The organism is Neptuniibacter sp., from assembly GCF_024231755.1.
GTDB lineage: Bacteria > Pseudomonadota > Gammaproteobacteria > Pseudomonadales > Balneatricaceae > Neptuniibacter.
Genome location: NZ_JAAEQH010000210.1, coordinates 1 through 57,671, shown reverse-complemented (window position 1 = coordinate 57,671; position 57,671 = coordinate 1). Strand labels below are relative to the sequence as shown.

Annotated in this window: 50 protein-coding genes (1 of these 50 running past the window's edge); 29 read left to right on the top strand and 21 right to left on the bottom strand. The window is 45.3% G+C overall.

Going from position 1 to position 57,671, the window contains the following annotated elements; genetic code table 11:
* The 7 genes in view from GY843_RS10830 to GY843_RS10800 are tightly spaced (at most 27 nt apart) and all read left to right on the top strand, a layout consistent with a single transcriptional unit that may run on beyond the window.
* On the top strand, positions 1 to 128 hold the end of the coding sequence (locus GY843_RS10830) for a hydroxymethylglutaryl-CoA reductase (RefSeq protein WP_297309423.1). It extends 907 nt beyond the left edge of the window; the window shows 128 of its 1,035 coding nt (coding positions 908-1,035); its start codon lies beyond the left edge, outside the window; its stop codon occupies positions 126 to 128.
* Complete coding sequence (gene fni / locus GY843_RS10825) at positions 128 to 1,156, top strand: type 2 isopentenyl-diphosphate Delta-isomerase (RefSeq protein WP_297309421.1); 1,029 nt, start codon at positions 128 to 130, stop codon at positions 1,154 to 1,156. Before GY843_RS10830 ends, fni begins: the two co-directional genes overlap by 1 nt.
* Positions 1,157 to 1,171: 15 nt before the next feature.
* On the top strand, positions 1,172 to 2,338 hold the full coding sequence (locus GY843_RS10820; RefSeq protein ID WP_297309419.1) for a hydroxymethylglutaryl-CoA synthase: 1,167 nt from the start codon (positions 1,172 to 1,174) through the stop codon (positions 2,336 to 2,338).
* Entirely contained in the window at positions 2,338 to 3,348 is a 1,011-nt protein-coding gene (locus GY843_RS10815) for a mevalonate kinase (protein ID WP_297309417.1), read from the top strand. The genes GY843_RS10820 and GY843_RS10815 overlap by 1 nt, the downstream gene beginning before the upstream one ends.
* The gene (gene mvk / locus GY843_RS10810) at positions 3,335 to 4,264 is read left to right on the top strand and encodes a mevalonate kinase (RefSeq protein ID WP_297309415.1); all 930 of its coding nucleotides are present in this window, start codon (positions 3,335 to 3,337) and stop codon (positions 4,262 to 4,264) included. Before GY843_RS10815 ends, mvk begins: the two co-directional genes overlap by 14 nt.
* Positions 4,251 to 5,255, top strand: a complete 1,005-nt coding sequence (mvaD, locus tag GY843_RS10805) for a diphosphomevalonate decarboxylase (RefSeq protein WP_297309414.1) — start codon at positions 4,251 to 4,253, stop codon at positions 5,253 to 5,255. Before mvk ends, mvaD begins: the two co-directional genes overlap by 14 nt.
* Positions 5,256 to 5,282: 27 nt before the next feature.
* On the top strand, positions 5,283 to 7,619 hold the full coding sequence (locus tag GY843_RS10800; protein ID WP_297309412.1) for a DNA polymerase II: 2,337 nt from the start codon (positions 5,283 to 5,285) through the stop codon (positions 7,617 to 7,619).
* A gap of 5 nt (positions 7,620 to 7,624) precedes the next feature.
* Here GY843_RS10800 and GY843_RS10795 read toward each other — a convergent pair whose 3' ends face one another.
* From GY843_RS10795 to GY843_RS10780, 4 genes are all read right to left on the bottom strand, one after another.
* Positions 7,625 to 7,837 (bottom strand): hypothetical protein, encoded by a 213-nt coding sequence (locus GY843_RS10795; RefSeq protein WP_297309410.1) that lies wholly within the window; start codon positions 7,835 to 7,837, stop codon positions 7,625 to 7,627.
* Positions 7,838 to 8,019: 182 nt separating this feature from the next.
* On the bottom strand, positions 8,020 to 8,712 hold the full coding sequence (locus tag GY843_RS10790; protein WP_297309408.1) for an LUD domain-containing protein: 693 nt from the start codon (positions 8,710 to 8,712) through the stop codon (positions 8,020 to 8,022).
* Position 8,713: 1 nt separating this feature from the next.
* The gene (locus GY843_RS10785; RefSeq protein WP_297309406.1) at positions 8,714 to 10,141 is read right to left on the bottom strand and encodes a LutB/LldF family L-lactate oxidation iron-sulfur protein; all 1,428 of its coding nucleotides are present in this window, start codon (positions 10,139 to 10,141) and stop codon (positions 8,714 to 8,716) included.
* A 5-nt stretch (positions 10,142 to 10,146) separates the two neighbouring features.
* The gene (locus GY843_RS10780) at positions 10,147 to 10,944 is read right to left on the bottom strand and encodes a (Fe-S)-binding protein (protein WP_297309404.1); all 798 of its coding nucleotides are present in this window, start codon (positions 10,942 to 10,944) and stop codon (positions 10,147 to 10,149) included.
* 175 nt (positions 10,945 to 11,119) lie between these two features.
* On the opposite strand from GY843_RS10780, the gene GY843_RS10775 reads away from it, so the two are divergent.
* The 4 genes from GY843_RS10775 to GY843_RS10760 all read left to right on the top strand — a co-directional run bounded on the left by GY843_RS10775 (position 11,120) and on the right by GY843_RS10760 (position 14,979).
* Positions 11,120 to 11,821: a FadR/GntR family transcriptional regulator gene (locus GY843_RS10775; protein ID WP_297309403.1), complete on the top strand. Its 702-nt coding sequence runs from the start codon at positions 11,120 to 11,122 to the stop codon at positions 11,819 to 11,821.
* 231 nt (positions 11,822 to 12,052) lie between these two features.
* A complete protein-coding gene (locus GY843_RS10770; protein ID WP_297309402.1) occupies positions 12,053 to 12,880 on the top strand; it encodes a (Fe-S)-binding protein in 828 nt (275 codons plus the stop codon).
* The gene (locus tag GY843_RS10765) at positions 12,867 to 14,282 is read left to right on the top strand and encodes a lactate utilization protein B (RefSeq protein WP_297309401.1); all 1,416 of its coding nucleotides are present in this window, start codon (positions 12,867 to 12,869) and stop codon (positions 14,280 to 14,282) included. Before GY843_RS10770 ends, GY843_RS10765 begins: the two co-directional genes overlap by 14 nt.
* 10 nt (positions 14,283 to 14,292) lie before the next feature.
* Positions 14,293 to 14,979, top strand: a complete 687-nt coding sequence (locus GY843_RS10760; protein WP_297309399.1) for an LUD domain-containing protein — start codon at positions 14,293 to 14,295, stop codon at positions 14,977 to 14,979.
* A gap of 101 nt (positions 14,980 to 15,080) precedes the next feature.
* Here the strand turns inward: GY843_RS10760 and GY843_RS10755 are convergent, their stop codons facing one another.
* Positions 15,081 to 16,706, bottom strand: coding sequence for a methyl-accepting chemotaxis protein (locus tag GY843_RS10755; protein WP_297309398.1), 1,626 nt, complete (start codon positions 16,704 to 16,706; stop codon positions 15,081 to 15,083).
* A gap of 595 nt (positions 16,707 to 17,301) precedes the next feature.
* On the opposite strand from GY843_RS10755, the gene GY843_RS10750 reads away from it, so the two are divergent.
* Both GY843_RS10750 and GY843_RS10745 read left to right on the top strand, forming a co-directional pair.
* Entirely contained in the window at positions 17,302 to 17,673 is a 372-nt protein-coding gene (locus GY843_RS10750) for a VOC family protein (RefSeq protein ID WP_297309396.1), read from the top strand.
* A gap of 114 nt (positions 17,674 to 17,787) precedes the next feature.
* Positions 17,788 to 19,476 carry a methyl-accepting chemotaxis protein gene (locus GY843_RS10745; RefSeq protein ID WP_297309394.1) on the top strand — a complete coding sequence of 563 codons (1,689 nt, stop codon included), beginning with the start codon at positions 17,788 to 17,790 and terminating at the stop codon, positions 19,474 to 19,476.
* A gap of 44 nt (positions 19,477 to 19,520) precedes the next feature.
* Here GY843_RS10745 and GY843_RS10740 read toward each other — a convergent pair whose 3' ends face one another.
* Complete coding sequence (locus tag GY843_RS10740) at positions 19,521 to 21,863, bottom strand: thioredoxin domain-containing protein (RefSeq protein ID WP_297309392.1); 2,343 nt, start codon at positions 21,861 to 21,863, stop codon at positions 19,521 to 19,523.
* A 65-nt stretch (positions 21,864 to 21,928) separates the two neighbouring features.
* Between GY843_RS10740 and GY843_RS10735 the strand changes: the two genes are divergently transcribed.
* Positions 21,929 to 22,180, top strand: coding sequence for a hypothetical protein (locus tag GY843_RS10735; RefSeq protein WP_297309390.1), 252 nt, complete (start codon positions 21,929 to 21,931; stop codon positions 22,178 to 22,180).
* Between the two features lie 15 nt (positions 22,181 to 22,195).
* Here the strand turns inward: GY843_RS10735 and GY843_RS10730 are convergent, their stop codons facing one another.
* Entirely contained in the window at positions 22,196 to 22,600 is a 405-nt protein-coding gene (locus GY843_RS10730) for a hypothetical protein (RefSeq protein ID WP_297309388.1), read from the bottom strand.
* A 172-nt stretch (positions 22,601 to 22,772) separates the two neighbouring features.
* Between GY843_RS10730 and GY843_RS10725 the strand changes: the two genes are divergently transcribed.
* The 5 genes from GY843_RS10725 (at position 22,773) to GY843_RS10705 (ending at position 27,877) form a co-directional block, all read left to right on the top strand.
* The gene (locus GY843_RS10725) at positions 22,773 to 24,191 is read left to right on the top strand and encodes a PLP-dependent aminotransferase family protein (RefSeq protein ID WP_297309386.1); all 1,419 of its coding nucleotides are present in this window, start codon (positions 22,773 to 22,775) and stop codon (positions 24,189 to 24,191) included.
* Positions 24,192 to 24,281: 90 nt separating this feature from the next.
* The gene (locus GY843_RS10720) at positions 24,282 to 25,601 is read left to right on the top strand and encodes a deoxyguanosinetriphosphate triphosphohydrolase (protein WP_297309385.1); all 1,320 of its coding nucleotides are present in this window, start codon (positions 24,282 to 24,284) and stop codon (positions 25,599 to 25,601) included.
* Between the two features lie 64 nt (positions 25,602 to 25,665).
* Positions 25,666 to 26,040 carry a translation initiation factor Sui1 gene (locus tag GY843_RS10715; RefSeq protein WP_297309383.1) on the top strand — a complete coding sequence of 125 codons (375 nt, stop codon included), beginning with the start codon at positions 25,666 to 25,668 and terminating at the stop codon, positions 26,038 to 26,040.
* Positions 26,041 to 26,229: 189 nt separating this feature from the next.
* Positions 26,230 to 27,075: a hypothetical protein gene (locus tag GY843_RS10710; protein ID WP_297309381.1), complete on the top strand. Its 846-nt coding sequence runs from the start codon at positions 26,230 to 26,232 to the stop codon at positions 27,073 to 27,075.
* Positions 27,076 to 27,118: 43 nt separating this feature from the next.
* On the top strand, positions 27,119 to 27,877 hold the full coding sequence (locus tag GY843_RS10705) for a retropepsin-like aspartic protease (protein WP_297309379.1): 759 nt from the start codon (positions 27,119 to 27,121) through the stop codon (positions 27,875 to 27,877).
* A 49-nt stretch (positions 27,878 to 27,926) separates the two neighbouring features.
* On the opposite strand, the gene GY843_RS10700 is transcribed toward GY843_RS10705, so the two are convergent.
* The 4 genes from GY843_RS10700 to GY843_RS10685 all read right to left on the bottom strand — a co-directional run bounded on the left by GY843_RS10700 (position 27,927) and on the right by GY843_RS10685 (position 33,200).
* Positions 27,927 to 29,129 (bottom strand): hypothetical protein, encoded by a 1,203-nt coding sequence (locus tag GY843_RS10700; RefSeq protein ID WP_297309377.1) that lies wholly within the window; start codon positions 29,127 to 29,129, stop codon positions 27,927 to 27,929.
* Position 29,130: 1 nt separating this feature from the next.
* A complete protein-coding gene (locus tag GY843_RS10695; RefSeq protein ID WP_297309375.1) occupies positions 29,131 to 29,928 on the bottom strand; it encodes an outer membrane lipoprotein-sorting protein in 798 nt (265 codons plus the stop codon).
* Entirely contained in the window at positions 29,903 to 32,317 is a 2,415-nt protein-coding gene (locus tag GY843_RS10690; protein WP_297309374.1) for an MMPL family transporter, read from the bottom strand. Before GY843_RS10690 ends, GY843_RS10695 begins: the two co-directional genes overlap by 26 nt.
* 136 nt (positions 32,318 to 32,453) lie before the next feature.
* Positions 32,454 to 33,200 carry a TetR/AcrR family transcriptional regulator gene (locus GY843_RS10685; protein ID WP_297309372.1) on the bottom strand — a complete coding sequence of 249 codons (747 nt, stop codon included), beginning with the start codon at positions 33,198 to 33,200 and terminating at the stop codon, positions 32,454 to 32,456.
* A 444-nt stretch (positions 33,201 to 33,644) separates the two neighbouring features.
* Between GY843_RS10685 and GY843_RS10680 the strand changes: the two genes are divergently transcribed.
* Positions 33,645 to 34,139: a hypothetical protein gene (locus GY843_RS10680; RefSeq protein WP_297309371.1), complete on the top strand. Its 495-nt coding sequence runs from the start codon at positions 33,645 to 33,647 to the stop codon at positions 34,137 to 34,139.
* A gap of 147 nt (positions 34,140 to 34,286) precedes the next feature.
* Here GY843_RS10680 and GY843_RS10675 read toward each other — a convergent pair whose 3' ends face one another.
* From GY843_RS10675 to GY843_RS10665, 3 genes are read right to left on the bottom strand one after another with little or no spacing between them, the layout of a single operon-like run.
* Positions 34,287 to 35,312 (bottom strand): LLM class flavin-dependent oxidoreductase, encoded by a 1,026-nt coding sequence (locus GY843_RS10675; protein ID WP_297309369.1) that lies wholly within the window; start codon positions 35,310 to 35,312, stop codon positions 34,287 to 34,289.
* Positions 35,309 to 35,710, bottom strand: coding sequence for a heme-binding protein (locus GY843_RS10670; RefSeq protein WP_297309367.1), 402 nt, complete (start codon positions 35,708 to 35,710; stop codon positions 35,309 to 35,311). Before GY843_RS10670 ends, GY843_RS10675 begins: the two co-directional genes overlap by 4 nt.
* On the bottom strand, positions 35,710 to 37,389 hold the full coding sequence (locus GY843_RS10665) for a sigma-54-dependent Fis family transcriptional regulator (protein ID WP_297309365.1): 1,680 nt from the start codon (positions 37,387 to 37,389) through the stop codon (positions 35,710 to 35,712). Before GY843_RS10665 ends, GY843_RS10670 begins: the two co-directional genes overlap by 1 nt.
* Positions 37,390 to 37,491: 102 nt before the next feature.
* Here GY843_RS10665 and GY843_RS10660 point away from each other — a divergent pair, with 102 nt between their 5' ends.
* Positions 37,492 to 38,388, top strand: a complete 897-nt coding sequence (locus GY843_RS10660; RefSeq protein ID WP_297309363.1) for a LysR family transcriptional regulator — start codon at positions 37,492 to 37,494, stop codon at positions 38,386 to 38,388.
* Between the two features lie 105 nt (positions 38,389 to 38,493).
* Positions 38,494 to 39,111 carry a bifunctional phosphoserine phosphatase/homoserine phosphotransferase ThrH gene (thrH, locus tag GY843_RS10655; RefSeq protein ID WP_297309361.1) on the top strand — a complete coding sequence of 206 codons (618 nt, stop codon included), beginning with the start codon at positions 38,494 to 38,496 and terminating at the stop codon, positions 39,109 to 39,111.
* Between the two features lie 74 nt (positions 39,112 to 39,185).
* Here the strand turns inward: thrH and GY843_RS10650 are convergent, their stop codons facing one another.
* Positions 39,186 to 39,629 carry a GNAT family N-acetyltransferase gene (locus GY843_RS10650; RefSeq protein WP_297309359.1) on the bottom strand — a complete coding sequence of 148 codons (444 nt, stop codon included), beginning with the start codon at positions 39,627 to 39,629 and terminating at the stop codon, positions 39,186 to 39,188.
* Positions 39,630 to 39,742: 113 nt separating this feature from the next.
* On the opposite strand from GY843_RS10650, the gene GY843_RS10645 reads away from it, so the two are divergent.
* The 5 genes from GY843_RS10645 to GY843_RS10625 all read left to right on the top strand — a co-directional run bounded on the left by GY843_RS10645 (position 39,743) and on the right by GY843_RS10625 (position 44,770).
* Positions 39,743 to 40,447 carry a glutathione S-transferase family protein gene (locus tag GY843_RS10645; RefSeq protein WP_297309357.1) on the top strand — a complete coding sequence of 235 codons (705 nt, stop codon included), beginning with the start codon at positions 39,743 to 39,745 and terminating at the stop codon, positions 40,445 to 40,447.
* Between the two features lie 27 nt (positions 40,448 to 40,474).
* Positions 40,475 to 41,029, top strand: coding sequence for an RNA polymerase sigma factor SigZ (sigZ, locus tag GY843_RS10640; RefSeq protein ID WP_297309355.1), 555 nt, complete (start codon positions 40,475 to 40,477; stop codon positions 41,027 to 41,029).
* 467 nt (positions 41,030 to 41,496) lie between these two features.
* Positions 41,497 to 41,754, top strand: a complete 258-nt coding sequence (locus GY843_RS10635) for a DUF3081 family protein (RefSeq protein WP_297309353.1) — start codon at positions 41,497 to 41,499, stop codon at positions 41,752 to 41,754.
* 68 nt (positions 41,755 to 41,822) lie between these two features.
* Positions 41,823 to 44,294 carry a nitrate- and nitrite sensing domain-containing protein gene (locus tag GY843_RS10630; RefSeq protein WP_297309352.1) on the top strand — a complete coding sequence of 824 codons (2,472 nt, stop codon included), beginning with the start codon at positions 41,823 to 41,825 and terminating at the stop codon, positions 44,292 to 44,294.
* Between the two features lie 101 nt (positions 44,295 to 44,395).
* Positions 44,396 to 44,770 (top strand): CbiX/SirB N-terminal domain-containing protein, encoded by a 375-nt coding sequence (locus GY843_RS10625; RefSeq protein ID WP_297309350.1) that lies wholly within the window; start codon positions 44,396 to 44,398, stop codon positions 44,768 to 44,770.
* 69 nt (positions 44,771 to 44,839) lie between these two features.
* Here the strand turns inward: GY843_RS10625 and GY843_RS10620 are convergent, their stop codons facing one another.
* The gene (locus GY843_RS10620; RefSeq protein ID WP_297309348.1) at positions 44,840 to 45,772 is read right to left on the bottom strand and encodes a helix-turn-helix domain-containing protein; all 933 of its coding nucleotides are present in this window, start codon (positions 45,770 to 45,772) and stop codon (positions 44,840 to 44,842) included.
* A gap of 240 nt (positions 45,773 to 46,012) precedes the next feature.
* On the opposite strand from GY843_RS10620, the gene GY843_RS10615 reads away from it, so the two are divergent.
* Together GY843_RS10615 and GY843_RS10610 are read left to right on the top strand one after the other, a co-directional pair.
* Complete coding sequence (locus tag GY843_RS10615) at positions 46,013 to 47,851, top strand: autotransporter domain-containing protein (RefSeq protein WP_297309346.1); 1,839 nt, start codon at positions 46,013 to 46,015, stop codon at positions 47,849 to 47,851.
* Between the two features lie 288 nt (positions 47,852 to 48,139).
* Positions 48,140 to 53,410, top strand: a complete 5,271-nt coding sequence (locus tag GY843_RS10610; RefSeq protein WP_297309343.1) for a diguanylate cyclase — start codon at positions 48,140 to 48,142, stop codon at positions 53,408 to 53,410.
* Here the strand turns inward: GY843_RS10610 and GY843_RS10605 are convergent, their stop codons facing one another.
* The 5 genes from GY843_RS10605 to dmpG all read right to left on the bottom strand — a co-directional run.
* Positions 53,411 to 54,976: a PAS domain-containing methyl-accepting chemotaxis protein gene (locus GY843_RS10605; RefSeq protein ID WP_297309342.1), complete on the bottom strand. Its 1,566-nt coding sequence runs from the start codon at positions 54,974 to 54,976 to the stop codon at positions 53,411 to 53,413.
* A 326-nt stretch (positions 54,977 to 55,302) separates the two neighbouring features.
* A complete protein-coding gene (locus GY843_RS10600; RefSeq protein WP_297309340.1) occupies positions 55,303 to 55,494 on the bottom strand; it encodes a 2-hydroxymuconate tautomerase in 192 nt (63 codons plus the stop codon).
* 12 nt (positions 55,495 to 55,506) lie between these two features.
* Positions 55,507 to 56,091 carry an antibiotic biosynthesis monooxygenase gene (locus GY843_RS10595; protein ID WP_297309338.1) on the bottom strand — a complete coding sequence of 195 codons (585 nt, stop codon included), beginning with the start codon at positions 56,089 to 56,091 and terminating at the stop codon, positions 55,507 to 55,509.
* Between the two features lie 30 nt (positions 56,092 to 56,121).
* A complete protein-coding gene (gene dmpH / locus GY843_RS10590; RefSeq protein ID WP_297309336.1) occupies positions 56,122 to 56,928 on the bottom strand; it encodes a 2-oxo-3-hexenedioate decarboxylase in 807 nt (268 codons plus the stop codon).
* A partial coding sequence (dmpG, locus tag GY843_RS10585) for a 4-hydroxy-2-oxovalerate aldolase (RefSeq protein WP_297309333.1) occupies positions 56,928 to 57,671 on the bottom strand: 744 nt, incomplete at its 5' end. The genes dmpH and dmpG, both read right to left, overlap by 1 nt.

Below are 57,671 nucleotides of genomic sequence, written 5' to 3'. Positions count from 1 at the left end.
CAGGTGAGAACGCGCGTCGCCTTGCTGCCATTTGTGCGGCAACGGTCTTGTGTGGAGAACTGTCTTTGATTGCTGCACAAACCAACCCAGGTGAGTTGATGGAAGCTCATCTTAAGTTGGAGCGATAATGTCTGATCAAACCAATGATCGTAAATTGGAGCATATCCGAGCGATAGAAAATGACCCTGATACAGACCGTAGCGGCCATTATTTCGATCGTATGCGTCTGATGCATCGTGCCTTGCCGGAAGTATCGCTCAACGATGTTGATACATCCTCTCGTTTTCTTGGTTATGACCTGAGTTTCCCGCTATTGATTTCTTCTATGACCGGAGGGGATCATGAGTTGATCAAAACTATTAATCGTAATCTGGCGGAAGCTGCACAACGTACAAAAGTTGCCATGGCGGTAGGTTCGCAGCGTGTGATGTTTACCACCCCAGAAGCACGCTCCAGCTTTGAATTACGAGAATTGGCTCCAGATGTGCCGCTGATAGGTAATCTAGGGGCCGTACAGCTGAATTATGGTATTACCGCTGAACAAGCTCAGCAGGCGGTTGATTGTCTTAAAGCTGACGCTCTCTATCTTCATCTAAATCCACTTCAGGAGGCGGTTCAGCCCGAAGGGGATACTGATTTCTCCAATCTTAAGGATTCAATAGCTGAGTTGGTTAAACAGCTGGATGTTCCTGTCTTGCTAAAGGAAGTGGGCAGCGGTCTCTCTCCAGCTGATATTGAGCTTGGCTTAGCAGCGGGTGTTAGCTGTTTTGATGTCGCAGGTACAGGTGGCACCTCGTGGAGTCGAATTGAGCATCACCGTCGTAAAGACCAGAATAACATCGGCCTTAAGTTCCAGGATTGGGGCATTCCAACTCCTAGAGCTCTAACATTAGCCAGCCCCTACCATAGTCGTGCCACAATAGTTGCAAGTGGTGGACTAAGAGATGGGATTGATATGGTTAAATCTGTTATACTCGGCGCCTCTTTATGCGGCATGGCTGCTCCACTGCTTAAACCAGCGATGAAATCAGCTGATGCTGTGGTGGAAGAGATTGAAAAAATTAGAACAGAATTCAGAACAGCTATGTTTCTGCTAGGCGCTCCGGATGTCGCTTCATTATTTAATAACCGGACGCTGATATTAGATGAGTGCTAGGATCGAGACCCAATAATGTCTGTCGGTATTGACGAAATTAGTTTCTATACTTCCAATTACTTTTTAGATTTGCGAACTCTGGCAGAAGTTCAGCAGATCGAATCAGAAAAGTATTATCAGGGAATTGGCCAGGAAAAAATGTCCATGGCTGCTCCTGATGAAGATGTTGTCACAATGGCTGCTAATGCGGCTCACCCTCTGATTGAACGTGTAGGTGCTGACTCAGTAAGTACACTGATGTTTGCTACTGAAACCGGTGTAGATCAATCTAAAGCCGCAGGTGTATATGTTCATCGGTTGCTTGGTCTGAATGCAAACTGCCGTGTTGTAGAGCTGAAACAGGCTTGTTACAGCGCGACTGCAGCGATTCAGATGGCCTGTGCATTAGTAGCTCGCCAACCTGAGAAGAAGGTTCTTGTGATCGCTTCTGATATCGCCCGTTATGACCTTGATACATCGGGTGAAGCAACTCAGGGTTGTGGTGCGGTTGCCATGCTTATCTCGGCAAACCCACGCCTGATTGAGATTGATCCAGAAGTGGGTAACTACACTGAAGATGTAATGGATTTCTGGCGTCCTAATTACCGCTCAACAGCGCTGGTTGATGGCAAGTATTCCACTAAGATCTATCTGAAATCGTTGAAGAAAACCTGGGAAAACTTCGTTGAAGTTAGTGCCCTGGCGTTCCATGATTTTTCTCATTTCTGCTATCATCTGCCATTCAGTCGCATGGCTGAGAAAGCGCATAAGCATCTGGCCAAAATCAACAAGGCTGGTTTGACCTTGGAACAGGTTGAACAGCAGGTTGAAGATACGTTGCACTATAACCGTATCATCGGAAACAGCTACACTGCTTCGATGTATATAGGCCTGACCTCTTTGCTGGAAAACTGTAAACAGAATCTGGCAGGTAAAAAAGTGGGTTTCTTCAGCTATGGTTCTGGTTGTGTGGCTGAGTTTTTCTCTGGCACCGTTGTAGCTGGTTATGAAAAATGCCTGCATACGTTGAATCATAAGAGCATGCTCGATGCGCGTCAGGAAGTGAGTTACGACGAATATCTCCAGCTCTATCGCTATCCTGATCCAAAGGATGGTGAGCATCATGATATTCCTGCAGGTACCACTGGACGTTTCCGTCTGGCTGCAATCAGTGGTCATAAACGGGAATATGTCATCTGCTAATGAAGGCTAAGGCCCCTGGTAAACTCATACTGAGTGGGGAACACTCGGTAGTTTATGGGGCTCCTGCTATTGCTGTTGCAGTAGAGCAATCTGTAACGGCAGCTTTTACTCCTCATGATACCAATAGCCTCACCATTCATTCATACGGTCTAGGCATATTCAAGCTTAAGACATCTGAATTACAGTCCTTGGTTGAGCTATTGGATCAGCGTTTTCAACGTTTTATTTCTGATCAAATCAGTATTTCTGAACTACTTGATTCACCAGGTGATCTACTTTTCTATACTCTCGCCCAGTCAGGATTTAAGAGTTCTGGTCAAATTGATATAAAAAGTGATATTCCTACTGGTTCAGGTATGGGTTCATCTGCAGCAGTAATTGCCGCGTTATCAAAATTAGCGGAGAGTTCGGCAAGGGAGAGCTCGGCAAGTTTTAATTCAGATCTTGATAACCTGTTTACCAGAGTTCGGTACTGTGAACGTCTCCAGCATGGGCGGGGTAGTGCTATTGATGCTGCAGCGGTTACCTATGGTGGTGTGATTAAAGTGGTAGGGGGACATGTTAGTTCGTTACCCATCAACCTGGATCAGAACTGGTATACCTGGAGTAGCGGTACGCCGGATTCAACTACAGGTGAAACGGTTGCTGCAGTTCGCCAGAAACATGCTTCCTCTGATATCTGGGATAAGTTTAAGGTTGTCACAGAAACGTTTGAAAAGGCTCTAAAAGATAAAAAACCATCTCGGATACTGGAGCAGATCCGATGTAATTCACAGTTGCTCGAACAGATTGGCGTAGTACCAAAACCGGTTGAGAAGGTTATCCGCGAAATTGAACGTTTAGGTGGCGCAGCTAAGATTTGTGGCGCGGGTTCTATTCAGGGAGAAAGCGGCGGTCAAGTATTGGTTTATCTACCTGACCTTAATGTGAATGATATATCTCGTTCTTTACAGATCTGTCTCGAACCGCTGAAACCGTCATATCATGGAGCTTGTCTTGAAAAAGATTAAAGTTAAAGTACCTGGCAGTATCATGCTGATGGGAGAACACTCGGTTCTTTTTGGAGAAAAAGCGTTGGCTTGTGCAGTGGATAAATATATCCATATAGAGCTGATACCTTTGGAATCCGATGAGATATTAATTGATTCCGCTTTAGCTCAGTACAAGGCATCGCTTACTGATCTTCAACAGGAACCAAAACTAAGCTTCGTGTTAGCTGCAGTGGAACTTTTGGTAAAAGAGCTGCCTTCAGGTTTCTCCCTAAAAATCAGTTCAGAGTTCTCGCATACAGTCGGTCTAGGTTCTTCAGCTGCAGTAACTGCAGGGGTCGTGGCTGCATTGTCTGCTTATGCCGGTGGTAGTACGGAAAAGGATGAGCTGTTTGATCTTGCTTTAAAAGTCGTCCATCAGGTTCAAGATGGCAGAGGTTCGGGGACTGATCTAGTTGCCAGTATTTATGGTTCGACCGTTTCTTACCGGGTGAAGCCTCGTAAAATAAAGGCTCTTGCAGGTTTACCAGAGATCTCGCTCTATTATGCGGGTTATAAAACCAAAACACCGGATGTGCTTAAGATCGTCGAGGGCTTTTGCGCTAATAATCCCGATGTGTACCGGGATATCTACAAGTTGATGGGGCTGGTTACCGATAAGGCTGAACAAGCTGTCTCAACTGGAGATTGGGGTAATCTTGGCAACCTGATGAATAATTATCAGGGATTGATGGACGCGCTAGGTGTCTCGGATAAATCTATCAGCGAAATCGTTTATGCTTTGCGCGAAAGTGAGCGTATCCAAGGGGCCAAAATCTCAGGCTCCGGTCTTGGGGATTGTGTGTTGGCTTTAGGAGCCGATCCAGAGTTATCTATTTCATATGAGCAGATACCTGTAGCCGTATCTGAGCAAGGAGTCACCATTGAGTATCACTAAGCAGACTGTTATTAACACTTATCTGCCCGATCAACCTTTACCTGGCACGCATGCCGAAGCTTTTGCTCCCAGTAACATTGCGTTGTGTAAGTATTGGGGTAAACGTGATGTGGAACTCAATCTACCAATTAATGGTTCGCTCTCTATTTCTCTAGGAGAACTGGGCAGCCGTACTGAAATAACCGAATCAGAAACTGGAGCTGATCAGGTTTACTTGAATCATGAATTACAGGCTGAAGATAATAGTTTCGCTCGCAAGGTGATCGCTTTTATCAATCTGTTCAGAGGTGAGCTTAATCAGCCTGTTTGTGTAAAAACAATTAATAACATTCCAACCGCTGCTGGACTTGCTTCGTCTGCTTCTGGTTTTGCAGCACTTACGCTGGCAATCAATGATTTTTATAACCTTGGACTGAGCGACGATAAACTGTCCGCTTTTGCCCGGATGGGCAGTGGCAGTGCTTCTCGTTCTATCTATCAGGGTTTTGTCGAGTGGCACAAAGGTGTGCGTGATGATGGCATGGATAGCTGCGCTGAGCGTCTGGATATCACTTGGCCCGGCTTCCGTATTGGTTTGTTGAAAGTAGCAACCGGAGCGAAGAAAGTTGATTCCCGCTCCGGGATGCAGCGTACCGTTGAATCGGCCGATCTATATCAATCGTGGCCACAACAGGCAGCAAATGATCTGGCGACTATCAAGCGAGCTATTGCGGATCGTGATTTAGAGTTACTTGGACAAACCGCAGAGCAGAATGCACTTTCCATGCATGCAACAATGATCGCTTCATGGCCACCGTTACTTTACTGGCAACCTGAATCTGTAGCGGCTATGCATAGGGTATGGGAGTTGCGAGCACTGGGAGTACCCGTGTATCTAACTATGGATGCGGGACCCAACCTCAAACTACTGTTCCATAGCGAGTATGAAGCACAGGTGCGAAATGCATTTCCTGAGTTGTTGGATCTGGATATAGTTGCACCATTCGGTTGATGCCAAACACTATCTGGGGCCGCCCCTATGTCAGCTAATTCCATCGGTTATGTTCTGACCCGACAACAACAGGATAGTCGAAATGGTGTGCAGCTGACCTATTGGATTCGTAGTGGTGAGTCAGTTTATCCGATCGCCATTGCGGACCAGGAAGTTGTCCTTTTTATTCTTCAAGAACAGGCTGATAAAGCTCGATCTGTGTTAGCCCATCTCCGTGACTGGCGCTTGGCTGATGTGGAACTTACTGATCTTAATTACAAGCCTGTCTCTGCGCTCTATTGTCGTAGCCTTAAAACCTACCGCCAAATCCAGGAAATCTTACAGCTTCACTCCATAGTAATGATGGAAGAGGATATCCGTCATGCTGATCGCTATCTGATGGAACGATTTATTCAGGGTGGGGTAGAGGTTGTCAGGCAGGGGCAGCAGGTCAGGCTAAAATCTGCGATGAGCCATCCGCAATTCCGAATACTTTCCATTGACCTGGAAACCACAATGCGTGCTGACCAAATACTATCAGCGGCTTTTTATGCTGATGATTTTCAGCTGGTCATTATGCAGGGGCAGGGAGTAGATACCGATCAGATCCGCTATGTAGAAAATGAAAGGACTCTGCTGGAAGTGTTTCTTCAAGTGGTACGTGAATACGATCCCGATATCTTTATCGGCTGGAACGTCGTGGGATTTGATTTCCGGGTACTTCAACAGCGAGCTGAGGCATTACGTGTGCCATTACTGCTAGGCAGGGATGAACAGCCTATGCAGTTGCACCAGTCTGGGCAGGGAAAACTGTTTGTACGAATGTCGGGACGAATGGTGTTAGATGGTATCGATACGCTAAAAGGTGCAACCTACCAATTTGAAAGCTTCTCCCTTGAATATGTTTCCAGGCACATGCTGGAGCGGGGGAAGCTAATTGATCATGTCGATGATCGTGGTGGTGAGATTCAGCGGCTTTTCCGTGAAGATAAAGCTGCTCTAGCCAAATACAATCTGGAAGATTGTAAGCTGGTGTGGGATATCTTCGTTAAGGCCGATTTGATTAACTATCTTGTAGAGAGAGCACGTTTGACCGGGCTACCCCTTGATAAAGTAGGAGGTTCCGCAGCCGCTTTTGATAACCAGTATCTGCCGCACCTTCATCGGGCGGGTTATGTGGCACCGGAATACGCATCAGGGGTTTCTGGCTTAAGTGCGCCGGGTGGTTACGTGATGGATTCAGTACCCGGTTTATATAGACAGGTATTGGTGCTGGACTTCAAAAGCCTGTATCCGAGTATTATCCGCACGTTTAAAATTGACCCCTATGGCATGGCTGAAGGTTTAAAGGAAGGAGCTGAACCAGAAGATCTAATCCCCGGATTTAATCATGCAATTTTTTCGCGAAGCAAAACGATTCTGCCGGAACTGATAGAAACACTTTGGCAGGCCAGGGATCAGGCAAAGCAGTCGCATAACAGTGCTCTTTCCCAGGCGATAAAAATTATTATGAACTCGTATTATGGAGTTCTAGGTTCAAATGTTTGTCGTTTCTTTGATCAACGCCTCTCCAGCTCAATTACCTTAAGAGGGCATGAAATCCTGACTAAGACCCGTGATTGCATTGAAGAAACGTTCGGCTTTAAGGTTATTTACGGTGATACGGATTCGGTTTTTGTTTGGTTGGGCGATGATTTTCCTGAAGAGAAAGCTAATGAAAAAGGAAAGCAGGTAGCTGAGTGCCTTAATTCCTGGTGGACTCAAAATTTGCAGGATCGCTTTCAATTGGAAAGTAATCTTGAGATTGAATATGAAACGCATTATAGCCGTTTTCTGATGCCAACCATGCGTCATTCAGAGAAAGGGACGAAGAAACGTTATGCCGGGCTCAAGCGAGACAAGGATGGGGTTGTCTCTATGGTTTTTAAAGGATTGGAAAACGTCAGAACCGACTGGACACCACTGGCGCGAAACCTCCAAGAGGAGCTCTACGAAAAGATTTTTCTTGGCCAGGAATGGCGAGGTTTAGTCGAACAAGTTACCAATGATCTATTGCAGGGAGAGCTGGATGATCAACTGATCTATCGCAAACGTATCAGGCAGAATCTGGATCAGTATGTTAAGAATCGTCCACCTCATGTGCAGGCGGGTTTGAAAGCAGAACATTATTATCAGCAGCAGAATATTCCAAGCCCTTACCGTTCAGGCAGTTATATTGAGTACAAGATGACGGTTAATGGCCCGGAGCCTATTGAGTGTCTGAATTCCCCTCTGGACTATCAGCATTATCTGGAAAAACAGATCCAGCCAGTGTGTGACACTATTTTGCAGTTTCTAGGGGAGAGTTTTGAGGAGCTGACCGCGCCACAGGGGCGTTTGTTCTGATTAAATCAGGCTTTAACATCCAGATTTAAGCCGAGAGTAGTTACTGCGCCTACTCTAAGTTTACGCGGCTCAGTGGCAGATTCGAGCAGGTGCAATACTTGTTCACCTGTCTCTTTGATCTCATCATTAGCCATTTCAACAGTTTTAACCGCATGGCTAGTCTCTGTTTTTTGAGCAGCGGCAACACTTGCTGTTGCAGCTATTTCATTTACTTCCATAACTTCACCCTATAACTGATTACGACAACGCTCTGTAATCCATACACAGGCATAAATGTTTGGTTATTAGTTCAGTAAACCTTTATATCGGCGGTTTGGTGTTTGGCTTGAGGGAAAATTAATTTGCTGAATAGAGAAACAAACAAGCCACCCGAATGAGGTGGCAAAGTTAAGAGACAAAGTTAACCATCTGAGTGAAAGATCGTTTCACAATTCTTCAGAATAAATATGATCAAGGCACAGGGGCCATGGGCTCCCATTTGCAGTTTCTGGCCAATATCTGCACTCCGTGATGGGCCGGTGATCATATTTACTGTACGGGGCATTCCATTTGGGTTCAGCTCTCTAAGCCGGTTCCAGGCATCTTCGTAGCTACCTGCAATGTCAGACTCCTTGAGCACAACAAGATGGCAATCTGGAAGGAAATTAAGAGTAGTCGGGCTCTCTGGTCGGGAATAGAGCATCAGTGTGCCGGTTTCCGCGATCCCCGCCATGGATGTTGTCAGGCTGGCTACATCACCGGATTGAGCGACCCGCTGCTCGCGTTGGATATCACCTAATGGAGTCCAGTCCAGCTCATTCAGACTGTCATCGCTAGCACTGACCAGGGTTTTGAACTCATGCTTATTAAGCCACTCTGCCACTGCTGATGGTAGCTCATTCATCGTACTAATATCGATCAGCTCGGCTGCTGCACCACTGGCCATATCCCGGAACAGTTGAATCTGTCCTGCCTGATCCAGTTGCGAGCGCTTAGGGATAATGGTTGCTTTATGGGCGTTCATACGTCGGGTGGTCGCAGCTTTTTGTGCGGGTGATGGTTCACCACGATTAAGGCCACGGCGGATATTGCCAAGAATCTCTGCTTTGCTCATCTTATTTCTCCGCCTGCTTTTGTAATGAATGAGACCCGGATTTCCACTGATCCATAAAGGTTTTGCCCTGTGGGGCAGGCATATCTCGCCAGTCGGTCCAGCCTCCAGCCAGAGGTAATTTCTTAATTCGTCCTTTCTTACCAGCGATCGTAATCATAAACCATGCAGATCCACGTGCTAGCCAGCGATAAAGGGAAGGGCGTTTAGCGAAGAACGCCCAACTTGCAATACCATAGCGTACCGCTTTAGGTGTTAGGTGTTTTTCGAACTCTTTTTCACGCCAATGGCGCATCATCTTCGGTAGAGGGATACGTACCGGACAGACCTCCTCACACTTACCGCAGGATGTAGAGGCGTTAGGCAGATGAGCAGCTTTATCAATGCCGATCATTTTGGGCGTTAAAACCGAGCCCATTGGGCCAGGGTAAACCCAACCATAGCTGTGACCACCAACGGCACCATAAACCGGACAGTGGTTCATACAGGATGAGCAACGGATACAACGCAGCATATCCTGAAATTCAGTTCCCACCATCTCACTGCGACCGTTATCTACCAGAACCACATGGAAGTTTTCCGGGCCATCCTGATCTTCAGCGCGTTTGGGACCGCTGGACAGTGTGTTATATACCGCGAACTCCTGTCCGGTTGCTGAACGTGCCAGCAAGCGTAAGAACAGGCTCATATCTTCTAGGGTTGGTATCACTTTCTCGATAGAGGTAATAACAATGTGGGTTTTCGGCAGGGTCTGAGTCAGATCGCCGTTACCCTCATTCGTAACAATAATGGTGGAGCCAGTTTCTGCTACCAGAAAATTGGCTCCTGTGAGTCCCACATCTGCACTGACAAACTCCTTACGCAGTACTTCACGGGCCTCTTGCATAAGGGCCTGAGGATCTCCTGTTTTCGGGCGCTTATGATGTTCGTGGAAGGTCTCCGAGACATCATCCACATTAAGGTGAATTGCAGGGGCTATAATGTGACTTGGGTGATCATTACGTAGTTGAAGGATGTATTCACCCAGGTCGGTTTCTACGGGGCGGACACCATTAGCTTCAAGGTATTCATTCAAACCGGTTTCTTCCGAAACCATTGATTTCCCTTTAGTTATGGTTTTTGCATTGACCTGTTTACAGATATCCAGAATGGTTTTATTGGCATCTTCACCTGTGCTGCACCAGTGAACATGGCCGCCGCTTTCAATGACCTTTGATTCAAACCGTTCTAGATAAATATCCAGATTCTGAATAATATGGTTCTTAAGGTCTCGCGCTTCATCACGCAGATCTTCAAATTCAGGTAAGCGTTTTATGGCATTGGCGCGGTTCACCGGGAAGCCGTGTTTGAACTGACCTAGTGCTTCTTGCAGATCAACATCGTGTAGGGCGATACGGGCATTTTCTTTAAATTCAGGACTTTTAATCTGCATATCAATTACCCGGCCTTAAGCTCAGAAGCCAGATCATAATCTGCTTCGCCAATTGCAGGGGTATCTGCCATACCCGCAAGAATCTCAACGACGTGGCGCGCTTCAACCTGCTTACCTTCACGCTTTAACTTGCCAGCCATATTTAGCAGACAACCAAGATCTCCGCCGACCAGTGTGGTTGCCTCAGAATCACTGATATATTGGGTTTTGTTGGAAACCATACGGTTGGAAATATCCGGGTATTTAACGCAGAAAGTACCACCGAAACCACAGCAGGTTTCAGCTTCTTCCATCTCATTAAGCGTCAGATTATCAACTTTTGAGAGCAGCTTGCGTGGTTGCTGTTTGATGCCTAGCTGGCGCAGGCCTGAGCAGGAATCGTGATAGGTAATTGTGCCTTCGAACACTGCGTTGATCTGGTCAAAGCCGACTATATCCGTCAGAAATTGAGTGATCTCAAAGGCACGGGATTTCAGATCAACGGCGCGGGCTTTCCAAGGATCAGTATCATCAAATAGATCGACGTAATAGTGCAGCATGCCTATACAGGATCCAGATGGCCCGACAACATATTCATAGCCGTCGAATGCTTCAATTGTCTGGCGAGCAATCTCTTTAGTTGTTTCTTTATCACCTGAGTTGTAAGCAGGCTGGCCACAGCAGGTTTGTTTATCTGGAACTTCTACTGAGCAACCAGACATTTCCAGTAGTTTAACTGTGGCAAAAGCCACACTGGGGCGGAACATATCGGCAAGACAGGTGACAAACAGGCCTACCTTTGGGGTGTTTGTTTGATTCAACATCTTCGTCATCGCTATATGACGGCACCTAGGAGCAGTACAAGGAGATGGCGCCGTTTCTTATTGTAAGTATGTGCCAGGATCACATAGCTATTTGATAATGAAAAGATAGTTGAGGGTCTAGACAAAAGAAATGCTAAACTCATAACTGGTCTGACCAAGAATCGTGTTGGCTTATATGACGAAGCAAGACAGCAACCTGAGCAGCAAACTCAGTAACAAACTACAGCAGAAGATAACCTTTGGTGATTTTTGCCCCGGGCAGAAACTGCCCTCGCAAAGGGTTCTCTCGCAGGAGTACTCCCTTTCCCGTGAAACCGTCCGTGAGGCGATCCATGATCTTGAACTGAAAGGGCTGGTGGAAACCTATCATGGGGGTGGAACTCTATGCCGCAATCTTCTTGAATCCCATTTTGAGATGCCTCCGGAAGGACTGGGAGAAAATTTTGAATTTCAGGTGCAGGTTATGGAGATGCGTGCGGCTTTGGAAGGGGAGGCCGCCTATTATGCCGCGTTGCGTGCAACTGATGAGCAGTTAGAAAAAATTGGTCAGGAATATCGCGCAATGCAGGAGCGAAGCAGTGTTAACACTACGCTAGCTAAAGCAAAAGCAGACCTGCGTTTTCATATGATGATCGCAGAGGCCAGCCATAACCTTTTGGTAATCTCTTTCAGCCAGCTTTTTTATAACCGTTTCTTTAATGCTATCTATGGTGTTCTAGATCGTACTCTCAAAAAATTTGGTCGATATCCTGATGGAATCCGTGCCCAACATGCCCAAATTTATCAGGCCCTTTTAAATCGTGAGGCCACACTTGCCCGAAAGCTTGCAGCCGAGCATATCGATTACACTCGTAAGCAACTTGAAGATTCAGAATAAGCACAACGATTACGAAGTGGGTATTGGCAGCTATGCTTTATCAATATAGGAACTAGATAATTCTTGGTCAGACCAGTTGGTGTGTCTGACTTATATTCTTCTAAATCTCTGGGTAATGTCTTCAGACGGGATAGATGGTTAGTAGCGCTGCATATTTATCAGCATCACGGCTACCTTCTAATAATAAATACAGAGCCATTTTATAAGATCTGCTGGTGAGGGTAGAGGCTTATGTCAGATAACTACGTTAATGTAGGCAGCGTATCAGCGCGAACTATAGAAAGTGTCGATATTACCAATAAACGGGTTGGTTTGTTTGTAACCTGTTTGGTGAATACTATGCGGCCAACAGTTGGATTCGCCGCACTTGATCTGCTTGAACAAGCTGGGTGTAGTGTTGAAGTTCCAGAACATCAGTCGTGCTGCGGGCAGCCCGCTTTTAATTCAGGTGACGACGAAGGTACACGCCAAATCGCGTATGAAACCATTAAACAATTCGAAGAATTTGATTATGTAGTGATCCCCTCGGGTTCATGTGCGGGCATGATTATTAAAAATTTTGCCGACCTCTTTGAAGGTCAAAGCGAATGGCAGGCGCGTGCACAGGCACTGGCTGATAAGACCTATGAATTGCTTTCCTTCCTGGTGGATATTTGTAATTTTGTTCCACAAGGGGTGGAGCTTGAAGGTACATATACTTACCACGATAGCTGTTCTGGCTATCGTTCTTTGGGTGTCTATGAGCAGCCGCGGAAAATGCTCTCTGAAGTTTCCGGCTTAGAGCATAATCCCCTTCATGGCCATTCAGAATGTTGTGGTTTTGGTGGGACGTTCTGCGTCAAATACTCTGATATCTCCGATGCTATTGTGGAAGAGAAAATCGAAAATGTTCTCGACACTAAAGTGGATTACCTACTGGGTGGAGATATGGGTTGTTTGATGAATATGGCTGGAAAACTCAATCGGGAAGGTCATTCAGAGATCAAAGCCTTACATACGGCTGAAGTTTTGGCCGATATGGCAACCGAGATTCTGGGAGATGGTCATGCACGCAAATAAGCCAGAAAACTTCGAACAGAATGTCAGTGAAGCACTGTCACAACCTAATTTAAAGGCCGTTATACGTCGTACTACCGATAAGGCTGAGGCTAAGCGTGCTGAAGCAATTGCAAACTTTCCTGAGTTCGAGAACGCACGTATACAAGGGCAAAAGGTTAAAGACCATACCATCAAGTATATGGCGCATTACCTTGCCGAGTTTGAAAAAAATGCCAAAGCTCAAGGAGCTATCATTCACTGGGCGAGTGATGCGGAAGAAGCCTCACGCAAAGTGCTTGAGATTTGCCGCAAGCATGAAGCTAAACGTATAACACGCAGTAAGTCTATGCTGGGCGAAGAGATCGGGTTATCCCATGCGTTAGATAATGCGGATATTGATCGTGTTGAAACCGATCTCGCGGAACATATTATCCAGTTAGCCGGCGACCCTCCTTCCCATATCGTCTGGCCGGCTATGCATCGCAGTCGCGAGGATGTCATTAAACTGTTCCGCGAAAATCATAAAGACCCAACTTACTCAGAGGAAATTATTGAGCTGGTAAGAAGTGCTCGCCGTGATTTGCGTACCAAGTTTCTGACAGCGGATATTGGTATCAGTGGTTCGAATTTCCTGCTGGCAGACAGTGGATCAACCTGTACGGTTACCAATGAAGGTAATGCTGAACTCACGACAACCCCGCCGAAAGTGCATATTGTGACTGCTGGTATTGAGAAGCTTGTACCGTCGATGGCACATGCGGTTCCTTTGCTGCGTCTGCTGACCCGTTCAGCAACTGGTGGTGAGATTACCCAGTACATCACCTTTCATAATGGCCCGAAACGTCAGGGTGATGTGGATGGGCCAGAAGAGTACCATATTGTGCTAGTCGATAACGGCCGCACAAAAATGCTCTCTGAGGGTATGGAAGAGATGTTGCGTTGCATCCGCTGCGGCGCCTGTATGAACCACTGTGTTGTCTATAAACATATTGGTGGACATGCTTATGGTTCTGTTTATCCAGGCCCGATGGGATCGGTATTAACGCCTCATCTGAACAGTCTTAAGGTAGCAAACAAACAAACTCACGCCTGTACGTTAAATGGTCGTTGCGAAGAAGTTTGCCCGGTAAAAATTCCTCTGCCTAAATTATTAAGGTCCTTACGAGCGAAATCGTGGGAGAAGAAGTATGAGCCGCTTACCAATCGTTTCTTTTTAAAAGGGTTTGCTTTCATCGCTAAGCGCCCGGCACTGTTCCAGCTGTTCAGCAGTTGTGGAGTGATCTTTATGAGGTTGTTTAGCAAAAAGGGCTGGATTCGTTCTATGCCGATGACCAGTGGTTGGACCCGTAACCGTGATCTTATAGAACCGGGGACACAAACCTTTATGCAGCAATATAAAAAAATGAAGAAAGCTCAGAAGTGAGGCCGCAAAGATGATTGATAAAAATGAGCAAACGACCAGTCGCGATAAAATCTTTGATGCAATTTTGCGTGCAGCACCTACAGCAGAAGCTGATCTGAGCACTATTCAAGCAGAAGCTGCGGCTATTTTGACTGAGAGTACAAATGCGCGACCAGAGCTTCTGGCCGAAGATGCGGCTGAAGCATTGGTGCGTCGTGTCGAGAAAGGGTTGGTTATAGGGACCAGTTGTGAATGTATACCTTCTTTGGATCAGTTGCCTGAAACGGTAAAAGGTTTTCTGGGCAAGTATGATCTGCCCGCTGAATTAAAAGTTCAGGACAAGCCTTCTCTGCAATCGCTTGAGTGGGCAGATATCAATACCGATGTTGATATTCACAACGACAATACGGTTGGATTATGTTTTGCTGAGTACGGTGTAGCTGAAACGGGCTCTTTTGTGGTTCATTCCAGCGAAAGTATGCCGGTACTCTTAAATTTCTTACCGCTGTATTTGCTTGCGGTGGTGCCGAGATCCAAAATTCTGCATTACATGGATGACTATGCGGCAATAGCCAATGAAATAGCCGCTCAAGGTACAACTCCCAGGAATATGTGCCTGATTTCAGGTGCCAGCGGTACAACCGATATTGAAGGCGTTCTGGTGCAAGGGGCGCATGGCCCTGAAGTTTTGCACTTAATTATTGTTGACGACCAATGACTATCGAAAAATAACCGCTCGGAGTAGAGGTTATTTGATGTCTATTCCTGCTTAGGATGAAGATTGGAAAAAGCGCTCTAACTAAGAGCGCTTTTTTTATTTTAGATCTGAAACTGTTGTACCTGGCCTTTCAAGTCCCTTGCCAGAGCTGCAAGTTTCTCACTGCTTTCAGCAGTTTGAACCGCTCCTCCCTGAGTTTGTTCTGCTATTGTGGATATGTTGCTCAGATTACTGCTCATCTCTTCAGCTACCTGGCTTTGCTGCTGCACCACAGAAGCGACAACAGTGTTCATTTCCATGATCTGCTGCACGTTTAACACTATGTCATTAAGATGTTGTCCTGCAGCTGCAGCGCGTTCTACACAGCTCTGTGCTTCGCTGTGGCTTTCGTTCATCATACCAACTGCGCCTTGGCAGGCCTTTTTAAGTCGATCATTCAACTTATGAATCTGGTCTGTTGATTCAGATGTACGTTTTGCTAGGACTCGTACCTCATCTGCGACGACCGCAAACCCTCTACCTTGTTCGCCGGCTCTTGCTGCTTCGATAGCCGCATTTAAAGCAAGTAGGTTGGTTTGATCAGAAATATCACGGATGATACTAAGGAAGCTTTCCACTTGAAGGGTATCTTCTTCAAGCTGAGTGATAACGCTCGCTTGTGATTGAACCTGATGTGCCAATCCATTGATCGCATCAATTGTATTTTGAACAATTTCATCACCCAAACGAGCTGTGCTCTCTGCCTTAATAGTTATATCTGCAGTTTGTTGCGCATTTTGTGCTACATCTTGTGCTGTCGCGGACATCTCTTGCATGGCGGCAGCCAACATTTGCGTTTCACCATGTTGCTGTCTCACACCTGTTGATGTTTGCTCTGTTGTTGTAGCCATGATCTCTGCAGACGTCAGAATATGCTCACTGGAATGCTTCAGTTTCTGAATCAACTCCAATTGTACATCTAAGGTTCGGTTTATCTCTTTGCTTACCTCTCCAAGCTCATCACTGCCTTTGACTTCTATTCTGGCGACCAGGTTTCCGGCAGCTACTTTTTTCATCACATCACCCATATGTGCCAAAGGAGCAGTGATGGAACGTACAATCAGCATCGCAAACCAAATCACAATTGGAATGCAAATAGCTAAGAATAAGCCTGATTCTGAAATCTTTTCGTAAAATAAAGCTTCAATATCGTCAACGTAAATTCCCGTACCAATAACCCAGCCCCAGGGCTCAAACAGTTTAAATGAAGAAAGTTTTTCCAGAGGAGTAGATTCTCCTGGTTTTGGCCAATGGTAGGTTTGGTATCCAGATTGGTTTTGTCGAGCACTGGTAGCAATATCTAAGAACAGTTGCTTGCCATTGCTATCCTTAAAACCGGAGAGGTCTTTGTTATCGAGTTCGGGCTTGATTGGATGCATGATCATTCGGGCATCAAGATCATTTACCCAGACGTAATTGTTGCCGTCATAGCGCATCTCTCTGAGAGTATCTAAAGATCGCTCTTGTGCTTCAAGCGATGAGATATAGCCGGCCTTATACTTGTTGTAATAGCCTTGCATTATTGAGTGAGCCACAGCGACCACATTGTCTGATTGCCGTTGCCTTTCGAGTGAGAGTCCTTGGCGATATTCCCAAAGGTCATAGGCTTTCATTGATACACCCAGGCTCAGGAGCATCAGAATTATTGTTGCCAACTTGTGAGTGACAGACATCTTGTTAACAATCATTTTGGCCTAGTCCTTTTGATCATTTTTTATTCTTTTTAAATTTGACCAGATAATACTTGAGCAAAATGATAGGAAAATCGTTTTTTAGTACGGGAAGTTACTTAGTGGTTCTACGTACTAAAGTTGGATTTAGGAGGAGGTCTTGAAACTATTTTTGTCTCGAGAGGGGGAAGATTTACCTAAGGTTAACCCGTGAATGGTTCTACTATGCCTCCCTCGAACTGAGATTGATATCGTATATCCTTTCTAGTGTTACCTTACTCTCGAAGATACTGTTCCCAAACAGGCAGGGATGTAAGAGTTTATCTATGGCAGTGTTTGGCGTCAGTGATTGAAACTTAATTGCCTATAGAACAGTAGTTGCAACTATATTTATTAAATAATCTTTGTATGCAACTAAGCCTTCTCCTTGAGCTGTATTTACCATCCCCTTCACAACAGATTACTAACATATTGACGTGCAATGCTTTTGGACTAATTTTTAATTCGTTCTATAGTGGTAGTAAGTGCTTATGTTTCAAGTTGAAATCGGAGCATTTGGGATTTTAGATTTATCTGGGCAGACAATCACATAGATACTCCCATCAGAGGCAATATGCGATTTGAGATTGAGACGTTAGATCATATTGTGCTTGTTACTCAGGATATTGAACGCAGTCTGAAGTTCTACGTGGATGTGCTTGGTTGTGAGTTAATCAGAAAAGTCACTCAACCCGAGTTATATCAATTGAAGGCGGGAGATTCCCTGATTGATTTGAAACCTGGGGATTACAAGCCCGGTGATAATAATTTGGATCACTTCTGCCTGCGTATAAAGCCTTTTGAACCAGACGTTCTCTTACCTTATCTGGAAAGTGTTGGGGTTCCGTACGGTAAGGTTGAGCAGCGAAATGGAGCAAAAGGGTTTGGTCTTTCGGTTTATATCGAAGACCCAGATGGGAACTGTATTGAACTGAAAGCAACCTAGTGCTTGTCGCAGATCATAACTGCGAATTGTATAATCGATAATAATTAGTTCTAAAGTACTAATTCATAATAAATAATTACAAAGAGCGTATCTAAGAAGAGTGGAGTGCAATTAATGGGCAACATGTCGCTGAAACAGAAGGTGCTTCTGTTAACACTTATCCCTCTCATCGCCGTACTCGGTGTTGTTTTGTTGATAACTAACATGCAACTACGAGATATGGGGGAGAAGAAAATAGATCAGCTGCGAACGGAACTCATGGCGAGTAAGCAGGAAGCCTTGAAGAGCTATGTCGACTTGGCTATTTCATCAGTACAGCATATTGCTGATGATACGACTCTTGACTCGCAAGAAGCTCAGGATCAAGCCCTAGAAGTGCTGACAGCCCTAACCTACGGCAAAAAAGGTGACGGCTATATTTTCGTTTACACCTTTGATGGTGTGAATATGGCGACTCGGCCAAAACCCCAGTTAAAAGGCAAAAACCTTATCGATTTAAAGGATAAAAATGGCGTTCTTATCGTTAAGGATCTGATTGATGCTGCGAAAAATGGGGGAGGGTATGTCAAGTACATCTGGGCTAAACCTTCGAAGAAGATGGATGTTGATAAGTTAAGCTTTGCCCGAAGCATCGAAAAGTGGCAGTGGATGGTGGGTACAGGCTTCTATATCGATGACATCGATGACCAGATAGCCGAAGCAAATCAGGCTCTTGATGAAGAAACCACAAATACCATGATGTTCATTATCCTGGTAGGTGGTGGATTTGTACTTGTCTTCGGCCTACTGGCAGCCATGTTTGCTAATGGCATTGCCAATCCACTAGCAGCTGCTGCCGCAGCGTTAAGGGATATTGGTGAGGGTGAAGGTGATCTGAGTAAACGACTGGATACTAATGCCAAAGGTGAAGTAGGCGAGTTAGCTAAGGGCTTTAATGCTTTCGCTGCCAAAATACAGAGCCTCATAGTTGAAGTTAAAAGTGCAATCGAGGATCTCTCCAGCGCAACCAACAGAATGACAGGTGTTGTTGACAACACTCGTTTAGAAGTTGATGAACAGCGGCGTGAAACTGAACAGGTTGCGGCTGCTATTCATGAAATGGCTGCAGCAGTTCAGGAAGTCTCGACAAATGCTACCAATGCCTCGCACTCTGCCCAGTCTGCAGATGAAGCTGCTATAGGTGGGCAGAATGTAGTAAACGAGACAATTGGTTCTATTCAATCGTTACAAGCGGGTGTAAATACCGCGTCTGATGTAATTGCTCAGCTGGATAAAGACTCTGAGCATATTGGTACTGTCGTTAATGTTATCAAGGAGATTGCAGATCAGACTAACCTACTGGCTTTGAATGCTGCGATTGAGGCTGCCCGAGCAGGTGAGCAGGGCCGTGGTTTCTCAGTAGTTGCGGATGAGGTGCGTACACTGGCGAATCGTACTCAGCAGAGTACTGATGAGATTCAGACTATGATTGAGAAGCTGCAGACAGGTGCTCGTCAGGCGGTACAAGAGATGGAGCGTAGCCGTGAGCAGACTGATCAAACTGTTGAAAAAGCAGGGAACACGGGTGAGCAGTTGAATATTATCACTTCGTCCGTGAGTGAAATCAGTGGCATGAGTACACAAATTGCAACAGCTGCAGAGGAGCAAACTTCTGTGGCCGATGAGCTGAGTCGCAGTGTGCAACATATTGCAGATATCTCTGAGAGGGCCAGTGGTAATGCGGACCAGTTAGCCTCTACAACAACAGAGATGGCACAGCTGGAGCAGAGGCTTAACGCACTTGTTAACCAGTTTAAAACTTGATCCTGTATCGGGGGGCAGATTTAGAATCTGTTCCCCGAATTCTTTCACTGTATTGCCGCTGAGAACTTAAGAGTTTCCGGTGCTAGGCACTGTGTGTCGCTACAGGCCTGAAAGGTAAAGCTAAGTAGCTCATCAAGCACCTTTTTACTCTGTTTAGCTTGGATGTGGATATCAAACTCGCCAGTAAAGAGGTTGATATCCTGAGAAGCGAAAGAGAGCGCTAAGCTTTCCGCTTTAGGGTAACTTACCTTCTCTACCCATTCTGCGCTTACACTACTTCCAATAAGCTTTTTATGTCCCGGTTTTTCGGCATTAATATGCCAGCCGGGTGCTAATTGAATCTTCAGAATATAACCTGTGCCGGTGGATGTTAGCTCAGCTTTTAGGGCCCCCTGCGCAGCGTATTGAACTCTGTTTAGATAGCTTGAATTTTGCCCGAAAGCTTTTAGCAAGTAGCTATATTGCATCGGGTTACGAGAAACATTACCACTGTTAGCCTGTAACATCCTCTGGGCTGTGGTCAGGTAACGTTGATTCGGTTGCCTTTTTGCCAACAGTAATAGTGCCTCGTATGCGATTGATTCGCCGCTGGCAATCGCATTGTCACCGCGACTTCTTGCACGAACTGGCAGTAAGGTGTCCGCTCTGGAGAGGTACATGATTTCATTTTGCTCATCCCAGAAAAGTTTTAACATATCATCTGTCAGAATCTGAGCCCGCTTTAACCACTCCTGGTTTCCTGTGGAATCATACAGACTGATGTTGGCTACAGCGAAATAGGCATAATCCTCTAAGTTGGCCGGCTGGCCATCAATATTATCAAGCCTGTCCCTGAGTAAACCTGATGAGCCAAAGTGCTGCTGCCACAGGGTATCAGAAGCATTGATTGCAGCTTGTAGGTAATGGACCTCCCCTAGAGTTGAACCTGCTTCGGCAAGGGCGCGAATCATCATGCCGTTCCATGCCGTGATAACTTTGTTATCCAAATGTGGGTGAGGACGGAGCTGGCGGGCAGCTAGTAACTTTTGGTTAATACTGTTCAGCTGCTTGAAAAAATCATTGACTTTGTAACCTTGAGAAACAATAACTTCCGGAAGGGAGTTGGGCAGGTAAAGAATGTTTTTCCCATCAAAGTTGCTGCCATTTTCAAGGCCATACAGAGCAAAAGCCAGTTGGAATTCTTGATCTGATAAGGCCTCTTTCAGTTCAGCTTCATTCCAAAGGAAAAAACGCCCCTCTTCACCTTCGCTATCAGCGTCGGTTGCCGAGTAGAAAAGTCCCTGTTTATTACGCATCTCGCGTAACACATATTCGAGTGTGTTTTGAGCAGTCCGTTCAAATAAAGGATTGCCGCTAATCTCATAGGCTTGTAGATAAATGCGCGACAGTTGTGCTTGGTTGTAGAGCATCTTTTCAAAGTGTGGAATTAACCATTCAGGATCGATTGCATAGCGATGAAATCCTCCCCCAACTTGATCATAGATTCCCCCTTGATGTATCGCTTCAAGGGTATGGTTTAAGGTTTCTAACAGAGCTTGATCCTGAGTTCGGATGGCTTGGTCGAACAGCAGGAATAGGGCTGGCTCATTGGGAAATTTAGGTGCGGTACCAAAGCCTCCTTGCAACTCATCAGCCAATTCCAACCATTGTTCAGTGGCCGCTGCGAGAGTTTCATAACTAACACTATTGCTCTCGCTTTTATTTGTAGAACTGATTCTTTTTATTGCAGAAAGTGTATTAGATGCATCAACCCTGATTTCAGTCTGTTCTTCGTGCCAAAGTTTTTTAATTCGTTGTAGTAGTTGAAGAAACTGTTTGGGAGGAAAGTAAGTCCCAGCAAAAAATGGCTCTGCTTCAGGGGTATTGAATGCATTTAAGGGCCAACCGGTTTGACCGCTGATCATGGCTGCTGCAAGCATATATGTTTCATCGATATCGGGGAGCTGCTCACGGTCTACTTTAATGCTGATGAAGTGCTCATTAAGAAATGCTGCTATCTCCAGATCCTCAAAACTCTCTTCCTCCATTACATGGCACCAGTGGCAGGTTGAGTAGCCAATAGACAGAAAAATAGGCTTATTTTTCTGTTTTGCTTTATCTAGCGCCTCTTTAGACCAGCTATACCAATTAACCGGGTTATGGGCATGCTGTTGCAAGTAGGGAGAGGACTCAAGTAACAGACGATTAGTAAAGCGCGGTCCGCCAGATTCTGTCAGATGTTTTGTTCTTGGTTGGTAGGTTAAACTTTTGTTATCTAAAACCAATTGCAGTTGATGTTGTAGTGCTGGTGGAATTAGCTTTATCTCATTTGCCTTACCCGTGATAGGTATCCCCAGGGTTGCTATTAGTGCAAGGGGGATAAAGAATGTCCATTTACCTTTATGCATTACAAACGATCCGCTTATGATGATTACTCGTATTGGAGCCTTGGATAAGGAGAAGGTTCACTAAGATGGCAAAACCTAATAAGAAGGGGCCTTTGAGAACCGTTGATGTTTATTGTAGTCGCTGCAAGACCCATCTGTTTAAGTACAGAAAGGGCGGCAAAGGCTCATTGGTGAAGTGCTTTAAGGAGCGTATCAACGAAGACTACACTGAGCAGCCATGTATCTGCCCCGGTTGTGGCGGTGAGTTTGCGCGAGATGTTTTGGTTCGAGGTACGCCTGCCTACAAAATCATTGGAGGCAAGGCGTACGCTAAGTGACTAGCTAGCCATTCTTTATTTTATATCAGCAACACTCTCATCATTTGTGTTTGTTTCTTTTCTCTTCCTAGCTAGGTTTGGGGCCAGGCAGAGGACCTCTCCACTAAGATAGTAGTGTGAAATTGCTTGAGGCAGAGTTTCACCGGATTGTAGTGATCCAGGATTCTTTACTTTGGTTACTGTCAAATGATCAGCCTGGTAAGCAGCGCCACGACAAAGTTCTCTCGCTCTATGGTGCCACATAGTTTCAACATCCTGCTTCGTATCGAATTGATTACCGGTGTACTGCAAAGAGAAGTTATCCGGGGTGATCATATTCGATCGGTATCCAGAGTTGCCGTCAAAGGCGTGATAGCTGCTATCACAGCCATTTAAGGCTGTGCTGAAAAGTAATATCAATGATGTTCTTTGAATAAACATTTCAGCCTCCTGAATCTTTGGATTTGATAAGAACAGGATAAAATGCTTAGCTATACCAATACAGATTTAGATTGGTGTTATTGTTGCGGTACAGTTTTATTGATTACCTATCTGTGCTGTTAAATAAACCTTAAACTGTACTTGTTTGATGTGACTGTGATGGCTTTTTGTTATGAAACTGTATGAGCAGCTTGTTGAAGAATTAGTTAGCAGGATAAATCAGGGCTATTACCAGCCAGGAAAAAAACTTCCCTCCATACGTTCTTTGAGTAAAGAAAGAGGGGTCAGTATTTCTACTGTACAAGAGGCTTATATCCGGCTGGAAGAGGGTGGCTTTGCAGAGGTAAGGCCAAAATCAGGCTACTATGTGAAGGGAAGAAGTGCTGCACCTCAGTTACCGGAGGTAAGTCGTCCGGCACAACGTCCTCTCGAAGTATCCCATTGGGAACAGGTATATAACCTACTGCATGCAGAGAAAGAACCTGGCCATGTCGCATTGGGTACTGCTCTACCAGAGATAAACTCATCAACTTTGAAGCCATTGCTGAAATCATTATCTCAAGCTGCTCGAAATGGTACCGAAAACTTTCTTAACTACTGCGGCATGGGCGGCTCCCCAAATTTACGTAAACAGATTGCTCGTTTGGCAGTGGACTATGGTTGTAACTTGCATCCGGACGAGATCATTATCACGTCTGGTTGTCAGGAGGCGCTTGTGTGTAGCTTTCGAGCGGTGACTAATCCTGGAGATATTGTCGCAACTGATTCACCCAGTTTTTATGGTTCTACTCAGGCAATTAAAGCACTTGGTTTGAAAGCACTGGAAATTCCTACCCATCCTGAGACGGGTATTAGTTTGGAAGCTTTGGAGTTGGCTTTGGATCAGTGGCCGATTCAAGCAATTCAAGTTACACCAACCTGTAATAACCCCCTGGGTTATACCATGCCTGAAGAGCGGCGGAAGGGATTGCTACGTCTGGCTCAACAGTACGATATTCCAATCATAGAAGATGATATCTATGGCGATCTGTATTTTCGTTCTCCTCGACCTAAAGCTATCCGTGCTTTTGATCAGGAGGGACGGGTTCTGCTCTGCTCTTCATTCTCGAAAACAATTGCACCAGGTTTACGTTTGGGGTGGGTAGCTCCTGGGCAATGTACAGAGAGGGTATTACATAAAAAGTTTGTCTCAACGGTGAGTAGTCCCCTGATCCAGCAGGAAGCCGTCGCTGAATTTATTGCAAATGGTTATTACGAGCGTCATCTGCGCAAAATGCGTCTGCAGTACCAGCAATCACGGGATCTTATGATTGAATGGATTGAGAGCTATTTTCCAGAAGGTACACGTATTAGTTTTCCTGAAGGTGGTTATATGCTCTGGGTCGAATTACCGATGGCGATGGATACAGTACTGTTAAATCAAAGGCTTGCAGATAAGCAGGTTAGTATTGCGCCAGGGGTTATCTTCTCTGCTTCGGGCAAATACCGAAACTTTATGCGTCTTAACTATGCTGGGAAAATGGATGAAGATACTCACAATGCTGTCCGAGTACTTGCTGATGAAATCCGTAGTTTCGCAGAGGAAATATAGTTGTCTTCTGAAATGACTTTTTGCTTCAGAAGCTAGGCTTTTTGCCGATTAAAAAATACTCATATTCAGGAAATTATTGGAGTGATCTGAATGGAAATGCAGTGGCAACGTTTGTTGACTACAAAACGCTATGGACATGCGGAAGTTACCGAAGATGAGATAGGTCGTAGTCATTTCCACAAGGATCAGGATCGAATAATCTTTTCCAGTGCCTTTCGGCGCTTGGGTCGAAAAACACAAGTTCACCCCATGTCCCTCAATGATCATATCCATACCCGTCTTACTCACTCCATTGAGGTTGGTAGTTTGGGGCGAAGCCTGGGAATTCGAGTTGGTGAACAGATTCAGGACCAACTACCTGATTGGGCAACCTCATACGATATCGGCATGATCGTCCAGTCAGCTTGTCTAGCACATGATATTGGTAACCCACCGTTTGGGCATGCAGGTGAATATGCGATCCGTGATTGGTTTAAACGCCAGTCTGACAGCAAACTTTTGAAAGGTCTGACCGATGAACAACGCCTGGATCTGATGACCTTCGAAGGTAACGCGCAAGGTTTCAGAGTGGTTACCCGAATTGAAAACCATCTATTTGATGGTGGCCTTCGTCTAACTTATCCAACACTTGGGGCGTTATTAAAATATCCATGGAGCGCTGAATTTGCCGGAAAGAAAGGCAAGTTCAGTGCGTACCAGACTGAGCTGGAGATCCTTAATAAGCTTGGCCGTGAGCTTGGGCTAGTGCCTAAAGGTGAGAATCGTTGGTGTCGCCACCCACTTACCTACCTGATGGAAGCAGCGGATGATATCTGTTATGCCATTCTTGATCTGGAAGATGCTATCGAGCTAAATATTCTTAGCTTTGAAGAGATTAAACCGATTCTGCTAAAGCTTTGTGGTGACACCTCATTTGAAGATGATATTTTTACTTCCCAAGCTTCTGCACGTCGTAAGATCTCTGCACTTCGTGGTAAAGCTATGGAACATATGGTGGGCTCAGCTGTTCAAGCCTATATGGATAATCAACACCTGATCATGCAAGGAGAGTACTCCGGTGAACTATTAAGTGACGGTGATCCAGGTGTACGTGATGGATTGCGTGAGGCGAAAAAGTTAGCACGTGAAAGGGTATTTCCCGATACTCGTAAAACTGAGTTGGAAGTCGGGGCCTACACCACTTTGGGTGTGCTATTAGAGGCGTTCTGCCATGCAGTATATGATAACCATCACCTGAAAGGGGAAGGGTTAAGTTACCGTAGCGAAAGGATTATCAGCCTAATGGGTATCCATGCTCCAAGACCCGAATTGCCCCTCTATAAAGCTTATATGCGTGCCTTAGATTTTATTAGCGGTATGACGGATAACTATGCTGCGTATCTTGCGCGTCAGATTGGTGGTTTAAGCTAGTTCCCATCAGCAGCCCGAACTACTCTATAATAGCCTTTTGCCAATTTAGATTAGGGTTGTATTCGTGGCTTCTTTAAAAGATCAATTAAGCGGTCTGGTTTATTCAACGGAAAAAGGGCAGCTTTGCCCAGGCTGTGGTGAAGCAGTTGATGCTTGTGTTTGTGATGAGCTAAGTGATCAGCAACGTCTTGATTCTCTCGATGGTGTAGTAAGAATTCGCCGTGAAACCTCAGGGCGCAAGGGTAAAGGTGTTACCACGATTAGCGGGATTCCTTTGCCTGAGAAAGAATTGAAGGTGTTGGCTAAGAAACTGAAGAAAACCTGTGGCACCGGCGGAGCACTTAAAGAAGGTATTGTTGAAATCCAAGGTGATCACCGGGAAAAACTGAAAGCCGTTCTTGAGAAAGAGGGCTTTACTGTAAAACTGGCAGGCGGTTGATATGCCGAAGAAAAAAACTTGTACCCGTTGTATGGTATTACGCTTAGCGCTAGTGTTTATGGCTGTGGTTGTACTATTTATGTTGAATGGGCTAAGCGGTTTCTTCTCTTGATGAAGAGTCCTGATTTAGGATCTACACTTAAACTTGGTCACAATCTAAATACCCAAGGATGAGCCAGAGTATCGATTATGAAAAAAAGCATTCTGCTCGCAGCATTAATCAGCTCACTGAGTTTAAGTTCTCACGCAGAAATCTACCATTATGTAGATGACTCTGGAAAAAAAATCTTTGTCGATAGCCTCTCCAGAGTTCCACACAAGTACTGGGATCAGTTAAAGAACCAAAACAAGACTGATTTCAGCTTATCGCCTCACGAACAGGCTAAAAAGAACCTGTTGCAAAGTATTAATAATGTATCTATCGAGCAGCGCCAAACCAAGCGTGATGTTCTTGATGCAATGGCTATCTATGAAGCCCCGCTGCGTAAGATTCAAGGCAAGCCTGTAGTTCAGGTAAAATTCCGCGATGGTACTATACTCAGAACGCTCAATCTTCTATTGGATGTGGGTTATCCGGCTTTGCTGTTAAGGGAAAGCCAAGCTTCTCTTTTCAGTGCTAAACCGGGCAAATTAAATCATTTGCAACTATCTGATCAGGTCGTGAGAACTCGCCCTCTGAATATCACTAAGGTCGAGTTTGGGCCGTACTCTTATGACCTCAGAAATTTCTATCTGGTAGAAGATTCATTGATCCCAGGTGGGGTTGATGGCGTGTTAGGAAAACCAATCGTGTCAGGCATTCGTTTCAAGGAAGATGCCGGAGCTAATAAATTGATTTTTGAACCAGAACATTATGCTTCCCTGCAGACAGAGCTAGATGAGATCGAGCAGTTGATTGAGAAACAAAAGGCTGTGGAAGAGGAAGTAAAGAATGCTGAAAATCTGGAAGGCCGCGATATTCAGTTGATTGAAAATGCATCGGCAAAAGATATAGAACCGGTAGCAAGTGGCGCCAATGCGAGTGCTAAAAAATAATCAGCTTTCTAAACTAAAATGGATTTAACTTGGATTGCTAGCTATGCACAAACCTTTATTTGTTAGTCTCATTCTTTCTGGAGTCATACTCTTTCCAACCCCTGCGGAAGCCAGGATTTACGAGTATGTTGATGATCGAGGCAAAAAAGTATTTGTGGATCGCTTGTCCAAAGTGCCAGCTAAATACCGTGATCAGCTGCAAACGAGAAAGGAACAGGCTGAACTACTCGATCCTGAAGACCTTGAATCACTGAAAAAGGAGCGGGATCTTAAACAGCTTAAGCTCAAACTTACCCACCAGAGAAGGTCTTTACAGGACCAGATGAGAAGGTTTATAACGCCAGTCGAGCTGAAATATAACCGCATCACTGTGCCGGTAAAAGTTGTTTATGGTGCTCGTATGGCGAATCTTAATTTAATTCTCGATACGGGGGCTTCATCGACTGTCATTCATGCAGATGCAATTAAGTCTTTAGGAGCACAGCTTAGTTCAGGTGGTTATGCCAGAGTTGCGGATGGCAGAGCTGTTGAGATCAAGCAAACGACCTTTTCCAAGGTCGAAATCGGTCCCTACAAATACAATAATGTACGTTCTGCTGTGATCGATTATCAAAATACCCCAATCGGTAATCATGGGCTATTGGGTATGGATTTTTTGCTCGGGGCCCGTTATGAACTTGATCGGACCAATCGACAAATCATATGGGATCCAGCCCAGTATCAGCGACTTCAGGAAAGACTTCTCGCCCTTGATGAGTTGGAGCAGCAACTGGATAACCCAGTAGCCACTCCGTCACCTTAAAGTTCGGGCCCTATATGTAGTGACCTCAAAGAGCGTCTCTTAAATAAGATTAGAAGTATCGTTCAACGGTCAGTTGCAGATGATCATCCTGCTTGATGTTGTAGCTTAGGTCGGCCTGATCATCAGCACTGAAGAATCGACCATCAACGCTGACCTTCCAGTTATCACCATAACGGCGGCTGGCTTCTACGATAAGGCTTTGGCTATCGTAATCCAGATCATGGCTGATACCTGCCAGCATCTCAGTACTTTCCGCATCATTCAGGGTCATTCGTGCTCCCATAAACAGGTCGTTCTGGATCGCGGCATCAGCATCTTTACCACGTTCATCCCAACCATATTCCAGCAGTACGCCTATATCTGCTGCGCTTTCATTAATGCCATAGAAGGTGTATTCAAAACCAGCCTGAGCAGCCCAGTAGTTTTCGCTGCTGGTATCACGGTGGATAGTTTCGAACTTCCAGAGCCAGCTATCGATAGTGGCCTGTAGATCAAAGCCGATCTGGTCCATCTGTTCATAGTAGGGAACAAGCACCAGATTGCCGTTGTCATTTTGTACCTGTAACTTCGGATCACGGTTGGTACCGTGGAACCAATATGCCCCTAGGTCAAAATCACCAATGGTATGGCTCCAGCGGATCGCTGTATCGATATGATTTTCTTTAGCCCCAGATTCATATTCGGCACGATCAGTATCAACTACCAGACCTGCACGCAAACGTCCTTCTTCTCCTGCGAAGGTTCGTTCACGAAAACCGGGTAACAGATAAAGGTCAACAATACCCCAGTCTCGAACCAGGGAGAGGTTGATCATTTGCTGCCCAAGTTTGTCTTCACCGTCAAAATCTTCAACGCTATCGGTCTGATTGATTACATCAACCAGGTGCTGAAATTCAGTCACACCCCAGAACACCTTGCGTAGGCCTGTGCGTAATTCCCAATCATCAGCTACATGAACCCAGCTTAGTTCGCGGATATCCATATGGGTACGTTCACTGTCGTTCTCGTCTAAACGCAAGAAAGGAGTGACGGTGATACTGTCTAGACCGTCGTTCCATTCCCAGTAGAACTCGGGTTCTGCCGCAAAGGATAGGTTGGTATCGTAGTCCTGACCGGGGAACTGTGCATCTTGGGTAAAATAACGCAGGTCGGCACTGATCTTTCCGGACATTTCATAATAGGTTTCTGCCTGAGCAGGCAGGGCTGTAATCAGCCCTGCTGCCAGAATAGCCTGTGTCAGCTTCTTGCCCATCTTAACGCGCTCGTTTCAGGGTGTTTTTGTTGAAGTCTTTATCGGTCAAACCGGTTTTGAAAGTGTAGGAACCATATGTCAGGTCGGTACTTTTACCAGTCTGGTGGTTCACCATCTTCATCATATCCGGGCGCCAGTGTTTACCTTCATACTCTTTGTATTCGTGGTAAGTCAGGGTCTTCAATGGTGAGTTTTTACGGTCATAGAAGTCTATCTTCCACGGGCGATACTCAGCCTGGTCAAGCCATACAACACGACGGGTATAACCGGAGTTTTTATCGACAGGGTACTGTTCAACTACGTAGCAGGTGCCACCTTCACAGGCTTCATCTTTGATGAATTTGTAGGTGTACTTTTCTACCTCGAAAGATGACAGGTCTTCGTAGGCAAACTCTGAACCCATAAATGGACCGGACTTGTTACGTGATGCGATACGCTTCACACGCTTTAGAGCAGGTAGGTATAGCCACTGATCATCGGCACCAACAGCATGAGAAAAGCTCAAAAATGCTGTGCCTTTCACATCACGAGGTTTATCGAAAACTGACAGGCTCTTATCACCGTCATTATCAATTTCCAGAGACTTCATGCGGATCTCACGAACACTCTCCTGACCCTGCTTATTACGCAGAATCATATTCATCTGAGCCTGCATATCCTGCCAGCCCAGATCACTTGCTTTTGCTTCTTCTGCAATACGCAGACCTTTCTCTTCAGCTGTTTCGGCTGCAGCAATAGCAGGTGTTGCGATCAGACCTGCGATCAGGAACGATTTAAGCGGGTTGGTTAACAGAGTCATTATTGTCTCCTTCAGTAGTTTTACCGTCAGCGGTTGTAGCAGATGTTTCACGGTCTTTTGAGTGTGTATCGCTGTCGTTGGAATTAGTGTCTTCAGTTGTTTCAGTGGCTTTACTTTTATCCAGTTTCATCAGCAGTGGCGGCAGGAACAGGAAGTCCACAATCAAGGCAATCAGAATAGTCAGGCCGGTCAACAGGCCCATATCTGCATTCAGTTTGAAGGAGGACTGCGCCAGTACCATAAAGCCAGCAACCAGAACAAAGGTGGTGATCCAGAGGGCACGGCCTACACTTCCGAAGGCATAACGTACTGCCTCATGGGTACCTTTATTGCGGTCACGGCGTGCATGCAGGTATTTGCTCAGGAAGTGAACGGTGTCATCCACCACTATACCCAGAGTCATACCAGCCACGACAGATAGTGCCAGGCCGATCTGTCCATCAATCAGGAACCACACACCAAAGCCCATCGCTGCTGGTGCCAGGTTAGGAATCAGGCTGATAAAGCCGAATTTAACCGAGCGTAGAGCAAAGCCAAGCAGAATTGAGATCAATATCAGTGCAAGACTTGTACCCAACAGCATGCTGTAGATATTTCGCTGGCCGATATGAGCAAACATCAGGTTTGGACTGGCGATCGATACTTCGTACTGTGGAGCATTTTCGGCAAACCAGTTGTAGATACGGCTTTCAATTTCAATCTGCTGTGTACTTGTCAGATTCTGGAATGTTGCAACAACACGGGTTGAGGATTTATCCACGTTCAACTGGTTGTTCAGGTCCAGACCATACGGCAAAGACATCTCATACAGCAGCAGATACTGTGCTGACAGTTCACGATCCGTTGGCAGCTTATAGTAAGCAGGATCATCACTGTGCATGTTCTTGTTCAGGCGTTTGATCGTATCGCTCAGGGTGTTTACGTGATCTGTCTCAGGCTGAGCGCGTAACCAGTCACTCAGATCACCTACTGTTTTCAGGAATTTAGGTGCGTTAATACCACTGGCTTCACCACTGTCGATGGAGATCTCCATGGTCGACATACCTGACAGGTTGTCCTGCATATAGTCGGTGGCCTGACGGAATGGAACGGTCTCATCGAAGTACTTAACGAAGTCATCGTTCAGTTTGTTCATTGGCACCAGAAGAACGATGGCAGCCATAATCACAGCCATAGTCGGGAACAGTACACGACGTTTGCTCACTACGAAGTCAGCCAACTTGTGCATGGTATCGCTTTCGCCTTCTTCGATCTGAGCGACTTTCACCGGTAGTAATCTCAACATTGCCGGGAATACAGTGACAGAGAAGACAAAGGCTAACATCACACCTACTGCAACCATGTTACCCAGATCGTGGAATGGTGGTGAATCGGAGAAGTTCAGACTCAGGAAGCCGATAGCAGTAGTCGCGCTGGTCAGGAAGATCGGCTGGAAGTTGATCTTCAAGCTGTCTTCAATCGCTTTACGTTTTTCCACGCCATGGCGCATCTCATAGAACATCGTTGTCATGATATGAACACAGTCGGCAACCGCCAGCGTCAGTACCATGATCGGCGTACTTGCTGATGGTCCGGTAAGGAATAATCCTGCCCAGCCTGCCAGGCCCATAGTACCGGCAATAGAGAAACCGATAATAATTACAGTGGCAAAGGTACCGCTGAAAGTACGTAGCAGCAGGATCATACCTAGAATAACAACACCAAACATGATTGGAACCAGTGTTGCATTGTCGTTTAGGGATGATTCGGCAAAGCTGTTGTTCATCATAACCATACCGGAGAGATGAACTTTCAGATCAGGGTTTGCAGCAACAAAGTTGTCGCGCATCTCACGAACTTTGGATACAACCTCTGGCACTTCCACTACAGGGTTTTCGCCCGGTAGCTGAACCGTTACGTTTACAACGGTAACGTGGCCTTTTTCGGAAATCAGCTTATGCAGCATCAGTGGTTCATTAACTGCGATCTCCTTCAGGCGAGGCATATCTGCTTCGCTGATTGCTTCCGGGTCTAAGACCAGATCTTCAACGATCATGTCATCTTCTTCAGACCAGGTATGCTGGAAGTTTGTAACGGAATCTACACGGGTAGAGTAGGGCACCTGCCAGGATTCATTGGTCAGCTCATAGATTGCCGCCAAAGTACTTGGCTTAAATACCTCACCATCATCCGGGGAGATGATAAAAGCGACGTTGTCACTCTTACTGTAGATTTTTTGCATCGATTCGAATGCTGTCAGCTGAGGGTTTTCCTCACCAAAGAACACTCGATAATCACTCTTGAAAACCAGGTTTTTAGCGCCGGATGCAGCACCAAATACCAACAGCACAGAGAGCAGAATCACCCATACTGGATGATCTAGCACAAATCGGAAAAGGCGATCTCTCATTTTCCTACTCCAGGGGCCCCTATGGGGTGTTAGGTTGGTCTTATGCCAACTTAAGGTTACTTAATAGTGACGAATCGTCACTAAACTTTTATTAAAAAAACGGCCATGCCGTTTCTTCTAAATCTCTTTCTCTAACTCAGGTCAGGCTTAGCTGTTCCTGAAGTTGTTCGAATTCCGTTTTGAAAATGCCTGCTTTTAATCTCTCTACCGTTTCCGCCCAGTCGTAATCTTTGGTATAGGGTTTCCAGTCCAGACCATCAAGCACAAGGTTGCTGTGATTGGTAAGTTCTCTTTCCAGCATCATCTCAGTACGTACACTGCAACGATCAAGCGTTTCATGTAGGAGAGCGATGGTTCCAAAGCTCATAGCCCATAGCGAGAAAGCAACTTGAGCTGGGCTAAGGTGAGGTTGCAGGTTTAAATCACCAGAAGAGAGCCCGGAAGAGATGATCTGCAGGATGCTTCCTAGCAACTCACTTTCCAGGGCTGTATGTTCTTCCTGGCGCTTTTCAGTTGATTTCTCACGCACTGAAGGGGTTTTTGCGGAGATCACCAACATAAACTCAGTTGGGTTTAACTGTGAGTGCAACATGTAGGCAAAACCCACAGCAAACATCCTTTCACGGCTGTTACCTTCAAAAGTTACAGCGCGCTTAAACAACTCCGTCAGAGCTTTAACACTACGGTTGCACAGACCGGTCAGCAGATCTTCTTTACAGGTAAAGTGGTTGTATACAGTGCCTTTGGAGTAGGGGAGATTAGCAACCACCTTGTCGATGGTAAGACCTGCAACACCCTGTTCAGACATAATCTGAAGGGCTGTTTGCATAATCTCTTCTTCGCGGGCTTCAATGACCGCATCATCAACAATTTTTGGGCACATATTCTATTTCTGTGTTCTGCTTTTGATATTTAAAATGACGGTTCGTCAAAATTAGCCGGATTAGGGGAAAAGCTCAAGGGTTAAAAATGCAACAAACCGTTACTTTTTCGCAACAACGGTGATAATTGGTTTGTTTTTGACAACAAATTAATTACTGTGAAGCAGAAAGTGACATGAATTTTGATTAAAGCCTTTCATGTTATCCATCCTTTCTTAATATTCGTTGTTAATAATTTAGTGTTCTTTGATTTTTTGGAGGACTTGTCACATCTGCTTCCAAAGCGTTTGTGCGGGAACTCCCTAATCACGGCAGAGGCTGAAAGTTTCTAATAGTTAATTGAATATTCATTCGGCTTTAAAAAATCTTTCTTACACTGTGTTGTACAAAAAATGGTAGTGATCTTCGTTTTTTGACGAGGCCTCTCAATCCAGGAGAGAGAGGAGTTGATTCATTTTGATGAGACAAAGGAACTCTCAGCGTCAAATAGCCAGCTCCCAAAGGAGTTATACGTTAAGAGTATCCCGCAACATGGAGTGCTTAAGATGAAAATACCAGCCTATGTTCTTGCGGTTAAAAACCATCAGAAAGGAGAGCTGCAATTGGCTCTTGGAGGAGAAAGAACTGCAGACATGCCGGTGTGTTTTTCACCTGACTACGCAGCCCACCTTTTCAACTTCAGTGAATCCAGAGTTCAGTGTGATGAGGGGGACAGTGTATTTCTGTTAAAAGGAGATGCGGATATTTCCGAAATTGAACGGGAGGATGATTTTCCTGAGGCGTTTAAAAAACTACTTCAGGATAACAATGATCTTAATGACTGGACGGTCCTACGCCAGAAATCGGCTGTATCAGTGAAATCTCAGGAGTATAAGCAGAAGGTGAGGGCGGATCTTGAGCAAACTCACAGGTTGCTTCAAATGACTCAGTTATTAATGTGAAAACTATACAACAAAAATAAAGGCCACATAATCATGTGGCCTTTTATGTAGTCGCATACAGAATCGTGATTAGCAGGGAGATTGAATCTGGCTCCCTAGATTGTGTTGTTAGGAGGAGATCCTGACTGTCTGATGGACTTTCTATGGCTAGCTAAACACCTCAGCCAGTTTTCTATAGCTATCGCAGCGCTTCTCAAAACTGTGGGTTACTGCAACAGCGACAATCTCATCCACATCGTAGTAACTTGCCTGAGCTTCTAGCCTTTCACGACACTGTTCAGGGCTACCCGTGATCATACTATTACGGGTAACGTCGAAGTATTCCTGATCAGATGGGGACAGTTTTTTATACAGATCCATACACTCTTCAGGTGGTTTGATTCCTTCGCGGATACCATGCAGGTGTGCCTGTACTTTCCAATAGGTATGAGAGGCTGCCAGCAGCTGTGCTTCTTCTTTACTGTCGGCACAGATCACTGCACTGGAGATCATAGCTGGTGCTTCAGTTTGAGTTGAGCCCGGGCGAGGACGGTACATTTTACGGTAACGTTTGATGATTTCAGCAGGACGTTCGTGTGTACCAATAAACAGCGCGAGCACAAAACCCAGACCCATGGAAGCAGCCAGTTCGATACTGCCGTCACTTGAACCCAAGGTCCAGATCTCAGGTAAGCTACCACCCTGAGGTGTTGCTTTCAGGCCTTCAAACATATGCCCTTCAGGGAGTTGGTTATCAATAAAGCCTGTTAGCGCTTCCAAAAGATACGGGAAATGCTCCGCTTCAGTAGGGTAGTTGGGGAAAGATAACGCCATACTCGGCTTTTCTGAACCACCGGGCGCACGGCCAATACCCAGATCAATTCGCCCTGGGAAGAAAGCTTCCAAAGTGCGGAAGACCTCAGCTACTTTGTAAGGGCTGTAGTGAGAAAGCATCACACCGCCACTACCTACTCGGATGTTCTGAGTGTGTGCAGCAATCTGACCAATGACAATCTCAGGTGCCGGGCTGGCATAGGACGGAGTTGCATGGTGTTCAGCGATCCAATAACGACGATAGCCTAACTGATCAGCCAGCTGTGCAAGTTTTACGCTGTCACGTAGTGCTTCCGCCTGAGTTTTACCGTCGTGAACCGGTGACTGGTCAACAATGCTTAATTTTAAGTCTTTACTCACTTTGTCACCTCACTTGCTGCATATTCAGCAATTGCCGCATCCTGATCTGCCGTTGCTCCAGAGATTCCGATTGCCCCAATCTGTTCATCATCAATTCTGATTGGCTGGCCGCCGGCAAAGCCTACAAGCCCTTGATTGGATAGTTCCATACCGGTGAGTTTTTCCTCACGAATCAGTTCGCCAAAAGCGCCTGATGGTACCGGAAACAGGCTTGAAGTACGTGCTTTACCTATGGCTACATCTACTGAACCTGTGAATGCATTATCCATACGGGCGAATGCATTCAAGTGCGCGCCCTGATCTGTCACTGCAATACAAACATTGACGCCGAGTTCCCTGGCTTTTTCTTCTGCTTTAGAGATGAGCTGAGAAGCCAGCTCCTGAGTTAAGGTCGCCATTATTTTTCTTCCATCTTTTTCATACGGTAAGCAAGTGTTGGTCGGGAAATGCCTAGAATGCGCGCTGCTTCCGAAACATTGCCGTTAGATTCATTCAGTGCGTAATCAAGGAACTGTTGTTCAATATCTTCCAGTGATTCGCATGCGCCAAGCGCCTCTTTAATCCAGCTAGAGGTTGTCTGCTGTTGTTCCGCTTCTGATATATCAACAAGATGTCCATCTGCTGATAGTGTTTGGCTTGCGTTAAAGCCCAGCGTTGGAAACAGTGATGAAGCGCTGATCTCTTCACCGTTATCGGTCAGAATCAGACCGCGTTCGATTAGGTTTTCCAGCTCGCGAACGTTGCCTGGCCATTCGTAATTCATCATCGCCTGCATGGCCAATCCGGAAAGGCCTGCAGTACGTTTACTGTAATAGGCGTGGTATTTTTCCAGGAAATGCTCAATCAAGAGCGGTAGATCTTCGGTTCGTTCACGCAGGGGTGGAATATTGATTGGGTAAACATTCAGACGGTAGTACAAGTCTGCCCGGAAACGACCTTCACGTACCGCTTCTTCCAAAGATTCATTGGTTGCGGCAACAACACGTACATCAATATTACGGGTCTGGTTATCACCTACACGTTCAAGCTCTCCTTCCTGTAGTACTCGCAGTAAGGCGGCTTGTGCCCGCGGGGAGAGTTCAATAACCTCATCCAAGAAAATGGTGCCATTGTTCGCTCGTTCGAAACGTCCAGGGCGGGATTGTGTTGCACCGGTAAAAGCGCCTTTCTCAACACCAAACAGTTCTGATTCAATCAGATCCGGTGGAATCGCCGCACAGTTCACCGCGACAAAGTTATTCTCTTTGCGTTGACTGGCATCGTGAATAGCACGGGCAACCAGTTCTTTACCTACGCCGGTTTCACCTAACAGCAGTACAGTGACATTGGCTTCAGCAGCACGATTCGCCAGTTTACAGACCTGTTTATAGCCAGGAGACTGTCCACGGAAGTTACCCAGCGTCGATTTCTGGTCAACCTTATGTCTCAGCACGGATATCTGGGACTGAAGTTCATACAGTTCTTCAATGATTGGAGTGCGGCGGAAGTATTCGCGATAGGTCGCAACGTCTTCCCACTCCTCAGCAGGTTTACCTACTAGCAGGCAGGTGCTGTCCCCACTGCCGCGACAGGTGATCTCCTTAAACAAAATTTCCCGTCCAAGTAGGGCTGATGTGAAGGCACTGGCTTGACCAATCAGGCTCCAGCAAACAGGTTCATCGAGCATGCCCAGCTCAGTACAGAACATCTCCGCTTCGTAGGAGTCATGCATCACATATTCTGCGTAGAAATGCCCCGTGCTCTGGTCCACTTCTAATTGTTGCTCATCGATTCTAACCAGACCTTTCAACGAGTGAAGGCCAAAACCTGTGCGGATAAGATCAATTTCATCTTTGGAGTTGCTTAGGCGCAGAGCCAGTTGGGCGTCTTTTTTCCCCATACTGTAGCCCAGACGCATAAAGAAGCCTTTCGCACGTTCCAGACCCACAGTCTCGATCTGTTCTTTACGAAAGTCTGCGAGGGCAATCAATTGCAATAACAAGACCCGTTGCTCATCCAGCCAGATCTGCCCATCCCGCTCCTGAAAGCGGATTTGATGGCTTAGTTGAGGATCAGGGGCTATGGAAAGAGTATCCATGAGATCTCCGATTAAAACGTTTCAATTGATTTTATTAGATCTCGTATATTAAATTTACAGGTAATATTGAGAATTTAAATCCCATATATGGGATATAAGTATATGGATTACCAAAACCTTTATCTTTTCGTAAAAGTGGTCGATCGCGGTAGCTATGTCGCCGCAGCGAAAGAACTGTTGATGCCCACTTCAACTCTGAGTCGCCGCATTCAGCAATTAGAAGATCAGTTGGGTTATCAATTGCTTTATCGCAGCGCCCGTAAACTCTCGTTAACTGAAGCGGGGGCTCTGTTTTATCGTCGTTGTCAGCCTCTGTATGAAGAGCTGGTGGAGGCAACAGAAGGGCTGGATGGTGAGCTGACCTCGCCAAGTGGCAATCTGAAAGTCACAGCACCCGTGAGTCTGGCTAATGAACTCCTAAACCCATGGTTCTTTGAGTTTATGGAACTACACCCTGGTATCGATCTGGATCTTATGTTGATCAACCGCAATATCGATCTGAAAGAGGAGGGGGTAGATATCGCTTTCAGAATCGGCGAGATCAGTATTCCTGATTGGGTTTCCCGGCCTTTATTTCAATCACGATTCAGCCTCTGTGCCAGCCCGGATTTGATTGCTAAATTGGGGCACCCTGAAAGGTTGGATGATCTGGAGCGTTTCCCATTAATCCTGTCACGGCGATCTCCAAAGTGGTTGTTTACGGATAGCTCTGGCATGTCGCATGAATACAATGGCAAAGCCCGCTTGCAGTTCGATGAATTGCGGGGTGCGGCAGATGCTGCCGAGGCAGGGATCGGTGTAGCGAACTTACCGGATTATGTGGTGGGTGAGGCATTAACCTTAGGGCGTTTAGTTACGCTTTTACCCCAGTACCGTCCCCTAGGGCGTGAAGTGCATATGGTTTATCCTCACCGTCAGTATCTACCGGCAAAGGTTCGTTTGTTTATCAGCTTTATAATGCAGAAGATCGAAGAGGAAAGAGAAGCAATCTCCGCTTAAGGTTTCCTTGCAAGGCTGCGGTAGAGAAGGTACATTGGCGCGCAAACTATATTGTTTAGAACAACTAAAACTAAGCACATCAATCAAATTCATTAGGAGTCGCGCGTGGAACTCGCTTGTCTTGACCTTGAAGGGGTACTAATCCCTGAAATCTGGATCGCTTTTGCTGAAGAAACTGGTATCGAAGAGCTGAAAGCAACTACGCGTGATATTCCATGCTACGACGAGCTGATGCAGCAGCGTCTGCGCATTCTGGATGAGCATGGTCTGAAACTGCCTCAGATCCAGGAAACTATCAGCAAGCTTGAGCCACTAGAAGGTGCGGTAGAGTTTGTTAACTGGCTGCGTGAGCGTTTCCAGGTAGTAATCCTGTCTGACACTTTCTACGAATTCTCTCAGCCGCTGATGCGTCAGTTGGGTTTCCCGACTCTGCTGTGTCACAAACTGGAAGTAAATGAAGAAGGTCGTATCACCGATTACACACTGCGCCAGAAAGATCCTAAGCGTCAGTCTGTTCGTGCATTCCAGCTGCTGAATTACCGTGTAATCTCAGCAGGTGATTCCTACAACGATACAACGATGCTGACTCAGGCTGAGTCTGGCATTTTGTTCCATGCTCCAGATAACGTAATCGAAGAGTTCCCGCAGTTCCCAGCGGTACACACATACGAAGATCTGAAGAAAGAGTTTATCAAAGCGAGTAATCGCGATCTGACTCTGTAATCTTCATTCACGTATTCGAATGCGGAAGAGAAAAAGCGATGCCTTAGAGTATCGCTTTTTTTGTGAGTGCTTCTTTAGTCAGTACTTTTTGCCATTACTGCTTTTGTTAATACTACCTGGATTTTACTGACTTCATAGCCCATACCCAGATAAAACTGACGAGCTTCTGCACGAATTTCATTAGCCCGAACTCGCACAGTGTCAGCATACTGAAATAACCATTCTTCAGCGGTGTTGACCAAGCCTTTTCCGAGACCGAATCCCCGCATTTCCTCTAGAACAACAAGACTGACAATTTCCCCTTGAGTCCCTTCCGCCAAACGCACATCTATAATGGCACAGACGCAACCCAATACCTTTCCTTTGCGTTCAGCAATAAATATTTCCCCGCCTGATTTACGAACTGTTTCAATATTATTGAGAAGGGAGGTTTCAGAATGGCTGTATCCTAACTGTTCCATTAACGGGATCAGAGCAGGCAGATCATCAATTTGGAAAGGACGGTATATAGGTTTCATACCTTAACTATATAGCATCCATTTGAGCCTCAATATTTTTTCTAACAAATTTTGCGTCTTTTTCTCTCTTTGAGCGTCTTTAGGGTACAACGCTAATTAATTGAGGAACAAAGATGATTAAAGTAGTCAGCTTCAAAATTTGCCCTTTTGTGCAACGAATCACAGCACTTCTTGAAGCAAAACATATCCCCTATGAAATCGAATACATCAGTCTAAGAGATAAACCGAATTGGTTTCTTGAAATCTCTCCCCATGGTCAGGTTCCCGTGCTGATCACAGAGTCAGGTCAACCCTTGTTTGAATCTGATGCGATCGCTGAGTATATCGAAGATGCTTATGCGCCATTACAGAAGTCAGTCTCTGCAGAACAGCGTGCTATAAATCGGGCATGGAGTTATTTGGCATCTAAAAACTACCTGGTTCAGTGCAGTGTTCAGAGAAGTAGTGACTTGGCAACATTGAAGGAGCGAGCAAATAAGTTAGCAAAAGCTTTTGCTGCAATAGAAGGAGTTTTGGGAGATAGCCGATACTTTAATAGTCAAAGCATAGGCATGGTGGATATTGCATGGCTACCGTTGCTACATCGTGCAGCGATAATAGAGAAACATCGTTGTTATGATTTTCTGGCGGACTACCCTAAGCTTAAAAACTGGCAGCAGAACCTCCTATCTACCGGTTTGGCGGAGAGGTCGGTATCTGATGATTTTGAAAGTCGCTTTACCGAGTTTTATCTTTCCGAAGAGACTTTTCTAGGAAAGGGTAGCGATGTTTGTTCGAGTCAGGCTGATCAGGCTTGTATTACAGCCAGTTGTTGTTAGTGGTAGCAAGAGAAGGGGAAGTTACGATTGAATATCGACAATGTCTGGCAACAATACAGCAGCAAGCTAAAAGGCTTGCTGCACTCTAAAATTTCTAATTCAGCAGATGTGGATGATCTATTACAAGAGATATTAATTAAAACTCATAGAGAGATTGGTAGCTTAAAGTCAAAGGATAAACTGAAACCCTGGTTGTATAAGTTGGCTAATAACGTAGTGAACGATTTCTACCGGAGTCAGGGCCGACGTGTCTCTTTTCAGAGCGATATAGGGCAAGAGGAGCTATCGTTAGAGAATGATAGCCCTCTGGCACTGGAGCAGTTGAGTGAATGTGTGATCCCGTTCATCAATGCATTACCGAAGAGGGAAGCGGAGCTGCTAAGGACAATCGATATTCAAGGACGATCACAAAAGGAGTATGCCACGGAACTTGGATTGAGTTACTCGGCACTTAAATCTCGGGTTCAGCGTGCGAGGCAGAAACTAAGAGCATTATTTGAATCCTGTTGTCACTTGGAACTGGACAGAAAAGGCAATGTTATAGATTTTCTGGAAAATCCAGACCAGTGCCGTAATTGTTGATTGATGAATTACAGCTCCAGCGCTCATCGGTTGGATGCCTTGAGAATCTCTGCAGGGAGCTAAGGTTGCGTTCAGCCTTTTTCATGTGACAGCTAAGCTTCTGTTTTATCACCTCAGTGCGGTGTCTCTTTTATGGTTAATAAAGGATAAGGCCAAACCTACTTCTTCCGCTGTAGTAAGGATATCGCTGCCTTCTTTCGAGGCAGGTTTCAATACTTTTTGCCCTAGTGCAGGGCACTCATACCCCCCAAATTCCTACCGTATCTAATAGGTCATTGCTAATACTTGGAGAATAATCAGAGATAAAGAACGTGGACTCATTACTTAGAACCGTTCTGTCGAGTTGTATGCGAGTTCTGACTTAATAGCGGCTTATTTATTGCAGTCGTTATTAGGTGATCTTATTTCTTTGTTTTTTCGTAAGAGGATCTCTGGAACCTACAACTCAGTATTGAGAGGACTGGCAGGTGAAGCATATTAATAAAAACCTTATAAAACGTGTTCACGGCAAGATCATCAATAAAGGCAAAAAATTGAGCGATAAAAATCATTTTTTGGCTGGACTTTACGCTCATGTGGATGCAGATGATTTTATGATCGCTGTTTCCGATGCCTACAACTTCGTCAAGTTGGACTTCAATGAAGAGTTTCAATTTGAGTACGTATCAAAAGACTCAGATGAGGCCTTCCACAGAAAAATAAAAGCCTTGGATAGCCACTATTGATGAGATCAATTTACTAATTTTCAAGTACATATAATCAATGAACTAATCCACGCCTGGAGATGAATTGCATGGATCGTATTACCTCTTTAGTTGAGATAATGTCGCTGAAATCAAAATTAATGATCATGGTTGTCATTCCGTTAATGCTGATGACCATATTTGCTTCCATTCTGGCTTTCTATGCTTGGTCAGATAAAAAAGCTTACGAGCAAATGCAAAAGTTAACAGATTTTGCGGTTATATCAGGTAATCTTGTCCATGAGCTGCAGAAAGAAAGGGGAATGACAGCAGGCTTTATCGGAAGTAAAGGTGAGAAGTTTGGTGATAAATTAGTTGTTCAAAGGCAAGTGACCGATACTAAAACGTTATCTGCCCGAGAATCCCTGCAGCAACTTGATTTGTCTGATTTAAATGAGGAATTTAGATCCAAACTAATTGAGGTCCAGTCCGAGTTGTCCAGGCGCGAGGACATCAGAGCATTAATTGATAACCAGTCTCTCCCGCTTACTGAGGCGCTTAAGTATTACACCAAAATTAATGGTATTTTTATTAGCATTGTTTCTGACCTGTCTAAAATCAGTAATGATCCAAAGCTAGCCAATATGACCGCTGCTTACACAAACTTCCTTCAGAGTAAGGAGCGTGCAGGTATCGAGCGAGCGGTTTTGTCCAATGTTTTTAGCAAGAACGAATTCGGTACTTTATATACCCGATTCCTCAACCTTGTTAATACTCAAGAAAACTACATCAACGTCTTTCTCTCTTTAGCATCGAAAGATGTCTCAGCCTATTACTCTGCAGCGATAGAAAACCCGGTTATTTTGGAGGTTGAGTCCATGAGAAAAGTTGCCATGGAAAGAGCGTCTATTGGCGATTTTGGAATAGAGCCTACCTTCTGGTTCGATAAACAAACCCAAAAAATCAACATCCTGAAAGATATCGAAAACTATATTGAAGATAAGCTGACTGCAGAGGTGAATGGTTCCGCTCAAAGCAGCCAGCTTAGTTTTTATCTGGAAGTTTTTTTTGCTTTCTTAGGTGTTGTTTTGACCTTGCTATTTAGCATGGTAATTACTCGTTCAATACGAGAGCAGGTTGGTGGTGAGCCTAGGAATATCCAAGCCATTACAGAGGTGATTGCATCGGGGAATCTGGTAGAAAGTGATGAGTCAATAGAAAACACTACTGGTATCTATAAAGCAGTACTCACTTTACAAGAGCAGATCAGCAATACGATCAATAAAGATATTTCTCCAATTGTTGCTAATGCTAAAGAAGGTGATTTGAGTAAAAGAATTAATCTGTGTAATAAAGAAGGCTTCTATAAAGAATTGAGTGCCAGTATCAATAACCTAGTGGACTCATGTGATTCCATTGTAACTGACAGTTGCACAGCAATTTCTGCCATAGCTGCAGGTGACTTAAATCAGGGAATTACTACAGAGTATAAAGGCTCATTTAACTCCCTGAAGGAAAGTATCAATCTCACTACTGATCAGCTTCGCCAGATCATCGAACAAGATATTCAGAATGTAGTGCAAGCGGCGATTAGGGGAGAGCTAAACAGTCGCATAGATATCAACGGCAAAGAGGGATTTTTCCTGCAACTTAGCCAGCAGGTTAATGACCTTTTAGACAATATTGAGGCTGTTTTCTCGGACATAGATAACGTGATGGGTAATTTGGCTACAGGTAACCTGAATACTCGAATTGAGAGCGAGTACCAAGGTTCCTACGCTGACCTGAAAAGTAATACCAATGAGACTGTTACAAAACTCACAGAAATAATTGAAAGGATCAAACAAACTTCTTTTGAGGTGGCTACTAGTGCCTCTCAAATTGAATCAGGTACCAAAGATCTTGGCACAAGAACTGAGCAACAAGCTGCGGATCTTGAGGAAACTTCAGCGACCATGGAGGAGATGACATCCAGTGTGTCTAATACTGCACACAATACTGTGGATGCAGAGTCTCAATCCAAAGGTGCTATGAATAAAGCCGCCCATGGCGGGGAGGTGATCCAGGAAGTAATCACCGCTATGAATGAAATCAGCGATGCCAGCGCTCAGATAGCTAACATCGTTAATGTGATTGATGAGATCGCTTTCCAAACCAATCTTCTCGCATTAAACGCGGCTGTTGAAGCTGCTCGTGCTGGTGAAAATGGTCGCGGCTTTGCTGTAGTCGCTAGTGAAGTCAGGAACCTTGCGCAACGCTCGGCTGCTTCAGCAAAAGAGATTAAAGAATTGATCAGCAGTAGTTTAGAGAAAGTGGAAGTGGGTAAGTCACAAGTGAGTCTTTCAGAGGAAGCATTGGGGCAGATCATCGTTTCTGTAGAGACCGTTTCAAATACTATCAACCAGATATCTGCTGCGGCCACTGAACAAAGCAAGGGTATCTCACAGGTGAACACAGCTATCTCTTCAGTTGACAGTATGACTCAGCAAAATGCAGCGCTAGTAGAACAGGCTTCAGCTGCAAGTATGAGTATGCGTGTTAAAGCAGAAGAATTGAGCGAATTGGTCAACTACTTCCGTTAATCATCCAATCTGATCAGACCAGCAAGGTTAGTTATTGGCTATCTGACCTTGCTGGTCTTTTAATATAAATTCGTTTTTAAAAGCAGTATCTGGAAATAAATATGAAAGCACTATTGCTGGTTGCTCATGGTAGTCGCAGAGCGCAATCCAATGATGAAGTTAGAGAACTCGCAAACAAATTAAAACAGCGCTGCGGTAATCACTATGACTGTGTGCATGCCGCCTTCTTAGAACTGGCAGCACCATTGATTCCTGACGGTATTCAACAATGCGTTGAAGAAGGTGCCAGCGAGATTGTTGTGTTGCCATTTTTTCTGAATTCGGGGCGACATGTCACCGAAGATATTCCAAAAATTGTCAGTACAGCTAAACAAGATTACCCAGATGTTCGGATTGAGATAGCTGCACATCTGGGGGCATCGGAAATGATGATTGAATTGTTGATAGCGGCCTCAAATGAAGCCAGCGCAAGTTAATAGGTCCAGCAACCCAGCCTGAATTCTTTATGCTGGGCTATGATAACGTTGCCGGAAAAATGACCATTTTTATACAGAACTGATGTTATTTTGCGCTTTTAATATTTTATAAACCGAACTCACATCACTGTAGCCTACGACATCGGCTATTTCCTGCATCGTCAAACCTTCCTCTATTTTAGTGTTTAATACAGAAATGCGCTGATCATCCCTTAGTTTGGTAAATGATGTATTTAATTTGGCTAATTTTCTTTGCAGAGTTCTTGGAGTTACAAATAACTGATCTGCTAAATCATTAATTGAAAAACCTTCACTTGCCAGGTTTATTTTAATGATCTCTTCTATTTTAAGAATAAGCTCATCTTTTTCATCAAATACAGGAATATCATTGCTAGGTTGTAGCAGGTTTTCCAGTATAGGGTTATAGGAAAGAAGGGTTTGGTTTTCTGCAGAGACGCCATAGACATCAATGGTGAAGCTGTCACTTCCGTAGCAAACATCACATGCCAGTTTGTCTTGGAGCAGCTGACCTGTCTCGTAAAAGCTTCTGGGTAACTGGACTGATATTCTGGTGTTTTCGGGGTAGATAGTTCGCAACTGTAACACCATGATATACGTACAGAATTCTACGCTTTCCTGTTCGCCAAAAAGTTCATTTATCTGCATTCTGATGTGATCATGATGCAGTTCTGTCGTCTTATTGAACAAGTCGTTACCAACGAACCTGCCGAATTTTTCAAGTAACGTTGTGAAGCTTTGACTATTTAATATCCAAAGAGAGATCTGGTTAGGTTTATTAAAAAAATCATAAGCGCGCTGATAAATAGTATGGCTATTAAATAACCTTAAATAATAACCAAGAATTTTATCTGCGGTATCAATATTCATACTGACATAATCGGCATTATAACCTTTCAATACAGTTATATTACGTGATACGTCATCACCCTTATTATCGATAAAATCGGAGAAAAACTCCGGCGCTAATATGCCATTAGCCATATGTAACCTCATTATTATTTTATTGCCTGACTAAGGCTGCTTATGAGGGAAAACGCTTACTAAAACGGCTTTTGTCGTTTGCCGCCACAGAATTGTCAGCTTCCGCCATTACCCAATTCGGCTTAGTTTTTAAAATTCACCTCAAAGTGCTTAAAAAATAATCACTCCTTTTGAGGAATTTTATTAGACATAAGTATCAAGCACAGGATTTCAGTAATAACAATAAGAGAAATCACGTCCATGAGAAACAAATTATATACCGCGATTTGTGCGGCTGGTCTGACAACAGCGATGCTATCAACAGGCGTCCAGGCAAACGGCCATTTCTATGCTTTGGGTGACAGCCTGACCGATAATGGCAACCTGTTAAGAGACTTTGGCCATGAACCTGCTATAGCCGGATTGTTGGGATTACAAGCAACCCAAGGTTATGCCGGAGGCCGCGCTTTGAACGGCCCAACCTGGGCAGAGTACCTGCCAGGTAAAACAGGATTGAGCTTTTCAACTGAAGATGATTACGCTTATGGCGGAGCTACCAGCGGCACAAATGGTTTAGTAGACGGTTTGCTTAGCAGTGGGGAAACTGGTTTTCTAACGCAACTTTCCCAGTTCCAGTCCGATGTGAATCAATTGTCAGCTGATGATGTCGTTGGTATCTGGATAGGTACCAACGATACACACCCAGCTGCGGCTGCCGGCGTAGACCCTGAGATTACTGCAGCGAACGTCATCAATAATATCTCTTCAGGTCTAGACAGCATCCAAGCTATGGGCGGCCGTAATGTCGTTTTAATCAGCCTGTTTGATATGGCTGAGATCGACGCTGCGGGCCCTGAAATCAACTACCCAGACTATGACAATAATATTGCCACCAAAACCAGCCAACTGATCAATCAGGGCCTGACTGAACTAAACCTAGATGGTGTAAACATCCACTATCTTGACCTGTTTACTCTGGTACAAAGAGTTCAGGCAGACCCCGCCGCATACGGTTACATCAGTGGCGTAGCCACCAATGCCTGTGTCCACAATAATTGTGGCGAGCTTACACTAGAACAACAGAACCAATATTTGTGGATGGACTTGATCCACTTCACAACCAAATTTGAAGAAACCATCGCCGATTACGCCGCCAACCTGATCAGCGCTGGTAGCATCTCTGCCCTGCAAGCTGACACCGCGATTGCAGTTACCGATCGTTTCCAGCAAAGCTTATTAACTCAACTACGAGGAGGTGCTTCCGGTTGGTATGAGGAGAGTGGCTATCAATGGTTTATAACACCAGGCTTCGGTAGAACCGAACAGCAGTCCAGTGGCTTAGGTGTGGCAGAATCTGAAACTAATCTGACAAGCATTAGTGGTGGTGTAAGCTTTGCTGTGTCTGAATCAACCCATGTAGGTTTCGCTGCTAACTACAGCAACAGCGATAGCGACCTTTCTAAAAACTACGGCAGTAATGAACTGGATAGCCTGCAGCTAGCCGCCTTTGTTAGCCATCAGCAAGGTTCGTTTTTTGTCGATGCGGGGTTAAGTACAAGCATGGGTGACCTGGAGCTGGAACGTCGTGGGGTATTCGATGATCTTAAAGCTGACCCAAGTACTTCAGCTATGGGCGCATTTGCGCAGACCGGTTACCTGTTTGATGTCGGGGAACAAGGTTTTAAATTAGGGCCTATCGCCTCCATTCGTTACACAGATCTGACTGTAGATGATTATGTAGAATCCGGTGATAGCTTGCTTACCATCGGAGTGGAAGAGCAATCTATGGAACAGCTGACACTGGCTTTGGGCCTGCAACTTCAGAGCCCGGTTTCGGATCAAAGAAGTTACCAACTTCAACTGGCGGCAGAATATCAGGATAAAGATGGCCGCCAGCTGGATTATTTCCAGACCAACGTTTCGGATCGTATGTTGCGTGAAACGGTTAAGGGGGATGACGATGTCTATGCTCGTTTGACCGGTTCGGTAAGTTTCCCAATGGGTAAAGCCAGCGCTGTTACTATAAGCGGCACTACCACAGGTGGACGTGATCAGGGTGAAGATACATCTATTCATGCTTCATTTAATCTGAGCTTCTAAGCTACCCGCAAAGCAAGCAAAAATTTCCCCTCTGCTTGCTTTGTTTTTCGATCAGATTAGTCCGGTTAGGGCAATTCAGAATCAATTATGTACTAGCTGGTTAAAACCCTCTCTACCATCACTTAGCAACCCTCAATGATATTTAATCTGAGTGTTTTTTGAACAAATTTAATATTTATGGAAGTAATAGAGAAGAAATTCTCATTTGAACAGGAGTTTTGATGGCATAGGTCTACGGAGGCAATATACTGTTATTTATCCCGTAGTCAGTTAGTAGCGAGAGATATAATGCGCTTGAACGAGTTTTCGAAAGGAAGCGCCAAGCTTATTGAGGATCCGTTCTGTCAGATAACACTTGTTGATTCTCCCGATGAATCTTTTGCTTTAGTAAAAGAATATCCACTTTATCTGGCACCTTTTGAGGTGATGCAGTTAAAAAACCGTGAGAAGAAGTGCCTCGAATTATTAAAAGGGCAGGGCGCCCCGGTTCTTGAATCTGAAGAAGACAAGGCGCTTAACTTGCTCAGCCGTTGTAATACGTCTTTGGGGCGAGTTGATCTGGCTTCATTATCGATTCAACAGAAACTCACTCTGGCTGTCTCACTTACTAATAGTCTGATCCGATTACATCACCACGATCTGGTTCATCTTTCGCTGAGGCCGGATATCTTTCTGTTATCTTCGGATCATCTTCATGCTGAGCTGGTGGATTATAATTCTGCTGAGCATTTAAGCAGAGACCGCTCAGGCATTAAAAACTCTCGTCCACTATTTTCAGACCCCCATTACATAGCGCCTGAGCAGGGGCACCAGTTTAATCATGACCTTGATACCCGCACGGATCTCTACTCATTAGGTGCTGTATTCTATTGGTTATTCACCGGTCAAACGCCTTTTGCGGATTTGAGTGATGATGAACTGAGCTATGCTCGTATCGCAATTGATATACAAGAACCTGCTTGGCAAAGAGATCAGTGCAGTGAAAACCTGCAAAAAGCGTTCTTTCGCGTCATCACTACCCTGATGGCAAAAGAGCCCTCGAATCGTTATCAAAGTGCGGTCGCTTTAAGCCTGGACCTTATGAAACTGTTGCAGCTTGATAATGCTCAACTTGAGAACTTCATTCCTGCTCAGGAGAATATACCCGACAGGTTGTTTATACCTTGTAAACTCTATGGTCGTGAGCGAGAGATTGAGCAGTTGTTATCCGCTTTTGGAAGAGTTGAACAGGGGCCTTCGGAAGCGTTGTTGGTTGCTGGTTTCTCTGGGGTAGGTAAATCAGCCCTGGTGTATGAGATTCAGGCACCGATCCTAAAATCTAATGGCTTATTTGTTTGGGGCAAATTTGATCAGTATCAGAAGGCATCTCCCTATAGCGCCATTGCCCAGGCTTTTAATCATTTCATCCGCAGCATCATGGCTTATCCTCCGGAGCAAGTTGAATTCTGGCGAGAGCGTTTATCTGAGGCTCTGTATCCCAATGCTCAGGTTTTGATTGATGTCCTTCCTGATCTTGAACTTTTACTTGGCCCTCAGCCAAAGCCAAGCCCGTTAGGTCCGGAAGAGCAGCAAAATCGCTTTAATAATCTGTTTCTGAGTTTTGTACATACTATCTGTACACAGCATAAGCCCCTTGTTGTGTTTATCGACGATCTGCAATGGGCAGATCTTGCAAGTATCAATCTCCTTCAACTTCTCTTCAGTGATGAAAACAGCCGCTATTGTTTGATTTTGGGGGCCTACCGAGATAATGAAGTAGATTCTAAACATCCATTTATGCAGATGCTTGGGGCGCTCGATCATGATGATCAGCAAATCTCTCAATTGTCCCTGCAGCCATTGCAAGAGAATGACCTAAACCAGCTGATTTCGGACACCCTGCGCCTTCCTGGTGATCAAGTCAGACCTCTAACAGAACTGGTCTATCAGAAAACAGGTGGTAACCCTTTCTTCTTCAGGCAGTTTCTGCAGGAACTATATCAGTCGGGGCTGTTAGGCTTTAACCATGAAAAACAGTGCTGGAACTGGTCGATAGAGGCTGTCAGGAAAAGGGATATTACGGATAACGTTGTTGATCTGATGTTACAGAAGATAGGTCGTCTTCCAGAGTCTTCTCAGCATCTACTGCAGCAGGCATCTTGTATAGGGTCATCGTTACCTTTTTCAATCATCAGCGCATTACAGGCTGACAATTGGGATGAGAATCAGGTATTAGCCCCTGTTCTAGATACTGGGCTGCTCTATTTTGAAGGAGCAGGCTCAAATCAGGACGGTGACAAACAGTTATGCTTTCTTCACGACAGAGTGCAGCAGGCTGCATATAGTTTGCTGGATTCATCAGAAAGGACACGCTTACATCACCGGATTGGTTGTTTGATGTTACAACCGTTGGAAAAGCATGAGTGGCAGGAGCATAGTTACGAGCTTCTAAATCATTTTAATCAATCTCACACTTTGTTGAATGCTGCAGAGAAGAATACTGTTGCACAACTGAATCTTCTTGCCGCTGAACGTGCACGCAGTGCGACCGCTTATAGCCTTGCTGTTAATTACCTAGAGATGTTTTTCGCCCTGAAGAGCGAAGGGGAGAGCGAAGATACTACCGCTAACCTGCAGGGCCATGCGGCTTTACTCAAACTTGAATGTTTATACCTCGCGGGTGAATACGAAGCTGCCGAAGCGTTTAAGGGCAAGGTAGAAAGCCAGTGTAAAACGGCCGAAGAATCGGTGCATCTTCAGACAATATTGATAACTCAATATACACGCTACGGTTATCTGGAACTGGCAATAGAGGAAGGAGTGAAAGGGCTCAAGGCGCTGGCATACCCTCTACCTGAAAATCCTGATATGCAGGTTATTGGAGAGACATTAGGGCAGGTTCAGTCACTCTTATCTGAACAACCATTTGATCAGTTAGCTGATAAACCGGGGATAACTGACAAACGGGTTCTGAGTATTCTTGAACTTCTGATGGCAATGCAACCATGTTGCTATAACTCAGGTTCTTTACTCTTTCCCATCACTATACTGGAACTGCTCAGGCTGACCATCACCCATGGAAACAGCACCCATTCCAGCTATGTCTTTATGATGTACGGCCTTCTCTGTACGAAGGTGCTGAAAGATTACTCTACCGCATTTGAAGCTGAACAATATTCTCGTGTTGTCGGAGAGCGCTTCCCCGCAATACCGCTGGTTGAAGGCCGGTTAAAGATGATGCGGGCAAACTTTATTCTGCCCTGGCAAACCGATCTGGTCTTAAGTGGCCAAGAGCGTGACCGTGCGTATCATGCTTGCCTGGAACAAGGGGATTATTACTGGGGTGTACATGCCTATATCTTTGGTTTCTACGCGGACCTAATGTGTGCTGAACGGTTAGATAATTTATTACACCGTACACTCAATGTGGTGGATACCTGTCGTAAGATAAAACAGCCTGCACAGGTTTATCTCAGCCAGTTGCAGTGCAACCTGATAAAAATTCTGCAAGGAACCTTAGATAACCAACATAACCTTGATCATATTTCCGGATATGAAGGTGAAGCGCTGAGTCATTTCCAGCAAACGAATTATATGTGTGGTAAGTACGACCGGATGCTCGGAAGACTGCTACAGAGTTATTTGTTCGGTAATTATCAACAGGGTATAGATATCTCTCTTGCCGAGACATTAACCCAAGAAGATCAGGATGAAGGTATCTTCCATGAGGCGGTCTTGACTCTGTTTAATATTCTCTCTCTGCTGGCGCTGCAGCAGACAGGAAGTTCATTAACATCCCATCAACGAAATTGGTTAGAAGAAGCACTGGAAAAATTTTCCCGTTGGGAGGTTTTAAACCCAAATACTTTTAATGCAGCAGGTCATTTGATCCGGGCAGAACAGGCTGTATTGGTTGAGAGCCGTGCTTTTATTTTTGCCTGTTATGAAGAAGCCATTGAGGCTGCACAAAAAGCTAAGTTCCCATTGCTGCAAGCCTTGTCGAATGAGCGGATGGGGCGTTATCGCTTGTTACAAGGGCAATCCGCTTTAGGAAAGGCATATCTTGAGGAGGCTATCCGTCTCTATCAAGCCTGGGGCGCCCATGCTAAAGCATCTGATATACGTCAATTTATAGCAGACCTCACGCAAGGTGATGCTATTGCGGGTGTCAATGTAGATTGGCAGACAGTTGTTGAGGCGTCTCAGCAGCTTTCCCGACCGCTTGATGGTGACAGGTTACAGGAACTTGTATTGGCATGGATTGCTCAGGTAACTGGGGCACAGACAGCAAGTCTGTACGATTTTACTGATGGACAGTGGCGCTGTATTGGTCAACGGCATGAAGGGGTGTTTAGTTCAACTCGTTCGGATGAGATGTGTCCTGAAAGTGTCCTTAACTACTGTCTTAATAGTAAAAAACGCTTGTTACTTAAAAATGCATGTCAGGAGGGAGACTTTGTACTTGAGCCTTATATCAGCAAACGAGGCTGTCTCTCGTTGCTAAGCGTTCCACTTATCTTTGATAGTAAGGTTGCAGGGATTTTGCTACTAGAGCATTGTGGAGCACCCAGTCTGTTCACCCCGTATCAGGTGAATGTAGTTGAAATAATGCTTTCTCAGTATTTAATCAGCTATAACAATTCTGCCCTGTATCGCAGCGTTCAGGCTCATAATGTGGAGTTGGAAGATCAGGTTTCTAACAGAACTCAGGAGCTACAGCGTAAAACTCACCATCTGGAAGCTATCTTGGCAGCGTTACCTCTTCCTTATGTGCTTTCCAGAATGGATGGTAGTGTTATTGCGGCTAATGATCGGTTCTGTGAGCAGTTCGCTCTGGATAAACAGAAATTAGAAGGTGTAAATGTTTTTGATCTGTATGTGTCACCTATTGATCGTCAAAGGATGATGGAAGGGTTACGTACATATGGCACTTTGAACAATATTGAATGCGAACTAAAAGCATACCGGGGACAGCCATTTTGGGCTCAGTTCTCGTCAACGATGATCCAATTGGAATCAGAGAAAGCTATTTTCTCCGCTATTAGTGATATCTCTGAACGCAAATTGAAGGAACATATGCTGAAGGAGCAGGCTTCAACAGATTCTTTAACGGGAGTGTTGAATCGAAGAGCCTATCTGGAATTAAGTGGTGCACTTCATCGAGATGACAGGACAGCTACTGTTGTAGCGATGCTGGATTTGGATCATTTCAAAAAGCTCAATGATGCCTATGGTCATGCGGCAGGGGATGAGGTGCTTATAGGATTTACCAGGCTGGTATCAGGAGTGTTGCGAGAGAAGGATCTCTTTGGGCGAATGGGAGGTGAAGAGTTTTCCATTGCACTAGTCGAGGTGAGTTTAGATCAGGCTCAGGTAATTCTAGACCGAATTCGTCATGAATTAGACAACACCCGCTTCCCACATAAGGACGAAGAGATCAGTGTGACCACCAGTATTGGTGCAACAAGCTGGGTTCTAAATGAAACTATTCTTGAGGCATTAGAGAGAGCGGATCAAGCCCTTTATAAAGCTAAGCATAAAGGGCGTAACAGGATTGTTATGGACAGTTCAAAAACTTGATCAGCAGGTTAAGACCCTCTCTATCATTTGTGTCTGCTTACGTGCGAGATCTTCTGATTTCCGGTTTAGATTCAGCGTCTGGCTCGCTTGAGAGACTACATTCTCAGAAGTTTGATTAATGGTGTGAATCTGTTCATTCATCTCTACCGCTACAGCATTCTGCTCTTCAGTGGCAGAGGCGATTTGGGCAGTCATATTGCTTAGCTCCTCAACTGCACTAAGAATCGCCTTTAAGCTACTGCCCGCATTCTGAATTCCAGAAACACTATGATCAGTAAGTTCGCGGCCATTGACCATCGAATTTGAAATCAGATTAATCTCTTGCTGCAGGGCAGTGATAATGCCATTGATCTCCTGAGTGGAGTTTTGAGTACGCTGAGCAAGTTGGCGTACCTCATCGGCAACTACGGCGAATCCACGACCATTTTCACCAGCACGCGCGGCTTCAATCGCTGCGTTAAGTGCTAAGAGATTGGTTTGCTCGGCAATATCGCTGATGACGACAACCACTTTACCTATGCTGTCGCTACTTTGTTTCAGATTATCGATATTCTGTCCCATCTGGTTGATTGCACCGTCCAGAGACTGCATTGAACTGACTGCTGCATCAACAACTTCTCCGCCAGCGTTCGCATCCTGTTGTACCTGCTGAACCTGATGCAAAGCTTCCGCAGTGGTATGTGCAACTGAGCTGGTGGCTTCCGATACTTGAGCCATAGCAGCAGCCAGCTGTTGTAGAGATTCCTGTTGTTGCTCGGCTTCCTGGCAGGTAGTGCTCATTACTTCAGTTGATTCGATAGCGCTGGACTGCACTTCATTAGAGGCCGCACTAATCCGTTTAAGGATTGCATCCAACTGGGATTGCAACATGGTCTGAACCAGTGACAGCTGACCAATATCGTTGAAAGTACCGGTGTAGATCATCTGCTTTACTTGATGGTTTACTATCTTACGGCTCTCGCTAATAACACGTTCTAGGGAGCGGATTTGTTGTAGGAGAAGGCTTATACCCATAACAAATGAGAGTAGGGTGAGGCCTATTTTATATTCAGCGCCGAGGTTAAGAAAAACTGCGCAGCTAATCGGTAGCATCGCTAGTAAATAAACAAGGCAAACACGCCAGGAAATTTTAGGGTTGGTTTTTCTCAGAAAAGGAGGGGTTTTGCCCTGTTTACGTAAGGTATAGATATGGTTTGCTCGTGCAACCACATCTTCTTTGGGTAGGCGGTAAATGCATTGATACTCAATGATTTTTCCTCCTTCCATGATAGGTATAATGTAGGTGTCCACCCAGAAAGTATTACCGTTTTTTGCCTTGTTTTTGATCATCCCCATCCAGGACCTACCTTGTGAAATGGTGCTCCACAGGTCTTTATATGGTCCATCTGGCATATCGGGATGGCGTAACAGTCTTATGTTGTTACCCAGAAGTTCACTAGAGCTGTATCCCGAAAGTTCTTGCAGGTCTTCACTGGAGTAAAGAATCTTACCCTCCGGGTCTGTAGTGAGGACAAACGTGTGATTATCAACAGTCGCGTTTGTACCTGTTTTATTGTTTTTATTCATTTGGTTCTTCTCAGGTTGATTAAGCTCAGGAGAAGCTTTGCAGAAAGGATGCCAAAACAAACAAAGGGCTAACTGTCTGTTTTATTGGGATTTATAAATGCGGAAACTTATAACTTTTATAGGGTTTTTCTTATTTGCTAAAAGTTGTCAGCAAATGATCAAACTCTGTTTGAAATAAGGCTGGAATGAACCAAAAGCAGAATAAAAAAAAGCCCTGACATGCAGGGCTAAAAAGCGCTTGTCGTTAATGACAAGTCCTATCAAGCAGTTACTTACAAAAGTAACTGAGAGCGAAGTTCAGTGTGAGAGGTTAAGTTTTAAGTAACTTACTTCCCTAATTTTTTGGCGGAGCTGCCGCCAATGCCAAAGTGTTGTTTTGGCATTTCATTAATCATTACACGTACACTTTCCTGTGGAGCGTTCAGCGCTCGCACGCAGGCAACAGTGAGTTCTTCGATAAGGCGTTCTTTCTGTTCCTCAGAACGGCCTTCCATCATATTCACTTGTAGAATTGGCATATGTTGTCCTTATCAGCTGTAGAGCCAGTCTTTCAGTGCTCGGGTGACTTTAGGCATGACCAGATAGGTCATTAGCAGAACCTGCGCGACGACCACACATAGGATTCGTAGCCACAGAGGCATCTGCTCCAGCCATGGGGCAAAGATCAGGTTCAGTGCTAGCACCAGTACATAAACGACCCCAATAAGCACCAAGGCCATCTTCTCTGGTCTAGGGTGTTTCTGAACGGGCAGTTCTGGCAGATCAAACCAGAACTCTAGTCCAGTACCGCGTTGGGTTTTGGCTTCCCCTTCCACCAAGCCGTCCAGCTTATCCAGCCATTGATTACGTAAATCGGATTGTTCCCATGTTTGGCAGTGTTGGTAACTGTCAAAGCGGTAGATCAGTACGTACTCAAAATTAGTAGCCTGACTTGGGCGCAGTACATTGGTGCCCAAGTGTCCAGGATAACTGGATGCCGCTTCTATCACCCCGGAGATCCACTGTTCGTATTCCACCTCAAAGCCGGGTTTGACCTTACGTGAAATACTTACAGTGACAGAGCCTTCGTCTCCGGGTTGGCAGACCTGTGTTTTTTCAGTCTCAGAAGCGATCATCCAGTTAATTCCTCTTTGCAGACAAGTTCTTTAAACGAACTTACCGCTGACTGTTCCCAGATCCTGATAACGGACACAGAAGCTGTCGCCTTTGTTGACCTGAACCGCTGCCGTAATAGCACCGATCATGATGAAAGTACCCGCAGGGATCTCTTCACCACGCTCGCCAAGCATGTTAGCCAGCATCGCTACTGAAGAAGCCGGGTGGCCCAGTACTGCTGCGCCTGCGCCCAGCTGAACCACTTCACCGTTGATCTCCATTACAACGCCTAGATTCTTAAGATCCAGCTCTTCCGCTTTCTTCATCGTGCCGCCAGCAATAAAGCGGCTGGAAGATGAGTTATCCGCGATTACGCTCTTAAGATCGAATTTGAAATCCTTGTAGCGTGAATCGATAACTTCAACTGCCGGCATAACAAAGTCAGTAGCACGCAGTACGTCACCGATATGTACACCAGGACCTTTTAGCGGTGCTTTAGTAACAAATGCCAACTCTGCTTCGATCTTCGGGTGGATTAGCTCATCGTGTTTGATTTCACCGCCATCCGGGATAGAGAAGTAATCCGCAAGGAAACCGTAGCATGGATGCTCAACACCCATCTGAGCCATTTTTGCCCAGGAGGTCAGGCCCATCTTCATACCCACGATTTTGTTACCGCGCGCTTCTTTACGGCGACGGATCTCCCACTGGATATCAAATGCATCCTTGTAGGTCATCTCAGGGAAATCGTTGGTGATCTTAGTGATCTCGTATGCCTGTAGCTCTGCGTTTTCACAGTGCTCAGCCAACTGCTCAATCTGTGCCTGAGTCAGTTTGTTTTCTTGTGCTTCAGCCATTAGATCAGCCCCTTTTCTTTTGCCATAGTTAGCGCCAGGTCTTCGATCATATCTTCCTGACCACCTACAGTGCCGCGACGACCCAGCTCTACCAGAATGTCACGTGCTTGAATGCCGTACTTCGCTTCAGCACGTTGAGCAAATAACAGGAAGGAGCTGTATACACCTGCATAACCCAGCGTCAGGGCATCACGGTCAACACGGATCGGTTGATCCATCAGCGGTACTACCACGTCTTCTGCCACATCCATGATCTTGTACAGATCGATGCTGTGGTTTGCTTGCATACGCTCAAGAACCGCAACGAACACTTCCAGAGGAGTATTACCAGCGCCTGCACCCAGACCTGCTACGGAGCCATCGATACGTACAGCACCAGCTTCAACTGCAGCCAGTGAATTAGCGATCGCCATACCCATATTGTGGTGACCGTGGAAACCGATCTCAGTATTCGGGTTCAGTTCTGCACGCAGCAGACCAATCTTCTCAGTCACTTCGTCTGGCAGCATGTAACCTGCAGAGTCGGTGCAGTAGATGCAGTTAGCGCCGTAGCTTTCCATCAGCTTGGCCTGCTCCAGAATCTTCTCTGCAGACACCATATGCGCCATCATCAGGAAGCCAACGGTATCCATCTCCATCTTCGCAGCCATACCGATATGCTGTTCAGATACGTCCGCTTCGGTACAGTGAGTGGCAACACGAATCGTGCTTACACCACAATCGTTTGCCATTTTCAGATGATC

Bases quoted from the DNA above. Each gene is read 5' to 3' on its own strand.
- fni (WP_297309421.1), top strand. From the start codon at position 128: ATGTCTGATCAAACCAATGATCGTAAATTGGAGCATATCCGAGCGATA.
- GY843_RS10820 (WP_297309419.1), top strand. From the start codon at position 1,172: ATGTCTGTCGGTATTGACGAAATTAGTTTCTATACTTCCAATTACTTT.
- GY843_RS10815 (WP_297309417.1), top strand. From the start codon at position 2,338: ATGAAGGCTAAGGCCCCTGGTAAACTCATACTGAGTGGGGAACACTCG.
- GY843_RS10800 (WP_297309412.1), top strand. From the start codon at position 5,283: ATGTCAGCTAATTCCATCGGTTATGTTCTGACCCGACAACAACAGGAT.
- GY843_RS10795 (WP_297309410.1), bottom strand. From the start codon at position 7,837: ATGGAAGTAAATGAAATAGCTGCAACAGCAAGTGTTGCCGCTGCTCAA.
- GY843_RS10790 (WP_297309408.1), bottom strand. From the start codon at position 8,712: ATGAGCAAAGCAGAGATTCTTGGCAATATCCGCCGTGGCCTTAATCGT.
- GY843_RS10785 (WP_297309406.1), bottom strand. From the start codon at position 10,141: ATGCAGATTAAAAGTCCTGAATTTAAAGAAAATGCCCGTATCGCCCTA.
- GY843_RS10780 (WP_297309404.1), bottom strand. From the start codon at position 10,944: ATGTTGAATCAAACAAACACCCCAAAGGTAGGCCTGTTTGTCACCTGT.
- GY843_RS10775 (WP_297309403.1), top strand. From the start codon at position 11,120: ATGACGAAGCAAGACAGCAACCTGAGCAGCAAACTCAGTAACAAACTA.
- GY843_RS10770 (WP_297309402.1), top strand. From the start codon at position 12,053: ATGTCAGATAACTACGTTAATGTAGGCAGCGTATCAGCGCGAACTATA.
- GY843_RS10765 (WP_297309401.1), top strand. From the start codon at position 12,867: ATGCACGCAAATAAGCCAGAAAACTTCGAACAGAATGTCAGTGAAGCA.
- GY843_RS10760 (WP_297309399.1), top strand. From the start codon at position 14,293: ATGATTGATAAAAATGAGCAAACGACCAGTCGCGATAAAATCTTTGAT.
- GY843_RS10755 (WP_297309398.1), bottom strand. From the start codon at position 16,706: ATGATTGTTAACAAGATGTCTGTCACTCACAAGTTGGCAACAATAATT.
- GY843_RS10750 (WP_297309396.1), top strand. From the start codon at position 17,302: ATGCGATTTGAGATTGAGACGTTAGATCATATTGTGCTTGTTACTCAG.
- GY843_RS10745 (WP_297309394.1), top strand. From the start codon at position 17,788: ATGGGCAACATGTCGCTGAAACAGAAGGTGCTTCTGTTAACACTTATC.
- GY843_RS10740 (WP_297309392.1), bottom strand. From the start codon at position 21,863: ATGCATAAAGGTAAATGGACATTCTTTATCCCCCTTGCACTAATAGCA.
- GY843_RS10735 (WP_297309390.1), top strand. From the start codon at position 21,929: ATGGCAAAACCTAATAAGAAGGGGCCTTTGAGAACCGTTGATGTTTAT.
- GY843_RS10730 (WP_297309388.1), bottom strand. From the start codon at position 22,600: ATGTTTATTCAAAGAACATCATTGATATTACTTTTCAGCACAGCCTTA.
- GY843_RS10725 (WP_297309386.1), top strand. From the start codon at position 22,773: ATGAAACTGTATGAGCAGCTTGTTGAAGAATTAGTTAGCAGGATAAAT.
- GY843_RS10720 (WP_297309385.1), top strand. From the start codon at position 24,282: ATGGAAATGCAGTGGCAACGTTTGTTGACTACAAAACGCTATGGACAT.
- GY843_RS10710 (WP_297309381.1), top strand. From the start codon at position 26,230: ATGAAAAAAAGCATTCTGCTCGCAGCATTAATCAGCTCACTGAGTTTA.
- GY843_RS10705 (WP_297309379.1), top strand. From the start codon at position 27,119: ATGCACAAACCTTTATTTGTTAGTCTCATTCTTTCTGGAGTCATACTC.
- GY843_RS10700 (WP_297309377.1), bottom strand. From the start codon at position 29,129: ATGGGCAAGAAGCTGACACAGGCTATTCTGGCAGCAGGGCTGATTACA.
- GY843_RS10695 (WP_297309375.1), bottom strand. From the start codon at position 29,928: ATGACTCTGTTAACCAACCCGCTTAAATCGTTCCTGATCGCAGGTCTG.
- GY843_RS10690 (WP_297309374.1), bottom strand. From the start codon at position 32,317: ATGAGAGATCGCCTTTTCCGATTTGTGCTAGATCATCCAGTATGGGTG.
- GY843_RS10685 (WP_297309372.1), bottom strand. From the start codon at position 33,200: ATGTGCCCAAAAATTGTTGATGATGCGGTCATTGAAGCCCGCGAAGAA.
- GY843_RS10670 (WP_297309367.1), bottom strand. From the start codon at position 35,710: ATGGCGACCTTAACTCAGGAGCTGGCTTCTCAGCTCATCTCTAAAGCA.
- GY843_RS10665 (WP_297309365.1), bottom strand. From the start codon at position 37,389: ATGGATACTCTTTCCATAGCCCCTGATCCTCAACTAAGCCATCAAATC.
- GY843_RS10660 (WP_297309363.1), top strand. From the start codon at position 37,492: ATGGATTACCAAAACCTTTATCTTTTCGTAAAAGTGGTCGATCGCGGT.
- GY843_RS10650 (WP_297309359.1), bottom strand. From the start codon at position 39,629: ATGAAACCTATATACCGTCCTTTCCAAATTGATGATCTGCCTGCTCTG.
- GY843_RS10645 (WP_297309357.1), top strand. From the start codon at position 39,743: ATGATTAAAGTAGTCAGCTTCAAAATTTGCCCTTTTGTGCAACGAATC.
- GY843_RS10630 (WP_297309352.1), top strand. From the start codon at position 41,823: ATGGATCGTATTACCTCTTTAGTTGAGATAATGTCGCTGAAATCAAAA.
- GY843_RS10625 (WP_297309350.1), top strand. From the start codon at position 44,396: ATGAAAGCACTATTGCTGGTTGCTCATGGTAGTCGCAGAGCGCAATCC.
- GY843_RS10620 (WP_297309348.1), bottom strand. From the start codon at position 45,772: ATGGCTAATGGCATATTAGCGCCGGAGTTTTTCTCCGATTTTATCGAT.
- GY843_RS10615 (WP_297309346.1), top strand. From the start codon at position 46,013: ATGAGAAACAAATTATATACCGCGATTTGTGCGGCTGGTCTGACAACA.
- GY843_RS10610 (WP_297309343.1), top strand. From the start codon at position 48,140: ATGCGCTTGAACGAGTTTTCGAAAGGAAGCGCCAAGCTTATTGAGGAT.
- GY843_RS10605 (WP_297309342.1), bottom strand. From the start codon at position 54,976: ATGAATAAAAACAATAAAACAGGTACAAACGCGACTGTTGATAATCAC.
- GY843_RS10600 (WP_297309340.1), bottom strand. From the start codon at position 55,494: ATGCCAATTCTACAAGTGAATATGATGGAAGGCCGTTCTGAGGAACAG.
- GY843_RS10595 (WP_297309338.1), bottom strand. From the start codon at position 56,091: ATGATCGCTTCTGAGACTGAAAAAACACAGGTCTGCCAACCCGGAGAC.
- dmpH (WP_297309336.1), bottom strand. From the start codon at position 56,928: ATGGCTGAAGCACAAGAAAACAAACTGACTCAGGCACAGATTGAGCAG.